Annotated in this window: 50 protein-coding genes and 1 pseudogene (1 of these 51 running past the window's edge); 30 read left to right on the top strand and 21 right to left on the bottom strand. The window is 63.7% G+C overall.

All coding sequences use genetic code 11. From position 1 onward, the window contains the following. From betI to FJ546_RS23465, 4 genes are all read left to right on the top strand, one after another. Positions 1–439, top strand: the 3' portion of a protein-coding gene (gene betI / locus FJ546_RS23480) for a transcriptional regulator BetI (RefSeq protein ID WP_246686933.1). It extends 227 nt beyond the left edge of the window; the window shows 439 of its 666 coding nt (coding positions 228–666); its start codon lies beyond the left edge, outside the window; it ends in the stop codon at positions 437–439. A 48-nt stretch (positions 440–487) separates the two neighbouring features. After that, the gene (locus FJ546_RS23475) at positions 488–1,570 is read left to right on the top strand and encodes an ABC transporter substrate-binding protein (protein ID WP_140891512.1); all 1,083 of its coding nucleotides are present in this window, start codon (positions 488–490) and stop codon (positions 1,568–1,570) included. A 197-nt stretch (positions 1,571–1,767) separates the two neighbouring features. Next, on the top strand, positions 1,768–2,844 hold the full coding sequence (locus tag FJ546_RS23470) for an extracellular solute-binding protein (RefSeq protein ID WP_140891511.1): 1,077 nt from the start codon (positions 1,768–1,770) through the stop codon (positions 2,842–2,844). Continuing rightward, the gene (locus FJ546_RS23465) at positions 2,841–4,124 is read left to right on the top strand and encodes a flavin monoamine oxidase family protein (RefSeq protein ID WP_246686932.1); all 1,284 of its coding nucleotides are present in this window, start codon (positions 2,841–2,843) and stop codon (positions 4,122–4,124) included. Before FJ546_RS23470 ends, FJ546_RS23465 begins: the two co-directional genes overlap by 4 nt. 46 nt (positions 4,125–4,170) lie before the next feature. Here the strand turns inward: FJ546_RS23465 and FJ546_RS23460 are convergent, their stop codons facing one another. The 3 genes from FJ546_RS23460 to FJ546_RS23450 all read right to left on the bottom strand — a co-directional run bounded on the left by FJ546_RS23460 (position 4,171) and on the right by FJ546_RS23450 (position 7,062). Next, complete coding sequence (locus FJ546_RS23460) at positions 4,171–5,244, bottom strand: ABC transporter ATP-binding protein (protein ID WP_140891509.1); 1,074 nt, start codon at positions 5,242–5,244, stop codon at positions 4,171–4,173. Between the two features lie 82 nt (positions 5,245–5,326). Beyond that, the gene (locus FJ546_RS23455) at positions 5,327–6,148 is read right to left on the bottom strand and encodes an ABC transporter permease (RefSeq protein WP_140891508.1); all 822 of its coding nucleotides are present in this window, start codon (positions 6,146–6,148) and stop codon (positions 5,327–5,329) included. Continuing rightward, positions 6,145–7,062 (bottom strand): ABC transporter permease, encoded by a 918-nt coding sequence (locus FJ546_RS23450; protein WP_140891507.1) that lies wholly within the window; start codon positions 7,060–7,062, stop codon positions 6,145–6,147. Before FJ546_RS23450 ends, FJ546_RS23455 begins: the two co-directional genes overlap by 4 nt. A gap of 335 nt (positions 7,063–7,397) precedes the next feature. Between FJ546_RS23450 and FJ546_RS23445 the strand changes: the two genes are divergently transcribed. After that, complete coding sequence (locus FJ546_RS23445) at positions 7,398–8,816, top strand: aminotransferase (RefSeq protein ID WP_140891506.1); 1,419 nt, start codon at positions 7,398–7,400, stop codon at positions 8,814–8,816. A 254-nt stretch (positions 8,817–9,070) separates the two neighbouring features. Here the strand turns inward: FJ546_RS23445 and FJ546_RS23440 are convergent, their stop codons facing one another. Further along, positions 9,071–10,273, bottom strand: coding sequence for an aromatic ring-hydroxylating dioxygenase subunit alpha (locus tag FJ546_RS23440; protein WP_140891505.1), 1,203 nt, complete (start codon positions 10,271–10,273; stop codon positions 9,071–9,073). A 500-nt stretch (positions 10,274–10,773) separates the two neighbouring features. On the opposite strand from FJ546_RS23440, the gene FJ546_RS23435 reads away from it, so the two are divergent. After that, positions 10,774–11,184 (top strand): hypothetical protein, encoded by a 411-nt coding sequence (locus FJ546_RS23435; protein WP_140891593.1) that lies wholly within the window; start codon positions 10,774–10,776, stop codon positions 11,182–11,184. A gap of 202 nt (positions 11,185–11,386) precedes the next feature. On the opposite strand, the gene FJ546_RS23430 is transcribed toward FJ546_RS23435, so the two are convergent. Both FJ546_RS23430 and FJ546_RS23425 read right to left on the bottom strand, forming a co-directional pair. Beyond that, positions 11,387–13,507 carry a PAS domain S-box protein gene (locus FJ546_RS23430; protein ID WP_181168059.1) on the bottom strand — a complete coding sequence of 707 codons (2,121 nt, stop codon included), beginning with the start codon at positions 13,505–13,507 and terminating at the stop codon, positions 11,387–11,389. Between the two features lie 92 nt (positions 13,508–13,599). Continuing rightward, positions 13,600–14,373, bottom strand: coding sequence for a response regulator transcription factor (locus FJ546_RS23425; RefSeq protein WP_181168061.1), 774 nt, complete (start codon positions 14,371–14,373; stop codon positions 13,600–13,602). Between the two features lie 45 nt (positions 14,374–14,418). Here FJ546_RS23425 and FJ546_RS23420 point away from each other — a divergent pair, with 45 nt between their 5' ends. Then, complete coding sequence (locus tag FJ546_RS23420) at positions 14,419–15,120, top strand: response regulator transcription factor (RefSeq protein ID WP_140891503.1); 702 nt, start codon at positions 14,419–14,421, stop codon at positions 15,118–15,120. Positions 15,121–15,187: 67 nt separating this feature from the next. Here FJ546_RS23420 and FJ546_RS23415 read toward each other — a convergent pair whose 3' ends face one another. Next, entirely contained in the window at positions 15,188–15,355 is a 168-nt protein-coding gene (locus tag FJ546_RS23415; RefSeq protein WP_140891502.1) for a hypothetical protein, read from the bottom strand. Between the two features lie 201 nt (positions 15,356–15,556). Between FJ546_RS23415 and FJ546_RS31315 the strand changes: the two genes are divergently transcribed. Both FJ546_RS31315 and FJ546_RS23405 read left to right on the top strand, forming a co-directional pair. After that, positions 15,557–15,853: a hypothetical protein gene (locus tag FJ546_RS31315; RefSeq protein WP_181168058.1), complete on the top strand. Its 297-nt coding sequence runs from the start codon at positions 15,557–15,559 to the stop codon at positions 15,851–15,853. Between the two features lie 233 nt (positions 15,854–16,086). Continuing rightward, a complete protein-coding gene (locus FJ546_RS23405; RefSeq protein WP_140891500.1) occupies positions 16,087–16,542 on the top strand; it encodes a L,D-transpeptidase in 456 nt (151 codons plus the stop codon). Between the two features lie 288 nt (positions 16,543–16,830). Here FJ546_RS23405 and FJ546_RS23395 read toward each other — a convergent pair whose 3' ends face one another. Both FJ546_RS23395 and FJ546_RS23390 read right to left on the bottom strand, forming a co-directional pair. Continuing rightward, a complete protein-coding gene (locus FJ546_RS23395; RefSeq protein ID WP_140891498.1) occupies positions 16,831–19,914 on the bottom strand; it encodes an efflux RND transporter permease subunit in 3,084 nt (1,027 codons plus the stop codon). Further along, positions 19,911–21,236: an efflux RND transporter periplasmic adaptor subunit gene (locus FJ546_RS23390; RefSeq protein ID WP_140891497.1), complete on the bottom strand. Its 1,326-nt coding sequence runs from the start codon at positions 21,234–21,236 to the stop codon at positions 19,911–19,913. The genes FJ546_RS23395 and FJ546_RS23390 overlap by 4 nt, the downstream gene beginning before the upstream one ends. A 145-nt stretch (positions 21,237–21,381) precedes the next feature. On the opposite strand from FJ546_RS23390, the gene FJ546_RS23385 reads away from it, so the two are divergent. After that, positions 21,382–21,951, top strand: coding sequence for a TetR/AcrR family transcriptional regulator (locus FJ546_RS23385; protein ID WP_140891496.1), 570 nt, complete (start codon positions 21,382–21,384; stop codon positions 21,949–21,951). Between the two features lie 39 nt (positions 21,952–21,990). Here FJ546_RS23385 and ugpC read toward each other — a convergent pair whose 3' ends face one another. The 6 genes from ugpC to FJ546_RS23355 all read right to left on the bottom strand — a co-directional run bounded on the left by ugpC (position 21,991) and on the right by FJ546_RS23355 (position 28,160). Next, positions 21,991–23,064 carry a sn-glycerol-3-phosphate ABC transporter ATP-binding protein UgpC gene (gene ugpC / locus FJ546_RS23380; protein ID WP_140891495.1) on the bottom strand — a complete coding sequence of 358 codons (1,074 nt, stop codon included), beginning with the start codon at positions 23,062–23,064 and terminating at the stop codon, positions 21,991–21,993. Further along, positions 23,051–23,989, bottom strand: a complete 939-nt coding sequence (locus FJ546_RS23375; protein WP_140891494.1) for a PfkB family carbohydrate kinase — start codon at positions 23,987–23,989, stop codon at positions 23,051–23,053. Before FJ546_RS23375 ends, ugpC begins: the two co-directional genes overlap by 14 nt. After that, positions 23,989–25,011 (bottom strand): SIS domain-containing protein, encoded by a 1,023-nt coding sequence (locus FJ546_RS23370; RefSeq protein ID WP_140891493.1) that lies wholly within the window; start codon positions 25,009–25,011, stop codon positions 23,989–23,991. Before FJ546_RS23370 ends, FJ546_RS23375 begins: the two co-directional genes overlap by 1 nt. Next, complete coding sequence (locus FJ546_RS23365) at positions 25,008–25,853, bottom strand: carbohydrate ABC transporter permease (RefSeq protein WP_140891492.1); 846 nt, start codon at positions 25,851–25,853, stop codon at positions 25,008–25,010. The genes FJ546_RS23370 and FJ546_RS23365 overlap by 4 nt, the downstream gene beginning before the upstream one ends. After that, positions 25,853–26,737, bottom strand: coding sequence for a sugar ABC transporter permease (locus FJ546_RS23360; protein WP_140891491.1), 885 nt, complete (start codon positions 26,735–26,737; stop codon positions 25,853–25,855). Before FJ546_RS23360 ends, FJ546_RS23365 begins: the two co-directional genes overlap by 1 nt. 184 nt (positions 26,738–26,921) lie before the next feature. Then, positions 26,922–28,160 carry an extracellular solute-binding protein gene (locus tag FJ546_RS23355; RefSeq protein WP_095788047.1) on the bottom strand — a complete coding sequence of 413 codons (1,239 nt, stop codon included), beginning with the start codon at positions 28,158–28,160 and terminating at the stop codon, positions 26,922–26,924. A 220-nt stretch (positions 28,161–28,380) separates the two neighbouring features. On the opposite strand from FJ546_RS23355, the gene FJ546_RS23350 reads away from it, so the two are divergent. Together FJ546_RS23350 and FJ546_RS23345 are read left to right on the top strand one after the other, a co-directional pair. After that, on the top strand, positions 28,381–29,595 hold the full coding sequence (locus FJ546_RS23350) for an ROK family transcriptional regulator (RefSeq protein ID WP_140891490.1): 1,215 nt from the start codon (positions 28,381–28,383) through the stop codon (positions 29,593–29,595). A 102-nt stretch (positions 29,596–29,697) separates the two neighbouring features. After that, positions 29,698–31,308: an inorganic phosphate transporter gene (locus tag FJ546_RS23345; RefSeq protein WP_140891489.1), complete on the top strand. Its 1,611-nt coding sequence runs from the start codon at positions 29,698–29,700 to the stop codon at positions 31,306–31,308. Between the two features lie 163 nt (positions 31,309–31,471). Here FJ546_RS23345 and FJ546_RS23340 read toward each other — a convergent pair whose 3' ends face one another. The 3 genes from FJ546_RS23340 to FJ546_RS23330 form a co-directional block, all read right to left on the bottom strand. After that, positions 31,472–32,317 carry an MFS transporter gene (locus FJ546_RS23340; RefSeq protein WP_140891488.1) on the bottom strand — a complete coding sequence of 282 codons (846 nt, stop codon included), beginning with the start codon at positions 32,315–32,317 and terminating at the stop codon, positions 31,472–31,474. A gap of 444 nt (positions 32,318–32,761) precedes the next feature. Then, positions 32,762–33,922: a patatin-like phospholipase family protein gene (locus tag FJ546_RS23335; protein ID WP_140891487.1), complete on the bottom strand. Its 1,161-nt coding sequence runs from the start codon at positions 33,920–33,922 to the stop codon at positions 32,762–32,764. Then, entirely contained in the window at positions 33,915–34,703 is a 789-nt protein-coding gene (locus FJ546_RS23330) for an acetoacetate decarboxylase (RefSeq protein ID WP_140891486.1), read from the bottom strand. Before FJ546_RS23330 ends, FJ546_RS23335 begins: the two co-directional genes overlap by 8 nt. Positions 34,704–34,948: 245 nt before the next feature. Here FJ546_RS23330 and FJ546_RS23325 point away from each other — a divergent pair, with 245 nt between their 5' ends. From FJ546_RS23325 to FJ546_RS23260, 13 genes and pseudogenes are all read left to right on the top strand, one after another. Next, positions 34,949–35,737 carry a 3-hydroxybutyrate dehydrogenase gene (locus FJ546_RS23325; protein ID WP_140891485.1) on the top strand — a complete coding sequence of 263 codons (789 nt, stop codon included), beginning with the start codon at positions 34,949–34,951 and terminating at the stop codon, positions 35,735–35,737. A 70-nt stretch (positions 35,738–35,807) separates the two neighbouring features. Then, positions 35,808–36,581 (top strand): phosphodiesterase, encoded by a 774-nt coding sequence (locus tag FJ546_RS23320; protein ID WP_140891484.1) that lies wholly within the window; start codon positions 35,808–35,810, stop codon positions 36,579–36,581. Positions 36,582–36,799: 218 nt separating this feature from the next. Then, positions 36,800–38,128 carry an NAD(P)H-dependent oxidoreductase gene (locus tag FJ546_RS23315; RefSeq protein ID WP_140891483.1) on the top strand — a complete coding sequence of 443 codons (1,329 nt, stop codon included), beginning with the start codon at positions 36,800–36,802 and terminating at the stop codon, positions 38,126–38,128. A gap of 2 nt (positions 38,129–38,130) precedes the next feature. Further along, positions 38,131–39,159 (top strand): thiamine pyrophosphate-dependent dehydrogenase E1 component subunit alpha, encoded by a 1,029-nt coding sequence (locus FJ546_RS23310; protein WP_140891482.1) that lies wholly within the window; start codon positions 38,131–38,133, stop codon positions 39,157–39,159. After that, on the top strand, positions 39,159–40,157 hold the full coding sequence (locus tag FJ546_RS23305; protein WP_140891481.1) for an alpha-ketoacid dehydrogenase subunit beta: 999 nt from the start codon (positions 39,159–39,161) through the stop codon (positions 40,155–40,157). The genes FJ546_RS23310 and FJ546_RS23305 overlap by 1 nt, the downstream gene beginning before the upstream one ends. A 3-nt stretch (positions 40,158–40,160) precedes the next feature. After that, the gene (locus FJ546_RS23300; RefSeq protein ID WP_140891480.1) at positions 40,161–41,540 is read left to right on the top strand and encodes a pyruvate dehydrogenase complex dihydrolipoamide acetyltransferase; all 1,380 of its coding nucleotides are present in this window, start codon (positions 40,161–40,163) and stop codon (positions 41,538–41,540) included. 210 nt (positions 41,541–41,750) lie between these two features. Further along, positions 41,751–42,737: an ABC transporter substrate-binding protein gene (locus FJ546_RS23295; RefSeq protein ID WP_140891479.1), complete on the top strand. Its 987-nt coding sequence runs from the start codon at positions 41,751–41,753 to the stop codon at positions 42,735–42,737. A gap of 59 nt (positions 42,738–42,796) precedes the next feature. Next, positions 42,797–44,497: an iron ABC transporter permease gene (locus FJ546_RS23290; protein WP_140891478.1), complete on the top strand. Its 1,701-nt coding sequence runs from the start codon at positions 42,797–42,799 to the stop codon at positions 44,495–44,497. Next, positions 44,485–45,561, top strand: a complete 1,077-nt coding sequence (locus tag FJ546_RS23285; RefSeq protein WP_140891477.1) for an ABC transporter ATP-binding protein — start codon at positions 44,485–44,487, stop codon at positions 45,559–45,561. The genes FJ546_RS23290 and FJ546_RS23285 overlap by 13 nt, the downstream gene beginning before the upstream one ends. Beyond that, positions 45,561–45,738, top strand: a pseudogene (locus FJ546_RS23280) (MBL fold metallo-hydrolase); the annotation flags it as partial. The gene FJ546_RS23285 and the pseudogene FJ546_RS23280, both read left to right, overlap by 1 nt. Before the next feature lie 128 nt (positions 45,739–45,866). Then, positions 45,867–46,610 (top strand): 5'/3'-nucleotidase SurE, encoded by a 744-nt coding sequence (locus tag FJ546_RS23275; RefSeq protein ID WP_140891476.1) that lies wholly within the window; start codon positions 45,867–45,869, stop codon positions 46,608–46,610. Positions 46,611–46,715: 105 nt separating this feature from the next. Then, positions 46,716–47,930, top strand: a complete 1,215-nt coding sequence (locus FJ546_RS23270; RefSeq protein WP_140891591.1) for a DUF930 domain-containing protein — start codon at positions 46,716–46,718, stop codon at positions 47,928–47,930. A 282-nt stretch (positions 47,931–48,212) separates the two neighbouring features. Then, complete coding sequence (locus tag FJ546_RS23260) at positions 48,213–49,277, top strand: DUF930 domain-containing protein (RefSeq protein ID WP_140891590.1); 1,065 nt, start codon at positions 48,213–48,215, stop codon at positions 49,275–49,277. A 6-nt stretch (positions 49,278–49,283) separates the two neighbouring features. Here the strand turns inward: FJ546_RS23260 and FJ546_RS23255 are convergent, their stop codons facing one another. Together FJ546_RS23255 and FJ546_RS23250 are read right to left on the bottom strand one after the other, a co-directional pair. Next, a complete protein-coding gene (locus FJ546_RS23255; protein WP_140891475.1) occupies positions 49,284–49,958 on the bottom strand; it encodes an HAD family phosphatase in 675 nt (224 codons plus the stop codon). A gap of 105 nt (positions 49,959–50,063) precedes the next feature. Beyond that, a complete protein-coding gene (locus tag FJ546_RS23250) occupies positions 50,064–50,705 on the bottom strand; it encodes a hypothetical protein (RefSeq protein ID WP_140891474.1) in 642 nt (213 codons plus the stop codon). 190 nt (positions 50,706–50,895) lie between these two features. Here FJ546_RS23250 and FJ546_RS23245 point away from each other — a divergent pair, with 190 nt between their 5' ends. The 5 genes from FJ546_RS23245 to ptsP are packed head-to-tail and all read left to right on the top strand — an operon-like array spanning position 50,896 to position 55,612. Continuing rightward, entirely contained in the window at positions 50,896–51,333 is a 438-nt protein-coding gene (locus tag FJ546_RS23245; protein ID WP_095787930.1) for a transcriptional regulator GutM, read from the top strand. A 50-nt stretch (positions 51,334–51,383) separates the two neighbouring features. Next, positions 51,384–52,145: a PTS glucitol/sorbitol transporter subunit IIC gene (locus FJ546_RS23240; RefSeq protein WP_095772208.1), complete on the top strand. Its 762-nt coding sequence runs from the start codon at positions 51,384–51,386 to the stop codon at positions 52,143–52,145. 16 nt (positions 52,146–52,161) lie between these two features. Further along, entirely contained in the window at positions 52,162–53,166 is a 1,005-nt protein-coding gene (locus FJ546_RS23235) for a PTS glucitol/sorbitol transporter subunit IIB (protein ID WP_140891473.1), read from the top strand. Between the two features lie 26 nt (positions 53,167–53,192). Beyond that, positions 53,193–53,573: a PTS glucitol/sorbitol transporter subunit IIA gene (locus tag FJ546_RS23230; protein ID WP_140891472.1), complete on the top strand. Its 381-nt coding sequence runs from the start codon at positions 53,193–53,195 to the stop codon at positions 53,571–53,573. A gap of 56 nt (positions 53,574–53,629) precedes the next feature. Next, positions 53,630–55,612, top strand: a complete 1,983-nt coding sequence (ptsP, locus tag FJ546_RS23225) for a phosphoenolpyruvate--protein phosphotransferase (RefSeq protein ID WP_140891471.1) — start codon at positions 53,630–53,632, stop codon at positions 55,610–55,612. A 137-nt stretch (positions 55,613–55,749) separates the two neighbouring features. On the opposite strand, the gene FJ546_RS23220 is transcribed toward ptsP, so the two are convergent. Further along, positions 55,750–56,544 (bottom strand): hypothetical protein, encoded by a 795-nt coding sequence (locus FJ546_RS23220; protein WP_140891470.1) that lies wholly within the window; start codon positions 56,542–56,544, stop codon positions 55,750–55,752. Between the last annotated feature and the right edge of the window lie 203 nt (positions 56,545–56,747).

Below are 56,747 nucleotides of genomic sequence, written 5' to 3'. Positions count from 1 at the left end.
GCTGCTGATCGCGACGCTGCAGCACATGTATGACGAGTATTCGGCGCATTGGCGCGCCGCCCTGCAGAAGGCAGGCGACGATCCGGCGCGGCAGCTGCAGCAGCTGGTGTGGGCCGACTTCGACCGCTCGATCTGCAACAAGCGCAAGCTCGCCGCCTGGCTGGCCTTCTGGGGCGAGGCCAAGTCGCGGCCGACCTATCAGGCGCTGAGCAGCTCGCGCGACGCTTATTACCAGCAGGTCTTCGTCGATCTCTGCACGACGCTCAAGCACAGCGGCCCGTATGCCTATGAGCCGCAGGTGATGGCGCTGGCGCTTTCGGCCATGCTGGAGGGGCTGTGGCTGCGGCTGATGATGGGCACCGAGGACACTACGCGCGAAACAGCCTTGCAGGCCGCCAACGCTTTTTTGGCCGCTGCCTTCCCGAAGCACTACGGTTAGCAACAGCCGGCCGCCAAGACCGGCAAGACCAAAAGAGGATGGAACAGCATGAAGAAGCTTAGCCGACGCCTGACATTGACATTGGCGCTGGGTGGCGCGCTTGCGGCTTCGGCGGCAGCGTTCGCCGTTGCCGCCGACAAGGACCTGATCGTGTTCGACTGGTCCGGCTACGAGGATGCCAGCTTCCATCCTAAATATGTCGAGAAGAACGGCGATTCGCCGACCTTCGCCTTCTTCGGCGACGAGGACGAGGCGTTCGAGAAGGTGCGCTCGGGCTTCAAGGCCGATCTCGGCCACCCCTGCTCGCAGAGCGTGACGAAGTGGCGCGAAGCAGGCCTCCTGCAGCCGCTCGACACGTCGAAGATCACGGGCTGGAAGGACCTCAATCCCGGCATCATGGCGATGAAAAATCTCGCCACCACCGATGATGGCAAGGCGTGGTTCATGCCTTGGGATTGGGGCAACACGCAGCTCACCTACAACTCCTCCAAGATCGACGCCAAGGACGTGCAGTCGCTGAAGGCGTTTGCCGATCCGAAGTTCAAGGGCCGGGTGTCGATCGGCGACAATGTCGACGACGCCTATGCGCTGGCGAGCCTCGCCATCGGCCTGAGGGACTGGACCAAGATGACGGACGACCAGTTCAAACAGGCTTCCGACTTCCTGCGTCAGGTGCACAAGAACGTCCGCTCCTACTGGACCGACACCACCGACATCGTGCAGCTGTTGAGCGGCGGCGAGGTCGACCTGGCCTGGGCCTGGAACGATGCCACGGTGCAGTCCGTCAAGGCAGGCGTGCCGATCAAGTCGGTAAAGGATACGAATGAAGGCATCTCGACCTGGGTCTGCGGTTATGTGCTGTTCAAGGACGCGCCCGGCAACATCGACAAGGCCTATGATTATCTGAACGCCATCAACGATCCGGAGACCGCCAAGGTGCTGGTCAAGGACTGGGGCTATGGCCAGGCCAACGCCAAGGGCATGGCCGGCGTCGACCAGGCGACCCTGAGGGAAAAGGGCTATGACGACGTGCAGAAATTCGTCGACAAGACGCTGTTCCAGTCGCCGCTGCCGTCCGACCTCAAGCTGAAGATGATCGCCGAATTCGAGAAGATCAAGGCCGGGTACTGAGCATGATCCCGAAAAGTGGAGGCCGGTTCTCTCGGACAAACGGGAGCCCCTTTTGTCCAGAGATCGTGCTCAAACAAGGAATGTAAGCTCTCCTCCCGGCTGCCCGTCCATGGCCGGCACGGCGGCGGACGGGCCTCGCCAAAGCGGATGATTTCTCCTAACCTCGCAGAAGCTTTTTCGCGATGGGGGAGTTTGCCATGACGCCGATGCTACGCCGCCTGGCGCTTGCCGCCGCCTGCACGATCGGCGCCGGCGCGGCCTATGCCTGGGCGGAAGGCGGCGGCGATCTCGTGGTGTTCGACTGGTCCGGTTACGAGGACCCACTGTTGCATCCCGCCTATACCGCCAAACACGGCGCCGAGCCGACCTTCGCCTTCTTCGGCGACGAGGACGAAGCCTTCGAGAAGATGCGGGCGGGCTTCAAGACCGATATCGCGCATCCCTGTTCACAAAGCGTGGCGAAATGGCGTGACGCGGGCCTGCTGCAGCCGCTCGACACGTCAAAGATCACGGGCTGGAAAGACCTCAATCCCGGCATCATGGCGATGAAGAACCTCGTCACCACGCCCGACGGCAAGGCCTGGTTCATGCCGTTCGACTGGGGCAACACGGCCTTGCTCTACCGCACCGACAATGTAACGGCTGGCGAGGCGCAGTCGCTGCGGATCCTGGCCGATCCGAAATTCAAGGGCCGCGTCACAATCGGCGACAATGTCGACGATGCCTACGCGCTGGCGAGCCTGGTCATTGGCCTGAAGGACTGGACCAAGATGACCGACGCGCAGTTCAAGGAGGCGTCTGATTTCCTGCGCCAGGTGCACAAGAACGTGCGTCTCTACTGGACCGACTCGAGCGACATCGATCAGGCTTTTTCCGGCAATGAGGTCGACCTTGCCTGGGGTTGGGGCCAGACACTGATCGCGATGAGCGGGCAAGGCGTTCCCGTCGCCATGAACCGGGATACCAAGGAAGGCATGTCCACCTGGGTGTGCGGCTACGTGCTGATGAAGGACGCGCCGGGCAAGCTTGACCAGGCCTATGATTTCCTGAACGCGGTCAATGCGCCCGATATTTCGAAATACATGGTCACGACGTTCGGCTACGGCCATGGCAACAGCGCCGGCATGGCCATGATCGACCACAAGGTGCTGGCCGAGCGCGGTTTCGATGACATCGACAAGTTCCTCGACAAGACGCTGTTCCAGCAGCCGGTCGCGCCCGAACTGAAGAAGCGCATGGTCGACGAATTCGAGAAGATCAAGGCCGGCTATTGACGGACGAACTGGAAAGAACCGATGTCGTCATCGTCGGTGCCGGCTTCACCGGCCTGTCAGCCGCACTTGAGCTGAAGCAGGCCGGTATCGATTTCGTGCTGCTCGAGGCGCGCGATCGTGTCGGCGGACGGGTGGAAGCCGTTCGGAATGGACTTGGCGAGCGCATCGACAGCGGCGGCCAATTCCTGTGCGAGGACATGCCCGAAGTGATGGCGCTGGCGAAGGCGCGCGGCAAGACATTCGTCGAAACCTATGTCGAGGGCGACTTCACCACACATCCGTCGATGCCGCCCAAGGACGCCAAGCAGACCTATCACGGGGCGATGGCGATCCGCGAGCGCATGAACGGCATCGAGCCGGACGACCAGTCGATCGCCGGCATGAGCGTCGCGGCCTGGCTTGAACAGCAGCCTGATCCCATCGATGCCAAGACGGCTTTCCGCTCTATGATCGAAGGCCTGTGGTGCCTGCCGATGGATCAGGTGCCGCTCTGGCACCTGATCGACAATGACCGGCGCATCACCAACGAGGTGCCGGAGCTGCAGTATTTCCTGCGCGAGACCATGCAATCGCTGGCCGAGGACCTGGCTGGCGATCTCGGCGACCAAGTGCGGCTTGGCGAACCGGTCACGCGTGTCGAGCACGGGTCGCAAGGCGTTCGTGTCGTCACGGGCAATGGCGTGATCCAAGCGCGCGGGGTGCTGGTCGCCCTGCCGCCGGCGACGGCCGCGAAGCTCGCTTTCGCGCCGGCCTTGCCGGCGACACTCGCGAAGGCGCTTGGCGTCTGGGAGAGCGGCGCGGTGATCAAGATCCTGGTGCGCTATCCCAAGCCATTCTGGCGCGGGCAGGGTTTGAGCGGCATGGTGATGTGGCGCGACCTGCCGGGGCTGTTTGCCTGTGACGCCAGCAGGGACGCGGAGCATGCCGCGCTCGTCGTCTTCGTCGGCGGGCCGCTGGCGTTTCGATGGCGCGCGCTCAGCGATGCGGCGTTGCGCGCGGAAGTGACGGCAAGGCTGGTGGCTGCTCTTGGTCCGGGCGCGGTCGACAGTGAAGATTTCAACCAGCGCGACTGGATCCATGACCGCTGGAGCGGCGGCGCTTACAGCGACCTCATCGTCGACGTGACGGCCAAGGATGCCGAGCGGACGATTCTCGCGGGCGCGCCGCCGGTGCATTTCGCCGCTTCGGAACTGTCGCCGTCATTCCCCGGCTATGTCGAAGGCGCGATCGTCGCCGGGCGCATCGCGGCGAGAAACATAATTGCCGAGCTTGTTAGCTGAGCATGATCTTTTCCCAAAACCGGTTTCCACTTTTGGGGCTCATGCTTCAATCGCCCATCGCCACCAGCGCCTCGGGATCGTAGGCAAGGCGGATCGGTGTGCCGACCGGAATGTCGTCGGCGCCGAAATCGTTGGTCTCGGTCACCGACAGCGGCTTTTCCAGCCCCGGTATCTCGACGATAAGATGAGTAATCTCGCCGAAATAGTGGCGTTCGACCACCTTGCCGGCAACCTCGAATTTAGCCGTCGCATTGTCCCACAGCACGCGCAGACGTTCGGGGCGGATCCCCAGCGTGGCCGCGCCGCCATTGCGCATGAAGGCCTTCGGCTTGTCGGTTTTCACACGGCCGAATCCCAGCGTGTCGACGATCAGCGAAGCGCCATTCTCCTCGACGATCTCGGCCTTGACGAAGTTCATGCCGCCGAGGAAGTCGGCGACCTGGCGGTTGACCGGGCGCTGGTAGATTTCCTTGGGCGAGGCGACCTGCGCGATCCTGCCGCCGAACATCACCGCGATGCGGTCGGACATTGCGAGCGCCTCATACTGATCGTGGGTGACCAGCACGAAGGTGATGCCGACGGCCTGCTGCAGGCGGCGCAGCTCGACCTGCATCTGTTCGCGCAATTTCTTGTCGAGCGCCGACAGCGGCTCGTCGAGCAGCAGCACCTTCGGCCGCATGACCAGCGCGCGGGCGAGCGCCACGCGCTGGCGCTGGCCGCCGGACAGTTCAGTAGCCAGCCGCTTGCCAAGTCCGGTCAGCGAGACCCGCGCCAGAGCCTCCTCGACGCGGCGTTTCTCCTCGCCGCCCTGCAGCTTCAGCCGCTTCAGCCCATAGGCGACGTTCTGCTCGACATTGAGGTGCGGGAAGATCGCATAGCTCTGGAACACCATATTGGTCGGCCGGCGGTTGGCCGGAATGCCTTCCATCGGGTGGCCGCCGACCGCGATCGATCCGCTGGTCGGGTTGTCGAAGCCGGCGATCATGCGCAAAAGCGTGGTCTTGCCGCAGCCGGACGGGCCGAGCAGCGAAAAGAATTCGCCCTCCCTTATTGTCAGGGACGCGTCGTCCAGCGCCTTGAACGATCCATAGCTGCGGGTGACGTTGCGGATCTCGATCATTGCACGGTCAGACTGGGCCCGATCAGACTGGGCCCGATCAGATTGGGCCCGATCAGATTGCGGGTGCTCGATCTGCGGCTGTTCAGGCATAGAGGCCTCCCTCGTTCTGGGTGCGCCTGGCCGCGCGGCGGCGCAGGATTTCGGCGATTGTCATCAACAGGAAGGAGGCAACCAGAAGCAGCGTGCCCAGCGCCAGCACGCCCGGAAGTTTCGACGCGAAACGCAACTGGCCCCAGATGTAGATCGGCAGCGTCGCTTCGGTGCCGGTCAGGAAGAAGGCGATGATGAACTCGTCGAGCGAGATGGTGAAGCAGACGAGCAGGCTGGAGATAATGGCCGGCGCCACCATCGGCAGCGTCACGCGGCGGAAGGTGCCGAAGGCACTCTCGCCGAGATCGGCGGAGGCTTCCTCCAGGCTGCGGTCGAAACCCTCGAAGCCGGAGGTCAGCACCGTCATCGAATAGGGAATGCAGATCAGGACATGGCCGAGCACGACGGTGAACAACGAGAGGCTCAAGCCCAGCTGCAGCATGACCAGCAGCATCGAGATGGCGACGATCACCTCGGGCAGCACCAGCGGCGCCATGATCAGGCCGTTGATGGCGCGGCGGCCTGGATAGCGGTAGCGGGTGATCGAGCGGGCGGCGAGGATGCCGAGCACGGTGGCGAGAACCGACGCGCAGACACCGACTTTCAGGCTGTTCCAGGCGGCATCCAGCAGGGCCGGCGTGTGCGGCAGGTCCGCATACCATTGCAGGGTGAAGCCCGTGAGCGGGAATTTCGGCGTCGGCGCCGTGTTGATCGAGAAGATCGGCAGGAAGATGACGGGCAGGTAGAGGAAGACGATATAGAGGAATGCATAGACGGACAGCCAGCCGCCCGACAGGAGACGCCGCGCCCTCATCGTGCCAGCCTCTGCAGTGCGCGGATGATCAGCACCGTGGCGCCGGCCATCAGGGTGACGATCAGCATGGTGGTGACGGAAAGGGCGGCCCCCAGCGGCCAGTTGGCCGCCTTGCCGAACTGCGCCTGGATGGCGTTGGCGATCATGACGCCGTCCTTGCCGCCGACAAGCTTCGGCGTGACATAGTCGCCGACGGTCGGGATCATGACGATCAGCGCCGCCGAGATGACGCCCGGCGCCGACAGCGGCAAGGTCACGCGCAGGAATGAACGCAAGGCACCATCGCCGAGATCGGTGGCTGCCTCGACCAGCGTGCGGTCGACCTTTTCCAGCGAGACGAAGATCGGCAGGATGGCGAAAGCCGCCCAGGCATGGGTCAGGGTGATGATGACGGCGCTCGAATTGTAGAGCAGCGCCGTCGACGGCTCGTCGATGATGCCGAGGCCCATCAGGCCGGAATTGAGCACGCCATTATAGCCGAGGATGACCTTCCACGACATGACGCGCAGGAGATAGCTGGTCCAGAACGGGATGGTGATGAGGAACAGCCACAGGCTCTTGTGACGGCCGCCATGGAAGGAAATGAAGTAGGCGATCGGGTAGGCGAGGATGACGGTGAACAGGCTGACCGTCAGCGAGATGTAGAGCGAGCGCCACAACAGATCGCGGTAGATCGGCTCGGTCAGCGCCACGCGGTAGTTTTCCAGCGTGAAGGTGCGGTCGATGGTCAGGTAGTGCTGCGTCCAGAAGGAGTGGGCGATGACCACCAGGATCGGCAGGACCAGCAGGATGAGGGCGTAGAGAAAGGTCGGGCTGATCAGGGCAAAGCCCTGGACGGGTTCGGATTGCAGAAGGGCATTTCGTCTGGCGCGCGTCATGCGCAACGGGGGCGACCCTTCCACGGTCGCCGTCATTGCCGGACTCCGGGGGGCAGGGCTCCGGGCGTGATCTCGGTTGCTGGCCTGGACTGTTCCGCCATGCGGCATCCCATTGTGATGATGCCGGCCGTTTGTTCCCACTTATCCTTGGAACGCGATCGAAAACAAAACCGGTGACCACTTTTGCTGGTCGCGTTCCTAGCTTGCCGGCTTTCTTTCATCATGCGCGCATCCGTGGATTGAAATCAAGCGCTATTTCTGAGATATTGATTGAACGAACATTCAAAATTAGGTGAGGAAAGCCGCCATTTCCGGCCTTTGCCGCCGAATTTTAAGCTCAAGAAGAAATCGACAGAGATGTGGAGACGACAATGGCTGCGGTGAGGGATCTGAAGGCGACCGAAATGGCGGCGTCCGGCGGTGACGATGCCATTGAACTGGGCAAGCGCCATCTCATCCAGCCCTGGCCGCATGCCGGTTCCGTCGGTGCGGAAGCCCGCGCGCTGATTGGTGAGGGCGACGGCATCTACATCACCGACAGCACCGGCAAGCGGCTGATCGACGGGCCGGCCGGCATGTGGTGCGTCAATGTCGGCCACCGCCGCGAGGAGCTCGCCAGGGTGATGTACGAGCAGGCGATGGCGTTGTCCTACAACACGCCCTGGTACACGATGAACGCGCCGTCGGCCGAACTTGCCATGCGCATCGCCGGCCACGCGCCGGGCGATCTCAGCCACGTCTTCTACACCACCGGCGGCTCTTCCGCCGTGGAGACGGCGCTGCGCTTCATGCAGTTCTACAACAATGTGCGCGGCTGGCCGGAAAAGAAGCTGATCCTGTCGCGCGGCGGGGCCTATCACGGCTCGACCTACCTGTCGGCCTCGCTCAACGGCCGCCCGCGCGATCGCGACTGGATGGACGGCGCCGAAGAGCTGGTGATCAAGCTGTCCTCGCCCGATCCGTTCCGCCGCCCGCAAGGCATGGGCCTTGCCGCCTTCACCGACTTCCTCGTCGACCAGTTCCGCGACACGGTCGCCCGTGTCGGCGCCGACAAAATCGGTGCTTTCGTCGGCGAGCCGGTGCAGGCATCGGGGGGCGTCGTGATCCCGCCCGACGGCTATCTCAAGCGCATCCGCGAGATCTGCCGCGACAACGACATCCTCTATGTCTCCGACGAGGTGGTGACGGGCTTCGGCCGGCTCGGCCATGTCTTCGCCTCGGGCGACGTGTTCGGCATCGATCCCGACATGATCACCTTCGCCAAGGGCGTCACCTCGGGCTATTTCCCGCTCGGCGGCGTCATCATCTCGGAACGGCTGCTGCAGGAGTTGCGCCGTTCGAACCATCCCGATGCGATGTTCGGCCATGGGCTGACCTATACCAGCCACCCCGTCGGCTGCGCCGTGGCGTTGAAAAACCTCGACCTGCTGGAAGAGAGCGTGCTTGCCCACACGCGCGCGGTCGCGCCCTATTTCCAGGCGCAGCTGAAGACGCTGGAAGAGCTGCCGCTGGTCGGCGAGGTGCGCGGCGCCGGGCTGATGGGCTGCGTCGAATGCGTCGCCGATCGTGAAAGCAAGAACCCGCTGCAGCTCGACAAGGATGTCGGCAAACGCATCGACGCCCACTGCCATGAACTCGGCCTGCTGGTGCGGCCGCTGATCAACATGTGCGTGATGTCGCCGCCGCTGATCATCACGCGCGAGCAGATCAACGACATGGTCGGCATTTTGCGCGAGGGCATTTCGCGGACCATGGATGATCTGAGGAAGGAAGGCGTGTGGCGGGGGTGAAGTTCCTTCCTTGTCACCGTTTCACGGGGAGAAGGTGCCCAACGGGCGGATGAGGGGCGGCGCTGACATTGGCGATTGGCTATGCATGGGGACTTCATCCGTCTCAGGTGATGACCTCGCCGGCCTGCACAGCGCCGGCTTACAAGATTTCAGTCGAAGATAACCTTCTGGGCTTGAAGGCAAGCCAATCGCGAGGCGCCGGCGCCGCCCCTCATCCTTCGGACGCCCTCTCAGGTAGGACGGAGAGAAGGAAGCTACGACCGCGACCTCAGCGCGTCGTTCAAATTCCACATGTCCTTCTCCTCGGGCGCCGATTCCAGGCCCAGCACCGGCAGCATCTTGCGCAGATGATCGTGGTGGGTGCGCACGCCATATTCGAGGTCGGACAGATAAAAGCCCTCGAAGGCTTCGGACAGCATGGATTCGTTCGACCACACCGACAGCTGGACATCTTCCGACATGGTGTCGCGGTCGATGCGGAAGGAGAGGTAGCGGGCGGCGGCCTGCTCGCGGCTTTCGTCGCGGTAGCGGTAGATGGCGCCGCGCAGCAGGGTCTGACCCGTCGACAGCGGAAACTCCTGATAGAACTGCACGGATTCCGGCATCACCGAAATGACCGTATTGGGAAAGATGCCGTAATAGACCCAGGCTTTTTTCAGATAGTCCGGCAGATGCGCCGGCTCAGGCGCGATCTTGACGTAGTTCTTGACGCTCCAGCGGCGGCCGGCATGCGGATTGTAGGTGGCGAAGGAGCGCGATACGCCATTGATGAAGGGCTCATCGAAATAGGTCGCGCCATAAAGATCCTGCAGGGCAGGATGCGCCATGGCGACGTGATAGCCCTCATTGTCGACATCGCGCACCGACTTCCAGTTGACCGGCGTCTTCTGGGTCCAGATGCCCCAGGACGGCACCATGTCGGCGGCGTTGTAATGCGCGAATTCGGGCTCGATCGGCTTCATCAGCTCGGCGACCGAAGGCTGCGGTCCGCCATTGCGGAAGCGGATGAAGATAAAACCCATCCAGACTTCGAGGTCGAGCTGCATCAGGCCGAACTCGGTCTTGTCGAGATCGGGAAAGGAGCGCGGGCGCGCGGCGCCGCGCAGCGTGCCGTCGAGATTGTAGACCCAGCCATGGAACGGGCACACCAGCGCGTTCTTGCAATTGCCCTGACTGTCGGCGACGACACGGCTGCCGCGGTGGCGGCACATATTGTTGAAGCCGCGCACGACGCTGTCCTTGCCGCGCACGATCAAGGCGCGTTCGCCGACCACATCCATGGTCAGATAGTCGCCGGCGTTCGGGATGTCGCTGACATGGCCGACGATCTGCCAATGATTGCGGAAGACATGCTCCTTCTCGAGCTCGAGAAGGGCATCGGAATGGTAACTCCAGCCCGGTAGCCCCCGCCGGTCCCAATCGTTGGGGATCGCCACGTCACGGAGGTGCGGGTTCATAAAACGACTCTTCTTTTTGTTGAATAATCATTCAATAAAATCATATTTTGCATTGAAATGCAATGGGTTGTGAAAATAATAATGATTTTCACTGCGGAGTCCAGGCGTCGTCCTCGGCAGAATTCGACGCGGCGGCTGCCCGAGAAAATCGCGGAGAATCCGGATGTTAGCTCAGGTTCCGAAATGCCGTTCCCACGTCGTTTCCCAAAGCGCGGAAGCAGACGAATAAGACGCCTTGCCGGTTGCAAAAAAGCGCTCGCCGCGCCTCGGTCGATCTGCTGTCCGGCAGGCGCTTGGGTTGGGGCTGCCTAGCTGGAGGCCGACCTGGGAATAGCCCGCCTCGGCGAAGTGTGAGCCGGAATGACCGATTCTGCCCGGTTTTGCCCGATATTGCTGTTTCAATTCCGTTACATTGCCAGAGCCACACCAATTTTGTGCTGTTACAAAGTGCGATTAAGTTCGTTTCATCACCAAAAAGAAACGCAGCGAAGGGGAAGGCAATGCATGCGAAAGTCGAGATCATCACCCGCGAACACCGCCTCCAGGCTCCAGAGCGCGCTGACCGCCGCCCGAAACTGGCGCTACGCCAACGCGCCAGCGACCACCCCATGGCCATGTTCATGGGGCTGGCTGCTTGCGCCGTCATCGGCATGGCGCTCATGCCGACAGTCGGGCCGGCCTTCGCCTCGCTAAATCCGCCGGCCAATGTGGTCGACGGGGAGTCAACGACAATCAAGACCGCGCGGCTGCCAATGCCGGCGCTCGACTTCGCCTGCAAAGGGCAGGCATGGGGCGCCGAGAGCGTCGATTGCCTGCGCGCCATCGCCGAGCAGTCCGGGACGCACAAGGCCCGCGCGATCCGCATGATCGCCAATGCCGCGCCGCTGACCAACACGCCAAACATTTTCTGATTTCCGTCGAAGCGTGATCCCGGAACGTTCCCTTTCGGGGTCCTGCTCTGACCTCCCCGAGCGCTCCTCCAGCGCTCCATTCAGCTCCCGCCGCACAGTCGGCCGGGAGCTTCTTTTTGGAGCAATTCCAGCAAAAGTGTGAGCAGTTTTCCCGGGAAAAGCGCGTAGCGCTTCCCCTTGGGAATTGCGTCAAAACAAAGCGTTAGAGCGACTCGCCGTTTCCGTGAAACGGTGAAACGCCTTTCAACACAGCCTGCTCGGCAATGATTGAAAGCACGCTGCGCACGTCCAGCGTGCTGAACGGCTTTTCCAGGATCTGCGGCCGCTGCTGCGCCGGCAAGGCTTCGATTTCCGCCTTGGCGCCGATCAGATCGCCGGTGACTAGCACGAAACGCCGTGCCAGTTCGGGCCGCTCCGCAAGCAGCTCGCGGTAGATGGCCATGCCTGATGTGCCGGGCATGCGCAGGTCCGAAAAGACGATGTCGGGCGGCATATGACCGCTCAAGGTGGCGGCGCCCGGTTCCCAAACCGGCGCGATGCGCGACTTGATGCCCATCAATTCGAGAATGTCGGACAAGGAGCCCGCGACATCAGGCTCGTCGTCGATGATCAAGGCATGACGCAGGCCGCTCGAGCGTGGCTGGCTCTCGCCGGCAGCAGCGATGCCCGCCGAAATGGCCGGCAACTGGACAACGAAACGCGCGCCTCGGGGCTGCACTTCCTCAAACCAGACATTGCCATTGTGCCGCTCGATGATCGATTTCGAGATCGACAGGCCGATGCCGGTGCCCACACCGACCGGCTTGGTGGTGAAGTAGGATTCGAAGATGCGGTTGCGGATCGCTTCGGGAATGCCGGGCCCGTTGTCCTCGACCGAGAAGCCGGGATTGCCGCGATCGCCGCGGAAGGTCCGTACCTTGATCAGCCGGTCGCCGGCAATGCCGGCCAGCGCGTGCTGGCTGTTGATGAGGAAATTGGCCGCCACCTGCGTCACGTGGTCGGCATCCGCCATGGCCAGCAGCGGCCCCGGTGCGAAATCGGTGTCGATGATGATGCCGCTCGAGCGTGCGCCATAGGCGGTCACCTCGAGGGCAGCGCGGATCACCTGGTTGAGATCGGTCTCGGCCTGGGCCGCGGGATGAAGCCGGACCATCGACAGGAAGCTCTTGACGATGCGGCCGCAGCGCTCGGCCGCGGCGCGCACCTTCTCGGCGCGGACCTTGGTCTGCGGGTCGGAGGCGAATTCGTGCAACAGCGTCGATTGCGCGACCACCACCGCCAGCGGATTGTTGAGCTCATGCGAAACGCCGGCAAGCAGCGAGCCCATCGCCGCCATCTTCTCGTTCTGGTGCAGCTTCTCGCGCTGCCGGTTGATCTCTTCCTCGGCACGCAGCCTGTCGCGCAGGTCGCGGATCGAGCCGAAGATCAGGCGGCGGTCGGCGACCCGCATCTCGGTCGCCGTCAGCTCGATCGGAAACACCTCGCCGGCGGCATTCTGCGTCACGGTCTCGAGCCGCTGGCCGACCATCGGCGCGCCGCGGCCCGACATGTAGTCGGCGCCCGAGGAATAGCCCTTGCGGTAGTATTCCGGCACGACGGTGTCGAGCAGGTCCTTGCCGAGGATGTCGCTGCGCTGGAAGCCGAACATCTTTTCGGCGGCAGGATTGAATTCGATGATCGATCCGGCCTCGTCGATGACGATGATGGCGTCGAGCGAAGCCTGCAGCATGGTGCGGCGGATCACTTCGCTGGCATGGGCGTCGGAGGGCGAGTGCTCGATTGCGTCGCCGATGGCGAGCGCGATGATGTGCAGCGTCGCCTCCTCCTCGTCGGTCCATTCGCGCTCGTCGACGCAATCGTTGACGGCAAGTGTGCCCCACAGATGGCCATGGGCGAAGACCGACACCGACAGGAACGACTTGATGTTCTGCTTTTCGAAATCGGTTCTCAGGAACCCTTCGAGATTGCGCGTATGCCCGGCAAAGATCTTGCCCTGCCGTTCGTCCTCGGCGACGCGCTCCAGCAGTGGGTCCGAATTGACGATCGACTGCATGATCACGGTCGGCGAGGCCAGTCCGCCGCCAAAGTCGGGGGCGATCCAGTAGGCGGCAACCGACTGGGCAAAACCCTGGCCCGGCAGTTCGCGCAAGCGGAACAGGATGCCGCGCTGGCATTCGATGGCCCGGCAAAGGGTTTCCAGTATGCCGTCCATCTCGCGCTGCCAGTCGCCTGCCTCGCGCAGCCGGCGAACGACGCGCACGGCCGCCATCGCAGCACCCTGCCTGAAACCCTGCATATCCCTGCTTGTTACTTCGCCCGTCATTTTCAGCCGTTATTCCAAAATATGCCAATCCGGTCGGCCCCATTCGATCGGCGAGCAACGGCTTTGAACCCGAGACCCTGTGGGCCTGGCGCTCAGTTGCTGTCGCCGGTCGGCAGCGAGAAGATATAGCCTTCGCCGCGCACCGTGCGCAGGAATTTCGGGTTGGCCGGATCCGCCTCGATCTTCTTGCGCAGGCGCATGATGCGGATGTCGACGGCGCGCGATGATTCCGGATCCTCGGTGAAGCCGATCGCCTCCGAGATCGCGGCGCGGGTCAGCAGCCGGTTGGCGCGGGTCAGGAAAACCTCCAGCACATCGAATTCGCTCTTGGCCATGTCGATCACGGTACCGTTGGCGCCGGTGACCAGCCTGCCGTCAAGATCGGCCTGGAACGGGCCGAAGGCGACGGAACGGCGGTCCGTCCTGGTCTTCCTGTCGAGCAGCTCCGTCGGCTGCGGAACGCGGCGCAGCACGCTGCGCACCCTCGCCAGCACTTCGCGCAGTTCGTATGGCTTGACGATATAGTCGTCGGCGCCGAGCTCCAGCCCGACGATGCGGTCGAGCGCCGTGCCGGCGGCGGTCGCGTAGATGATGCCGATCGGCATTCTCGAGCGCAGCCAGCGGCCGAGCGACAGCCCGTCCTCGCCGGGCATGGCGATGTCGAGAATGGCCAGATGAAAGGCTTGGGTCTCGATCAGGCCGCGCGCGGCGGCGGCGGTTTCAGCGGTCGCCACATCATAGCCGGCGGCGCCGAGATACTCCGCAACCGCGTCCCTCAGGTCGGGCTCGTCCTCGACGATCACTATTCTTGCCCGCACGATGCGCTCGCTCCCACTTTCAGTGGAAAGTAGATTGGGTATAAACATCATGTCCAGCACTCATATCCGGTTGCAAGGGAACGGTTGGAAAACATGGCTGCACGAGCCGTCATTGCGCTTGTTTCCGTCGCCGACGTGGTCGCGACCGAACTTGCCGACCATCTCGAGCGGCGTGGCAATGATGTGCGCAAGGCGCGACAGCCCTGGGAGGCGGAATCGCTGCTGGCGGGCGGAGGCATCGATGTCGTTGTCGTCGGTGACAGTCTCAGCCAGGCGGAAGGGCGGGATCTGCTCAGGCGTTATGGCGGCCAAGGCGAGGGCGGCCGGGATGGGCCCGATTTCATCCTGATCTGCCGGCCGGCCGATCTCGTCGACAAGGTGCTGGCGCTCGAACTGGGTGCGGCCGACGTCGTCGAAAGCCCGCTCAATGTCAGGGAGCTTGCCGCCAGGGTCGGCGGCCTGCTGTCGCGTCGTGGCAGGGGCACGCAGGAACTGATCGTGCTGGAGAATGCGACCGTCGATTTGAGATCCGCCATCGTCATGCACCGGTCCGGTACGGAGGAACAGCTTTCGCCCGGCCAGGTGGCGCTGCTCAGGCTGTTCCTGGCGAGCCCCCGCAAGGTGCTGACGCGCGACGACATCATCGCCGCGGCACCGGCCGAGAACGCCGACGCCTTCGATCGTTCGATCGATTCGCGCATCGTGCGGCTGCGCCGCAAGCTCGACACAGAGACCATCACCACCATACGTGGTGCGGGCTACCGGTTCGATCCGCCGCAGCAATTCACCGACTGACGGCGGCGTGTCCGGGCTATCTTGCTGGCTGGGCATCGGATTTTCCTCCTGCCGATGCTCCCGCGGTTCAGCGCACCACCAGCAGCGACGGACCCGACGGCATGTCGCTGCTCGCGACGAGTCCGTTTGCGTGGGCACGCTCCTTGAGGAGCACGGTGGCTAGCGCGGCAAAGCCAAGCAGGCCCTGCGCATAGAGCAGTGCGGAAAGCACAGAGGCGGCGAATGTCGTCTTCATCGTTCCAACTCCCCAGAAATGCCAATTCTTCAAAAATGAGTATGTCGCGGGTCGCTTCAGGAAACTCCCGAAGTGCCCGCGCCGCTCACGGAGCCCCCCGCAGCGGCGCGGGCCTTCGGTCCTCTCGGCAGCAAGTTGCCGGAGGGGCCGCGCAATGCCAGCAACCGAAGGCCAACCCGCCAGAGGGCCTTGAGCCGGGTGATGCGCAGGCTGGAAACAATCCAGACCGAGGCCGAAAACAGAGCGGCGTGCAGGGTAGAGATCTCGCTCGAACTCATCGCCGCCAGCCTTGCCACGGGGCCGCCGGCAACCGTGCCGACACCGCCTGTGACTGCTGCCGCGATGCTGATCCTGAAGAGCCAGGACCGCGTGTTCGTTTTCGTTCCCATGACCGTTGCCGTCTGCTTTCGTTACGTCAACCTTGCGTTCGGCCCGTATCCGGATCATGCCGCCCGAAGCCGCGCTTTGTTGCAGGTTGGTTTCGAGTTTGCCCATTGATCTTTCATATGGGGGCAATTCGAACTTTCGTTTTGCGAGGAATACCTATGTGCTCCAAATCGCCGCCGCCGTCGGGGTGCGATCGCCGGCGCTGTTGGCGCTTGGCCTGTTAATCAGAGGAAACAGATTCGAAACACAAACGAGCATTTCGCGAAATCGCTCCGAAACATGCCGCAACGATAAGCCGCTCATCGAATTGGAGCCGGCTTGACCGGCAGAGAGAGGGGGACATCATGCACACCACCATTTCCGCCAAGCTCATCAACATCACCGCCGCCGCGCTCACGGGTGCGGCGTTTCTGTTCGGGGCCAACGCAGCCCATGCCGCCAACAAGATCGTGGCGCGGGTCTCGCTTTCGCAGCAGATCATGGAGGTTTCGGTCAGTGGCCGGCCGACCTTCGCCTGGAAGGTTTCCACCGGTGACAGGGCGCATGTGACGCCGACCGGTTCGTTCAAGCCGACGCGCATGCATGAGATGTGGTATTCGAAGAAGTACGACAACGCGCCGATGCCGCACTCGGTGTTCTTCAGCGGCGGCTACGCGGTGCACGCCACCTATGCCATCAAGCGCCTTGGCCAGCCGGCTTCGCATGGCTGCGTGCGGCTGCATCCGGACAATGCGGCCGATTTCTATCAGCTGGTCGAGACGTTCGGGCCGGCCAACACCAGCATCGTCATCGTCAAGTAGCAGGCTGTGGGCAGGCCGGCGGATCGCCGCGCCTGTTCAGGATTCCTGCCGGCACATTCCGGCGGTATCGAGCGCAGCCAAAAAAGAGGCCGGATTTTTCCGGCCTCAGACTGCTGACAAACCTCCGCACGTCTCGAAATCACCCAAGATTCACGGAACGTCTCAGATTCAGATCGCGAACAAACCGGAATCAAAACCCCTCGATTTTGACTGCTGTCAAAAACCGAGGGGTTTGTAATCAATCTGAGGCCGGATTTTTCCGGCCTCTTTTTTGTTCTTCGGCTTCCATCAGTCCGGCAATGCCGGCATCAGCCTCGGATCCGGCTTTTCCGCAAGATGCGGCAGGTCCTTGCTGGCGATGAAGGTGTAGAACATGGGCACGACGAAGAGCGTGAACATGGTGCCGACCAGGATGCCTGTGAAGATGACCAGGCCCATCGAGTAGCGGGCAGCAGCACCGGCGCCGCTCGACGTGATCAGCGGCACGACGCCTAGCGCCATAGCCGCCGTCGTCATCAGGATCGGCCGCAGGCGCACCTTGGCCGAGGCGATGATGGCGTCGCGCCGCCGCAGGCCATGCGCCTCGCGCTGCTGGTTGGCGAATTCGACCAGCAGGATGCCGTGCTTGGTGATCAGGCCGATCAGCGTGATCAGACCCACCTGCGTGTATATGTTGAGCGTGCCGAGGCCGAGATTGAGCGGCACGATCGCGCCGAAGATCGACAGCGGCACCGCCATCATGATGATCAGCGGGTCGCGGAAGCTTTCAAACTGCGCCGCCAGCACCAGATAGATGACGATGACAGCCGCTGCGAAAGCGATCAGGATGGTGTTGCCCTGTTCCTTCTCCTGCCTGGACTGGCCGGAATAGTCGATGAAGAAGGTGTCGGGCAGGCTCTCCCTGGCAATATCCTCGAGGACCTTCAACCCGTCGCCCGTGGTGACGCCAGGCAGGGGCAGTGCCGAGATGGTCGACGAATTCAGCTGGTTGAACTGTTCGATCGCCGCCGGCGAGGCATTGTTCGAAATCTTCACCACGGCCGACAGCGGCACCATCTCGCCCGTCACGCTGCGCACGAAATACTCGCCGAGCTTTTCGGGGTTGTCGCGGAATTGCTGCGGCACCTGGGGGATGATGTCATAGCTGTTGGAGTCGCGGTCGAACTGCGCCACTTCGGCACCGCCGACCAGCAGCGTCAGCGTCCGGCCGATATCGGCGATCGGCAAGTTCAGCGCGGCGGCTCGGTCGCGGTCGATGGTGACCGTCACCTGCGGCGAATCGTAGGACATCGAGTTCTGCACGACGATGAAACGGCCGGAGGCCTGTGCCTTGTTCTTGATCTGCTCGGCGGCCTTGTACACTTCCGCGGAATCGCCGGTCGAGCGCACGACCAGGGCGATCGGCAGGCCGCCACCGGAGCCCGGCAGCGTCGGCGGTGCGAAGACGAAGGCCTGCACGCCCGCCACCTTGGCGATACGAGCCGTGATGTCGGCCTGCAGTTCCTTAGAATTGCGCTTGCGCTCAGCCCAGTCCTTGAAGGCAAAGCCGACGAAGGCGCTGTTTGTCGTACCGCCGAAGGCAACCGCCGAGAACTGCGCCCGCGTTTCCGGAATATCCCTCACCAAGCCGAGCATCTGGTTCACATAGGTTTCGGTGTAATCCGATGTCGCATAGGTCGGTGCGGTCACGAGCGAGAGCAGGAAGCCCTGATCCTCTTCCGGCGCCAGCTCGCTCGAGGTCTTGGTGAACATGAAGCCGGTCACCCCGACGAGCGCGAGCACGATGATCAGCGTCAAAGGACGATAGTTCAGCGAACCGGTGACGGCACGCTCATAGACGTGCTCGACCCGCGCGAAAATGCCGTCGACAACGCGCTGGAAACGGCCCGGCGTGCCGGCCTTCAGGAGGCGCGCCGACATCATCGGGGTGATGGTGACGGCGATGACGCCCGACAGCACCACCGAGCCGGCGAGCGTCACCGCGAATTCGCGGAACAGCGCGCCGGTCAGGCCGCCGGTGAAGGCCAGCGGCGCGAACACGGCGGCCAGCGTCATGGTCATGGCGACGATGGCCGAGGCGATCTCGCGCATGCCGCTGAACGCGGCCTGCATCGGCGTCATGTGGTCTTCTTCCATGTGGCGGTGGATGTTCTCCACCACCACGATGGCGTCATCGACCACAAGACCGATCGCCAGCACCATGGCCAGCAGCGACAGAAGGTTGATCGAATAGCCCACCGCAAACAACAGGAAGCAGACGCCGATCAGTGACAACGGAATGGTGATGATCGGCATCATCACCGAACGGAACGAGCCGAGGAACAGAAGGATGACCACGACGACGATGGCAACAGCCTCGCCGATGGTCTTGAACACCTCCTCGATCGAGGCGCTGATCTGCCCGGTCGCGTCGTAGACGACCTCGATGGTCATGCCTTTCGGCAGCGTTTCCTGGATCTGCGGCACGAGCTTGGTGAGCGCTGCCGCGGTCGTCAGCGGGTTGGCCGCGGGAGTCGGGAAGATGGCGAGGAAGGTGCCGGGCTTGCCGTTGAAGGAGACCCTGGTGTCGGTATTTTCCGCGCCGAGTTCGACGCGGGCGACGTCGCGCAGCCGCACCACATTGCCGTCGGTCGAGCGCAAGGGCAGTTCGGCGAAGGCTTCCGGCGTCTGCAGCGTCGAGCGCACTGTGATCGACGAGACGACATATTCGTTCTGGGTGTTGCCGGGCGCCGACAGGAAGTTGGAATTGTTGATCGCCGTCAGCACTTCCGCCGCCGTCACACCGCGTGCGGCAAGCCGGACGGGGTCGATCCAGACGCGCATCGAGTATTGCTGGGCGCCGAAGATCTGGACGTCGGCGACGCCTTCGACCGTCGACATGCGGGGCCGGATGACGCGCTCGATATACTCCGTCAGCTGCTCCTTCGTCATGTTCGGATTTTGCATCGAGATGTACATCATCGCGAATTGCTGGCCGGTGCCCTTGACGATGACAGGGTCCTTGGAGGCATCCGGCAAGGTGCCGCGCACGCCCTGGACCTTGGACAGCACTTCGGTCAGCGCCACGTCGGGGTTGGAGCCGAGCTTCATTTGCACCGTCACGGTGCTGGAGGACGGACGGCTGGACGAAGTGACGTAGTCGATGTTCTCGGTCGAGGCGACGGCGCGCGCGATCGGGGCGGAAATGAAGCCCTGGATCAGGTCGGCGCTGGCGCCCGGATAGGCCGTCGTGATCGTGATCGCGGTTTCGTCAACCTTCGGATACTGGCGGATCGACAGGTTGAAGATGCCCTGGAAACCCAGGAGCAGGATCATGCAGGCAAGGACCGTCGACAGGACGGGCCGGCGAATGAAGAGATCGGAAAAGCTCATTGCTGGTCGGCCTGCTTGTTCGCCGATTTGGTCGGGTCGATGGTGTTGTCGACATTGACGGACATGCCGTTGAAGAGGCGGTTCTGACCCGCCGTGACGACCTCGTCGCCGGCCTTCAGCCCTTCGACGATCTCGACCATGCCCTGATTGCGGCGGCCGGGCTTGACGAAGACCTGCGACAGCACCAGCGCGGGCTTGTCGCCTTCCGCCGCCGGCTTGGCCGGGTCGGCAGCTGGTTTGGTGGCGTCGGAAGCGGCCTTGTCCGCCGGCTTTGCTGCATCGGCGGCAGGCTTCATGGCATCAGCTGGCTTGGCATCCGCCGGCTTGTCGGTAGCCGCCGCGGCTGGCTTTTCTTCCGGCTTGCCGGGCTGCGCCGGGGCCGTGCCGGCGGGCTTGGCCGGCTGCACCACGAAGATGTAGTCGCCATAAAGGCTGGTGGTCAGCGCCGTCTGCGGCAGCGCCAGCACGTTCTGCTCCTCGGGCAGTTCGACACGCACCTGTACGAACTGGCCAGGGGTCAGCTTGCCGTCGGGATTGGCGACTTCCGCCCGGATGTTCACCAGCCGGCTGGACGGGTCGATCTTGGGGTCGATGCCCCGTATTTCGCCGGCAAACGGCATGTCCGCGCCGCTCAAGCCCAGCCGAACCGTCTGGCCGATCTTGAGCAGCGGCAGCTGCTGTTCGGGGACCGAGAAATCGACCCGCATCGTGTCAAGATCCTGCAGTGTCACCACGGCGGTGCCGGGCGCCATATACTGCCCGACATCGATCTTCGGAATGCCGACCGTGCCGCCGAAAGGCGCCGTCAGCTGCTTCTGGTCGAGCACGGCCTGCAGCTTGGTGACCTGGGACGCCGAAGCCGAGGCCGCCGCACGTGCCGTGTCCAGCGTCGAGTCGGAACCGACGCCACGCCTGGTCAGTTCGATCGCGCGGGCCAGCGATGTCTGATCGAGCGCGGCCTGCGCCTTCTGTGCGTCGAGATCGGCGCGCTCGACGGCATCGTCGAGCTGCAGCAGCACCGCATTGGCCGCCACTTTCTGGTTGGCATGGAAAAGGATGTCCTTGACGATGCCAGTGGTCTCGACCGTCAGGTCGACGCCGCGCACGGCTCGCACCGTACCGATCGCCTCGACGCCCGGCGTCCAGCTCGACGGCTTGGCGATGGTAGTCGAAACGGTCGCCGCCGGCGGCTTCATCGTGGCGAAATACTGCTTGATGCCGTTGTCGCGCAGGAAGTTGAAGCCGACGATGCCGCCGACCACAACGACCAGCACGGCCAGAACGAGAATGATGACGAAGAAACGGAGTATGCGCTTGAACAAGGAAGTCCCCTCAGTCGAAATCCGGCGCGAAGCGCGGACATCGGGACACATATCGACTGCGGGTCCCGATTTCAAATGGTGGCGGCTTTACTGTACCGTCTGGACGGTCTTGTCAATTGGGCCTAAGCTCGCGAAGGGAGGCGCCATGAGAGCCCAACGACCGAACTCGCGCGAGAAGATACTCGCGGCGGCGGCTGATGTTGCCCGGGAATCCGGGCCCGGCAGCCTGTCGCTGGATGCCGTCGCCAGCCGCGCCGGCGTGTCGAAGGGTGGGTTGCTCTACAATTTCCCGACCAAGGCCAAATTGATGCAGGGGCTGGTCGAAGACTATCTGCGTGATTTCGAGCAGGCGCTGGAGACCGCCAACAGCAACGACGATGGCAAAAATCCGCTCGCCGTCTACATCAGGCTGTCGGCCGATGATTGCGAGGAAAAGCGGCCCTCCGCCTCGTGGATATTTTCGGCGATCGCCGAGGATCCCGATTTCATGACGCCGATAAAGACATTCAAGCGGCAGCTTTTCGAACGGCTGAAGGGCGAAACATCAGACCTCAAATCGCTGCTGGTCTGTTACCTCGCCATCGAGGGGCTGCGCAGCATGAACCTTTTCGATTCCGATGTGCTGTCGAAGGACGAACGGGAGCTGCTGGTGGCGTCGCTGCTGGAGATCGCCAGTTCGCCCGATGCCCACCAAGCTTCCAGGACGCAATCCTGACGGCTTTCAGCCGGCAGGCATCGGTTTTCCGGGGCAGACTCAAAAAGCCTTGCCGGTGTCAGGGTCGAAGAGCCGCAGCGCGTCCTCGCTGAAGACGAAGCTTGCCGCCTGACCTTTCGCGACGCGGGACGCCGGCGGCAGGCAAGCCGTCAGCTGCTGTGTGCCGATCCGTGCGGTGGTGACCAGTTCGGGACCGGTCAACTCGACGACTTCTATTTCCACCGGCAGTGACGGCGCGGTCGCATCCGCGGCGACCCGCAATGCTTCGGGCCTGATGCCGACCACAACCCGCGCTCCGTCCAACACCATGTCGCGGAAACGGGCGGGCAAGGGCAGGCTCGCCTTGGCGCCATCGATGGCCAGCATCGTCCCTTGGACCGTCGCCTGCAGCATATTCATCGACGGCGCGCCGACAAAGCCGGCGACATAGAGCGTTGCCGGCGCGTTGTAGATCTCCTCGGGCGTGCCGAGTTGCTCGATCCTGCCGTCGCGCATCACCGCGATGCGGCTCGCCAGCGTCATTGCCTCGATCTGGTCGTGGGTGACGTAGACGACGGTGGTCTGCAGCATCTGGTGCAGGCGCTTCAGCTCGGTGCGCATCTCCAGGCGCAGCTTGGCGTCGAGATTGGACAAAGGCTCGTCGAAGAGGAAGACCTGCGGCTTGCGCACCAGCGCCCTGCCGATGGCGACGCGCTGGCGCTGGCCGCCGGAGAGCTGGCTCGGCTTGCGGTCGAGCAGGGCTTCGATCTGCAGCAGTCTTGCCGCCTCGGCCACCGCCTTTTCGCGCTCGTCGGCGGCGACGCCGCGCATTTCCAGCCCGAAGCCGATATTACGGCGCACGGTCAGGTTCGGATACAGCGCGTAGGACTGGAAGACCATGGCGATGTCGCGGTTCTTGGGGTGAACGCCCAGGATCGAGCGGCCGCCGATCAGCACGTCGCCGCTCGTCGCTTCGGCGAGGCCGGCGATGATGTTGAGAAGCGTCGACTTTCCGCAACCCGACGAGCCGAGCAGCACCAGGAATTCGCCGCTCTGCAGCGCGATGTCGATGCCTTTGAGCGTTTCGACGCTGCCGTAATTCTTGCGGACGTTGCGGATTTCAAGCGCGCTCATGCGTGGCTTCCCTTGGATGCATCGGTTCGCCGTAGTTACGGGGCAAGGTTGATATGGCGCGCGACGCCACCTGCGTCGCGGCTGCAAGCGAGGCGGTCAGCGTCTGGTTCTGCGCCAGTGCGGCCAGGAAGGCCGCATTGAAGACATCGCCGGCGCCGATCGTGTCGATGACCTTGACGTCGGGCGCTGTCGCCGTGACCAGCACTCCGCCCGGCCCGATGGCTACCGCCCCTTCGGGGCCGCGCTTGACGACGGCGGTCGCGCCCTTCTTCATGCTGCACTGGATTTGCCGCGCGGCCTCGACCGGATCGGGCAGGCCGGCAAGGGTCACGGTCTCCACCTCGTTGAACAAGGCAAGGTCGCAACGCGCGAGCCAGGTGCGCGCCGTCTTGCAGTTCGCCGGGGTCCAGCCCTCCATCGGCCAGCCGGTGTCCAGCGCCACAGCTATGTCGTGCCCGCTCGCCCAGTCGAAGAACGCTTCGTAGTCGCGGGCCAGATCATCGGTGAGGAAGGAGCCGCACAGCAACGCATAGCCGCCGGCGAGGCGCTTGCCGTCGAGCACCGAAAATACGTCGGCAAGGCTGAAGCGGGGCAGGTGGCCGCGCGTGGTGAAAAACGTCCTTTCGCCGTCGGGATGGGTCATGCCGACCGAAAGCGTCGTGCTCTCCGGGCGCACCGGCCATTTGTCGGCGCGGGCGCCGAACGCCTCACGCAGCCAGCGGCCGAACTGGTCGTCGCCGACATTGGCGGCTATCTCGAAATCAATGCCCAACGCCTGCCAGGCGAGCCCGGTGTTGCCGGCCTGTCCACCAACGCGCAGATCGTCGTGATCGACGACGGTTTCCGTGCCTGGCTTCGGCCATGGCGCGACCGGGCCGACAATCAGGTCGACATTGACATTGCCGATCACCGCGAGCGGACGCATCACTCGCTCCTGGTGATCTTGGTCGAGCGCACGGGCGTGCCGGCATTGTCGACGCGACTGTCGGCGAAGGCGATCATCAGGCGCTGCGCCACCGGCAGCATGGCGAAGATCGCGGTGAGACCCGAAGCCGGCTTGAACGAGAGCGTGACGGCGCCCGCGACCGGCGATTGCCCGGAGGCATCGAAGATGATCAGCGGCGCGCCGGCCTCGGCCACGGAAAGGGCCATCGCGGTCACCAGTTCCGCCGTCTGATCGTTGCCGCGAAACAGGATGACGCCGATTTTTGGGCCGAGCATCTCCATCGGTCCGTGCCGCAACTGGCCGCCTTCGAGCGAGAAGCAGGGCAGCCGCGACAGTTCGGTGAGGCCGAGCGCCAGCGCCTCGGCCACGCCCTGCAGGCGACGGCCGGAGGTGACGATGGTCGTCACCTCCTCCAGCGCTGCGAGCGCTTGCGTGATGTCATTGTCCTGCTTCTGATCCAGCGCGCCTAGAGCGGCATTTGGGTCCTCGCCCAACGCGGCCAGGAGGGCCAGATGCAAGGCGAAGGTCACGGTCAGGCTACGAGTGGCGGCGAAGGCCAGTTCGGTGCCGCCGGCGCCGACCAGGCAAGGCGCGGTGCGAGCGAGAAAGGAGCCGCCCTCGAGCGTCAGACCGAAAATATCAGTAGTGCTTCCGGCTTCCGCAAACCACCTGACGACCTCCGCGCTCTCGCCGGACTGCGAGGTGACGAGCACCGTCCTGTCGTCCAGCGGCACCGGCTGGCCGAGCTGTTCCGAGAGCGGCAGTGCCAGCGCATCGATGCCGAGCGCGCGATAAAGCGGTTCGACGGCGCGCCCGACGGCATGCGAGCCGCCCATGCCGAGCAGCAGCAGCCGGCCGGTCTTCCTGATCGAGGCGGCGACCTGAGCCGCCATGGCGGTGTTGTGTTCGAACGAAGCACGCGCATCCGCATGCTGGCGCGCCATTTCGCGGTCGATGGCGACCAGTCCGGCCGGCCGAATTCCTGTTGCAGTCATCGTCATCCTTTCACACCGCCGCTGGTCAGGCCCGAGATCAACGCCCGCTGCATGACGAGGCCGATCAGCACCGGCGGCAAAGCGGCCAGCACGCCGGCGGTGGCGATCAGCCCGTAGTCGGAAACACGGCCGCCGGCCAAATCGGCGATGGCGACGGTCAAGGTCTTGGCGCGCTGGTCGGAGGTGAACAGCAGCGCATAGAAGAATTCGTCCCAGGCAAGCAGCACGGCAAACAGCGCCGATGTCGCCATTACTGGTGCCGCCAGCGGCAGCGTGATGATGCGTAGCGTCTGGAACAGGCCGGCGCCGTCGATCATCGCCGCCGCCTCGATCTCGCGCGGGATCGAGTCAAAGCCGGATTTCATCAGCCAGGTGGTGAAGGGCGCCAATATGGCCAAATAGACCAGCGCCAGGCCGAAGACATTGTTGAGCAGGCCGAGATGCGACAGGCCCATATAGAGCGGCACGGCGAGCGCCACCGGCGGCAGCATGTAGGTGGCGATGACCATCGACAGCGACCAGCCGATCGCCGGCGTGCGCGACACCGCCCAGCCGGCGGGGATGGCCAGGGCGAGTGCGGCCAGCGTCGCCATGCCGGCGATCTCCAGGCTGTTGCGCAGCGACGAGGTGAAGGCGGCACCGGCGCTGTTTTCGGCGGTCGACAGCAATGTCTGGTAGCGCGAGAAGTCGGCAGCCTGCGGCCACCAGCGCAGCGGCTTGGCGGCGAGATCGGCGGCCGGCGAAATGCTCATGATGAACAGCCAGGCGATCGGCGCCAGGATGATGGCGGCGAGCAGCAGCGCGCAGGCATAGATGAAGAGGGTGAAGGCGGGGCTTCTGCGTTCCATCAGACGGCACTCCCAGCGGTCTTCCTGACCAGCGCGGCATAGGCGACGGCGAGCACGGTGACGAGCAGGGTGACGATCAGCGCCAGCGACGCGCCGGAGCCGGCGCGCTGGAAGGAGAAGGCCTCCTGGTAGACGAGGATCGACAGCGTGCGCGTGCTGTTTGCCGGGCCGCCGCGGGTCATCACCCAGATGATGTCGAAGACCTTGAAGGCCTCGATGGTGCGCAGCACCAGCGCCACCATCAGCGGGCCGGCGAGATAGGGCAGGATGACGAAGCGGAAGCGGTTGAACGGTCCCGCCCCATCGACAAGCGAGGCGGCGGTGATGTCGCGCGGCACCGCCTGCAAAGCGGCGAGCGCGATCAGCGCCACCAGCGGAAAGTTCTTCCAGCAGTCGGCGACGATCAGGGCCGTAAGCGCCGTTGCCGGCTCACCCAGCCAGGAGCGGTAAGCGTCAATGAGATTGAGTTGCGTCAGCGCGGCGTTCAGCGCGCCATATTCGGGATTGTAGATCAGCCGCCACAGCGTGGCGTTGACCACCGTCGGCAATGCCCAGGGCAGGATCATCAAGGCGCGCAGGATGGCGCGGCCGTGGAACTGCTGATTGAGGAGCAAGGCGGCGAGAACGCCAATCACCATTTCGGCGGCAACCGAAATGACGGCGAACAGCGTCGTGGTGACCAGCGTGCGCGAGAAATTCGAGCTCGACAGCATGTTGGCGTAATTGTCGAAGCCGACGTAGTTGCCGCCGGTGCCGACCAGCTTGGCGTCGGTGAAGGAGAGACCGACCGTATCGACCAGCGGCCAGCCGATGACGGCGACCATGACCACGAGCAGCGGCAGCATCAGCAACCAGGCACGGGTCGTCATCCAGGTGCTCGACATCAGAGCAGCCTCTCTTCATTCATGGTGATTTCAGACATAGCACGGGCGGCACTCGCGCATGACCCCGGAAGTCGGAACCGATTTCCGGAAAGGATCATGCGCAAGATCAGAAGCGCTACAGCGTCCTTTGCGCGTCCAGTTGCGGGCGGCGCTGTAGTGCCGCCCGCAACTGGAGAACAACGCCTCAGAGGCCGCTGTTTTGCGCGGCGGTCTTCAAGGCGTCTTCCGGCGAGGATTGGCCGAGCAGCGATTCCTGGATGGCCTGCTGCAGCGCGGTCGACAGTTCCTGGTATTTCGGCGTGGTCGGACGCGGATACATGGCGGCGAGGCCGAGCTTGGCGGCGGCGATCAGTTCTTCCTGACCCTTGGTGACCGCCGGATCGTCATAGGACGAGGCCCAGATCGGCAGCGACAGCTTGGCGTACTGGTTCTGCGTCGCCTGCGAGGTCATGTATTCGATGTATTTCCAGGCTTCGTCCGGATGCTTCGAGACCGCGGTGACGCCGAGGCCCATCGACCCGTTGACGGCCGACACCTCGCTGATGCCGGTGACACCCGGCGCCGGCACCACGCCGACTTTGCCCGCGACCTTCGAGTCCTTCGGATCGTTGGCCATGTTGTACATGTAGGTCCAGTTGAGCGCGAAGGCGGCGTCGCCGTTTTCGAAGACCTTGCGCACGTCCTCTTCCAGGAATTCCTTGGAATTCGGATTGGTGAGGCCGGACTTGTAGCTGTCGACCATGTATTTCAGCGCCGAGAGGCCGCCGCCATTCTGGAAGTCCGGCTTGCCGTCCTTGAGGAAGTCGCCGCCATAGGCGCTGACCAGCGTGGTGTAGTCGCAGATTGCGGCCTCGGCCTGCGACCAGCTCCAGGCGATCGGCGTCTTCAGCAGGCCCTTGTCCTGGATGATCTTGGCCTGCGCGCCAAGCTCTTCCCACGTCTTCGGCGGCGTCTTGATGCCGGCCTTTTCCAGGATGTCCTTGTTGTAGAACAAGTATTTGGTGTCGAGAATCCACGGCATGCCATAATATTTGCCGTCGTACTGGACCGTGGTCCAGGCGCCGGGCAGCACGCCCTTCTTCATGTCGTCGGTGATCTTCGACGAGACGTCGACCAGCACCTTGTTGGTGGCGTATTCGGCCGGCCAGATGACGTCGAACAGCACGACGTCGTAGCCGCCGCCCGAACCCTGGGCCAGCACGGTCTTGTCGTGCAGGCCTTCGTAGGGAACGAATTCGAGATTGACCTTGACGTCCGGATTGGCCTTGGTGAAGGCGTCCGTCATGGCGCGCACATCGGCCTCGCTGTAGGCGGCCTGCGCCATGAACAGCGCATTGAGCGTCGTATCGGCGAAAGCGTGAGGGACGAGCAGTCCTCCGGCGAAGACCGCGCCGACCAGTGTCTTGGTGATTGTCTTAAGCATCTTCTTCTCCCATTTCCGGCGTTGACGGGCCGGCGATGCGGGCGTTTCGCTTCGCCTTCCCGGATCCATGTCGCGTGACCTCATGCTTACCCGGCTGACCGGTGGCGACAGGCGGAAGCCCTTGGCCATCTTGTTCTGGGACATTCAGTTTGCATTAAGTCAACTCGCTTGACTTAATTAGTCGATCAATATTCTAATGGAGTCAAGAGGGGAAAAGCCGGTGGATGACATCAGCCCGATCCGCGCCAAAAGCGGCACCAACCAGGAAGGCACCAGCGCACACAACCGCCGGGTCATGATCGAGGCGCTGCGTCTCAATGGCGCCCTGTCGCGGGCCGACCTGTCGCGGGCGACGCAGCTCACCAAGCAGGCGGTCTCCAACATCATCGAAGATCTCGAAAGTGACGGCCTGGTCGTCGCGCTCGACGCGGTGCGCAAGGGCAGGGGGCAGCCGTCGACCCCCTACAGGCTGGTGCCTGAAGGCGCCTTCGCCATCGGCTTGCATATAGACCGCCATCTGACGCGCGCCGTGGCCGTCGACCTGATGGGCAGCGTGCTGGCGCGCGCCGAGGCGAACCTGCCTTTCGATGAGCCGTCGAAGGGCGTCGAGATCATCCTAAAGCTGATTGCCGGTGTGCGCCGTGACCTGGCCGGCATTTCGGTCCAGTCGGAAAAACGGCTGGTCGGTCTCGGCGTTGCCATGCCCGGTCCTTTCGGACTGAAGGATTCGGACGACAAATGGATGATGCCGGCCTGGCAGAAGTTTCCGCTGCTGGAGGCGCTGGCCAAAGGCACGGGGCTGAATGTCGGCCTGCAGAACGATGCCGCCGCCTGCGCCACGGCGGAACGTATCGTCGGCGCGGCGCATGGCGTCGACCACGCGGTCTGTCTCTATGTCGGCTACGGCATCGGCGCCGGGCTGATCCTCAATGGCGAACTCTACAGCGGCGGCCATGGCAATGCCGGCGAAATCGGCATGGCGCTGTTGGCGCCGGCCGGACCGGGCTCGACGCCGCTCGAGCACCGCGCCTCGCTGGCCTCGCTCTACCAGCATCTCGGCCTCAATCCGGCGGACAGTGATATCTACGAACAGATGAACGCCCTGGTGCTGGCCGAGGATGCCAAGATGATGGCCTGGATCGACGGCGCAGCGCATGATCTGCGCTGGAGCGTGCATCTCATCGAGACGATCTTCGATCCGCAGACCGTGATCCTGACCAGCGGCGCGCCGGAAGCGCTGGCGCGCCGGCTTGTCGAGGCAATGCACCCGCTGCTGCCGTCGATCGCCGACCGGTCCGCAAGAATGTTGCCTCGCCTGCAACTCGGCACCACCGACCCCTGGTCGATCGCGCTCGGTGCGGCCGCGGCGCCGATCAGCCGCGCCTTCGATCCGCTGTTCTCGGCGATCCTGAAGACGCGTTCCGCTCCGGCATAGGAGCTCCCAAGGCCGAAGCCCCTGTTTCGGCGTCATACAGGGTTCATCGTGCGGACATAGCGTCTTTCCCAGTTCTTTGCTGCAGTGCAATAGGAGTGGGACATGGTGGACATAGTTTCTAGTGAGGCGGGCATTCCGAGACCGGATCACCCGCTGGACAGTTCGGGCGGCGCGAAGTGGTTTCTGCCGGCCTTTGGCGTGCTGGTTCTGGTCGGCGTGGTCTATGTCGGCTACGCGCTGAGCCAGGACCTGGCGGTGGCCAAGACCGTGCCGTGGATCCTGCTCGGCATCGCCTTGCTGATCGCGCTCGGCTTCGAATTCGTCAACGGCTTCCACGATACCGCCAATGCGGTGGCGACCGTCATCTACACGCGCTCCCTGCCGGCCGAATTCGCCGTCATGTGGTCGGGCGTCTTCAACTTCCTCGGCGTTCTCACCTCCAGCGGCGCGGTGGCCTTCGGCATCCTGTCGCTGCTGCCGGTCGAGCTGATCCTGCAGGTCGGCTCCTCCTCCGGCTTTGCCATGGTGTTCGCGCTGCTCGTCGCGGCGATCCTGTGGAACCTCGGCACCTGGTTCCTCGGCCTGCCGGCCTCGAGCTCGCACACGATGGTCGGCTCGATCATCGGCGTCGGCCTCGCCAACCAGTTCATGGCGCCGTCCGGCAGCGCCACCAGCGGCGTCGACTGGTCACAGGCGACCAATGTCGGCGTGACCTTGCTGGTGTCGCCGATCATCGGCTTCTTCGCCGCAGCAATCCTGCTCTATGCGATGAAGATTCTGGTTCGCAATCCGGCCCTCTACGAGGCCCCGAAAGGCAATGCCCCGCCGCCTTGGTGGATCCGCGGCCTGCTGATCTTCACCTGCACCGGCGTCAGCTTCGCGCATGGCTCCAATGACGGGCAGAAGGGCATGGGCCTGATCATGCTGATCCTGATCGGCGTGGTGCCGACGGCCTATGCGCTGAACCGCACGCCCGACATCAACTATCTCGAAGCCTACAAGTCGGCTTCAGCCAATGTCGAAACGGCGCTGGGCAAATATGCGAAGCCCGGCGTCACCGTCACGGATGCCAAGGATGCCAAGGCAGCCGTCCAGGATGCCGTGCGCACCCGCAGCTGGAGCGACAAGACAACGGTCGCCTTGCAGACCTACATCCACAACACGACGGCTGGACTGCAGCCCTATGCGTCGGTCGACAACGTGCCGACCGATCTGGTCAGCAACGCCCGCAACGACATCTATCTGATCGGCGAGGCGCTCAAGCTGATCGACAAGAAGCAGCTGTTGCCGATGCAGGGCGCCGATCTCAAGGCGGTGACCGACTACCACAAGGCCGTCGACAATGCGACGAAGTTCATCCCGCTCTGGGTGAAGGTCGCGGTGGCGCTGGCGCTGGGTCTCGGCACCATGGTCGGCTGGAAACGCATCGTCGTCACCGTCGGCGAGAAGATCGGCAAGAGCCACCTGACCTATGGCCAGGGCGCGGCGGCCGAACTCGTCGCCATGGTGACCATCGGCATGGCCGACCGGCTCGGCCTGCCGGTTTCGACCACCCATGTGCTGTCGTCGGGCGTCGCCGGAACGATGGCCGCCAATGGCTCAGGCCTGCAATGGTCGACGGTGCGCAACCTGCTGCTGGCCTGGGTGTTGACCCTGCCGTGCTCGATCGCGCTTGCCTTCGTGCTGTTCATCGTCTTCCGCCAGGTGTTTTGAGCGTCAGACCTTCAAGAGAACGGCGCCACCTGCGGCGCCGTTTCTCTTTGTCGACCTATCCTGCGAAGACCAATGAAGGGTCAGAGCGTGCGCCTTCCCAGGCGGGCGCGCCGCTCGAAGGGTTCAGCTTTCGAGGGAGTGGTTGGCCGGCTCCAGCCGAGGCTCACCGCCGCGCAACGTCCGCCCTGTCACGGCGGCGCAGCTGGCGAAGCGACAACATGTGCAGCAGGATCGAGCTTGGCACCACGAAAGCAGGGGTCAGCACACCCGGATAATCGCCTGCGCCGATGCTCTCCACATCCGCGACAATCAACTGCCACGGGCCGGGCGAGGTTATCATGCCCATGGTGATCGCGACAGCGAAGTCGGCAAGCCCGAGGATGTTCCAGAGAGTTGCCGCCCTCCGGCCTTTGTCTGTGCCGGTCGCCACTGAGATCGCAGCCGGCAACGCCAACAATCCGGTCAGCATGTCGCCGATGCCTGCCGGCGCTGCGAACGCGCCGGGCAGCGTACCGCGCAGCCAGGCCGCGATAGCCCAGGTGCCGAATACGCGGTAGAGTTGAAGCATCACGAGCCAGCTCGCTGGCATCGCATCGAGCACCAGCCCGATCCGCTTCGAGAGCAGCAGGAGCGGCGCCCCGATGATCACCGGTAGGAAGATCGCCGATGGCAATAGCGGAAAAGACGCGGTGTCCGCGTGAAAGACGCCGTTGATCGCGGCGCTCCAGGCGAAGGCGAGCCACAGCGTGTCCGGGATCATGATCGCCAGCCAGGTCGTGCGGCGTTGAGCTGGCGTCAGGCTCGTGCGTTCGAGGCCGAGCCACAATCCCAGCGCGATGAGCCCGTGGGCTGCGAGCTGGTGGGCCGTGGTCGGAACGCCGGTGGCCGGGATCGCCGGCCATCTGTAGATCACCAGGAGCCAAAGCAACGTCAGCGGCGCAAACCAGAGCAGGCCGCGCCAGGCGTCACGCGATGAAACGATAGCAGGGGAAACAGCTTCGACGGTCATCAGCGGCACTCCATTAAGCCCAGGGCAATTCCAGGAAAGTGTGAGCGGTTTTCCGTCTGGAATTGCGTCAAAACAAAGAGTTAGAGCGGTTCGCCGTTTCCATGAAACGGTGAAACGCGCTGGCGCATTTGCCTGCTCAGATGTACGCCTGCTTTGAGCGAGCTAATATCCGCGACAATGTTGATAGGCTGTGAAGAAGAACTTCACAGTCCGGCCGAGCTTGCTCGACGGCGTGAAGGCGTGCCTACGCGTTTGCACCGTAGTTTCGCCGACCTGCCGCGGAACTCATGGTGACGGCCGGGCGGATCGCATCCTTGTCCCGCATGTCTGGGCAGCGCTCCTGATAGGCACGATGCGCGGCGTCGGTTGACCAGCCGGCGAAGGGTCCCGTTCGTGGGCGAAGTCCGCTTTGTAAGATTGCTCCGCTTGTCCTGGACGCAAATGTCAGGTCGGGTCTTCGCGGTGCAGATCGTGGATGGTGACGCCGTCGGCATTGGTCGGCAGTGTCAGCCATTTGCGATGGCGCAAGGTGCGCTGCGTGTCTTCCAGGCCGGTGTCCCAATGCTCGCGCATCGAGGTGCCGGAGAACTCGTAGTCCTTGGCGTGACCTTCATAGCCCTTGTGCTGGTAGATCAGGTGCACGATGTTGACCAGGCCGGCATCCGAATAGTCCGCGATCAGCGCTTCTTCCGCCGGCGTCAGCTGCTCCTTGGGCACGCGCTTCAGCGCCTCGAGCAGGTGCATCTTCAGGCCATGGATGCGCTTGAAATTGTCGGTGTTCTGGCGCGTGCGGCTGGAATACATGATGTCCTTGTGGCGCGACAGCACGTCCGGCATGCTGCGCGGCAGCACGCCGCGCGCGCTGAACAGGTCGACCTGGAACACCAGCGACGAACGGTCCTCTTCCTGGTCGAGCAGATATTGCAGCGGCGTGTTGGAGACGATGCCGCCGTCCCAATAGTACTCGCCTTCGATGCGGACCGACGGAAAGGCCGGCGGCAGCGCGCCGCTGGCCATGATGTGCTCGGGCCCGATGCGGACCTTGTCGGTATCGAAATAGACGAAGTTGCCGGTCCGCACATTGACCGCGCCGACGCTCAGCCGTTTCTTGCCGTCGTTGAGGATGTCGAAATCGATCAGGCTCTCCAACGTGTCCTTCAGCTCGGCGGTGTCGTAGAAGCTGGTGGCGCCCTCGGCGCCGGGATGCTCGAACCAGGGGTTGGGATTGCGCGGCTTGAAGAAGCCGGGCTGGCCCATGGTCATGGTCATCCACGACGAGGTACGGTTGCGGATGTCGCGGTAGATGTCGCCTTCCGGCGTATAGGCCCAGATCTTGCGGCCCGAGACGGCCTGCCAGAACTGTTCGAGCCGCTGCAGGCGGCGGCTGGACTCGTTGCCGGCGATGATCGAGGCGTTGATGGCGCCGATCGACACGCCCGACAGCCAGCTCGGCTCGCAGCCGGCATCGGCCAGCGCCTGATAGACGCCGGCCTGGTAGGCGCCGAGCGCGCCGCCGCCTTGGAACACCAAAGCGATGCGGTCATATTGCGCCGAGATCTCCGTGATCGTGGCGGCGGCTTCCTTGTTTCGGTGGCGTTCAAGCACGAATTTTCTCCGGCTGGGTTGTGCTGGTTGCGAGCCGGCTGTGATCGGCAAGATAGTCGTGGACAACCTCGCCCAACCCAAGCGTCAAATCGGCCTTGAAGTGGACTGCGGAGACGATGTCGAGCACCGGCAGCTTCGCCACGTCGGCCATGACGTGGGGCCTGAGATCAAGCGCCGCCGGCGCCGTCCAGGCCTCCTTCAGCGTGATGTCGGTGAGGTAATAGCGCACCAGCTCGCAGATACGCGGCGTGCCGTCGACATGCGGGATGATCTTGATCAGGAAATTGGGCGCGGCGAGCGCGGCGAGCACGGAATCATGATCGGCTTCCCGGTGTTTGTAGCCCATCGTGCCGGTGGCGCACAGAACGCTGCCATAATGCAGCGTGCCGACGATCACCTCGCCTTCATGGACGATCTTGGGATTGGCCAGTTTCTTCGGAAACCCCCACAGCTCGCGACCGCCGGCGATCGGCGCGTCGTCATCGAGATACATCGAGTGGACGTAGCCGCCATGCTGACCCTTGTACTTCACCGGAATGACCTGGCCGGTTTCGGTGTAGTCGCCGAAGCCGGTGGAGTCGGGCATGCGGATGAATTCATACTTGACCAGCGGCTCGTCGATCTCCAGCGGCGCCGGCACGACGGCCTCAAGCGCCTCGCGTGTCGTGCGATAGGTGATGATGATGTATTCGCGATCGAAGAACCGGTAGGGACCGGGCGGGAAGGACGGGTTGGTCAACGGCATCGCATAGGCGCGCTTCACGACATCGGCGATTTCCAAGCTGCACTCCCAGGTTCTGTCGGATGAATTTCGTTCAGGAATGACCGCGCGAATGCGCAACCGATTATGTTGCACGGCACCATGACAGTGCCGTGTCAGCCAAACGACCATGGTTTCGCAGCGTGGCGAGGCCGTGCCGACGCTGTCGTCTGGCTGTAATCGCGCCGACACATGGCTCTGTCATTGTCATGTTGCGACGCACAATTATATGCTGTCATTCCCCTCCCACCTCTCGCGAGATCACCATGGGTTCCCTGTCTTCGAAGAATGCCCTCGTCACCGGCTCGACCAGCGGTATCGGCCTGGCCATTGCCCGCGCCTTCGCCGCCGAGGGCGCCAACGTCACCATCAATGGTCTTGGCGACCCCGCGGCCATTGAGCAGGAGCGCTCGGGCATCGAGAGGGATTTCGGCGTCAAGTGCCGCTACTCCGACGCCAACATGATGGATGGGACGGCGGTAAGCGCCATGGTGCATGATGCCGAGTCGGCGTTCGGCAGCCTGGACATCCTGGTCAACAATGCCGGCATCCAGCATGTCGCGCCGATCGAGGAGTTTCCCGACGACAAATGGGAAGCCATCATCCGCATCAATCTTCTGGCGGCCTTCTATGCCATCAAGGCTGCGGTGCCGGGCATGAAGGCGCGCAAATGGGGCCGCATCATCAACACGGCTTCGGCGCACGCGCTGGTCGCCTCGCCGTTCAAGTCGGCCTATGTGTCGGCCAAGCATGGCATTGCGGGGCTGACCAAGACGGTGGCGCTGGAAGTCGCGCAGGACGGCATCACCGTCAACGCCATCGCACCCGGCTATGTCTGGACGCCGCTGGTCGAAAAGCAGATCCCCGACACGATGAAGGCGCGCGGCATGACCGAGGAACAGGTCAAGCATGACGTGCTGCTCGCCGCACAGCCGACGAAGGAATTCGTCACTGTCGAGGAGCTTGCAGCGCTGACACTGTTCCTGTGCTCGGATGCCGCCAGGCAGATCACCGGCACGACCTTGCCGATGGACGGCGGCTGGACGGCACAGTAGAGGGGCAATCGAGGCGTTGCGTTTCTGGCTGGCGCCATGCGGCACCGGCGGGAAGGGTACAGTCAGGTCCATGAAAATCATCCAGCTCTCCGACCCGCATCTGATGACGCCGGGTGGCTTGCTCTACGGCTCCGATCCGCTCGCAAGGCTGAAGGCCTGCCTGGCCGACATCGGCAAGAACCATGGCGATGCCGAACTGGTGGTGATCTCGGGCGACCTGACCAATGACGGCGAGCGTGCGGCCTATGCGGCGTTGCGGGACGGGCTGGCGCAATTTTCGCCGCCCTGCCGGCTCATGCTCGGCAACCATGACGACCGGGCGCTCTTCCTCGAAATGTTCCCCGATGCCGCCGCCGAGCAGGGGTTCGTGCAGAGCGTGTTCGATGGCACAGAGGGCCGGCTGATCCTGCTCGACACGCTGGACAGCGGCCATGTCGAGGGCAGGCTCTGCCCGGCGCGCGTCGACTGGCTCGACGAACGGCTGCAAGAGGCGGGCAACCGGCCGGTCTTCCTGTTCATGCATCACCCGCCGTTCCGGATACACATGCCGGTGCTCGATGAGGTCAGGCTTACCGACGCCGATCCCTTCCATGACGTGCTGTCGCGCCACGGCAATGTCCGCCATATTTTCGCTGGCCATGTCCATAGGCAGATCGCCGGCAGCTGGCGCGGCATACCGGTCAGCACGCTGCGCAGCACCAACCACCAGACCGCGCTCGATTTTTCGCAGAGCTGGAGCCTGGGGCACGAGCCGCCCGCCTATGCCGTGATCTTCATTGATGCGGAGGGGGTGATCGTCCACTTCCACGATTTTCCCGTCGGCGCTGCTGACCGGGCTCCGTAACGCCGTCCATCCCTGGATAGCGGTCCTGACGACACAGTCGCCATGGCCGGTGGAGAAGTCCTGTGCCGCCGTCGCGGCTGCAGGCTTTACAGTTGTTCGCAGTCTGCGCAGCGACGTCAAAAAGCATTTGGATTTGGACATTAGTCTTGACAGAAATACAGATGTTCAATACCCGTCAAGCGAATGAGCAGGCCTGCAATGTGGGAGGAATGAGCGGTATGGCTTCCAATATTTCGTTGACGGGCCTTGCCCGCGATCTCGATGAGCGCGGCAAATCGGGCAAGCCCATCCGCATCGGCCTGATCGGCTCCGGCGAGATGGGAACCGACATCGTCACCCGCGTCGCCCATATGTCCGGCATCGAGATCGGCGCGATCTCGGAACTGAACCTGCCCGCCGCCAGCAAGGCGGTGGACATCGCCTTCCAGGAAACCGGCCATGCACGCGAAGTGTCGAACGCCTCGGCGATGACGGCTGCCATGGAGGCCGGCAAGGTGGCGGTCACCAATGACGCCAGCCTGGTCATCAACAATGATCTGATCGACGTGGTGATCGACGCGACCGGCGTTCCCGCCGTCGGCGCCGAGATCGGCCTGCGCGCCATGGAGCATGGCAAGCATCTGGTGATGATGAATGTCGAGGCCGACGTCACCATCGGCGCCTATCTGAAGAGCGAGGCCGACCGGCTCGGCGTCACCTATTCGCTCGGCGCCGGCGACGAGCCGTCCTCCTGCATGGAGCTGATCGAATTCGTCTCGGCCATGGGCCATCCCATCGTCGCGGCCGGCAAGGGCAAGAACAATCCGCTCAACATCGACGCGACACCACCTGCCTATGAGGAAGAGGCCAGGCGCAGGCATATGAATGTGCGCATGCTGGTCGAATTCGTCGACGGCTCGAAAACCATGGTCGAGATGGCGGCGATCGCCAATGCCACCGGGCTGGTGCCCGACAAGGCCGGCATGCACGGCCCGGCGGCGACTCTCGGCGAGCTCTCGAAAGTACTGGTGCCTGAAAAGGATGGCGGCGTGCTGTCCAGGGTCGGCGTCGTCGACTACTCGATCGGCAAGGGCGTGGCGCCCGGCGTCTTCGTCGTCGCCGACATGTCGCATCCGCGCGTTTCGGAGCGCATGGAAGACCTGAAGATGGGCAAGGGTCCGTATTTCACCTTCCACCGCCCCTATCACCTGACCTCGCTCGAAGTGCCGCTGACCTGCGCCCGCGTCGTGCTCTACGGCAAGGCCGACATGGTGCCGCTGGCCAAGCCCGTGGCCGAAGTCGCCGCCGTGGCCAAGAAGGACATGCAGCCCGGCGAAAAGCTCGATGCGATCGGCGAATATTGCTACCGCGCCTGGATCATGACGGCGCCGGAAGCGCATGCGGCCAAGGCCATTCCCTGCGGCCTGCTGCAGGGCGGCTCGGTGACCGCGCCGATCAAGAAGGGCGAGCTCATCACCTATGCCAATGCCGCCCCGGCTCCGGGCTCCAAGATCGCCGAGCTGCGCGCCCGCCAGGACAAGCTCGTCTACGGAACCGTGGGAGCCTGATCATGGCCGGAGCCAGCAAAGCCGTCGCGGACAGTCGCGCCAACCTGCCTTTCGTCTATCGCCAGTACAGCGCCGAGCAGCTCAAGCAGGTGCTCTACAAGATGTACCTCATCCGCCGCTTCGAAGAGGGCGCGGAGGAGAGCTACACGCGCGGCCTGATCCACGGCACCATGCACCTGTCGATCGGCCAGGAAGCCAGCGCCATGGGCATCTGCATGCCGCTTGGCGAGGATGACCAAATCACCTCGACGCATCGCGGCCATGGCCACTGCATCGCCAAGGGAGCCGAGGTCAAGCGCATGTTCGCCGAGTTCTTCGGCAAGACCACCGGCTACTGCAAGGGCCGCGGCGGTTCGATGCACATCGCCGACGTCGCCAAGGGCAATCTCGGCGCCAACGGCATCGTCGGCGGCGGCATTCCGATCGCCGTCGGGGCGGCACTCTCCTCCAAGATGATGAAGACCGGCAAGGTCGTCGTCTCCTTCTTCGGCGACGGCGCCAACAATGAAGGCGCCTTCCACGAGGCGCTCAACATGGCGGCGGTCTGGAAGCTGCCGGTCATCTTCGTCTGCGAAAACAATGGTTACGGCATGTCGACTTCGACCGCCCGTTCCACCGCGGTCAAGAACATCGCCGACCGCGCCGCCGCCTATTCGATGCCCGGCGTCATCGTCAACGGCAACATTTTCTCGGAGGTCGCCGAGGCGTCCTACAAGGCCGTCGAGCGCGCCCGCGCCGGCGAGGGGCCGACGCTGATCGAATCCAAGACCTACCGCCATCGCGGCCACTCCAAGAGCGACCGCAACCGCTATCGCACCAAGGAAGAGATCGAGGACTGGATGTCGAACCGCGATCCGATCACGCTGTTCGAAAACGAGCTGCGGGAATTCGGCTTCATCGACGACAAGGGCATCGAGGCCATCCGCAGTGGGGTGGCGCAGGAGATCGCCGACGGCATCGAGTTCGCCAAGGCGAGCCCGTCGCCTGACGTCGGCGAGACCGGAAATTACGTGTATACGGAGCAGGCGTGATGGACGCGATGGTGCGTGAACTGAGCTACGCCCAGGCGATCCAGGAAGCCATGGCGATCGCCATGGACATGGACGAGCGCGTCTTCCTGATGGGCGAGGATATCGGCGTCTATGGCGGCGCCTTCCAGGTGACCGGCGATCTGGTCGAGCGTTATGGCACCGAGCGGGTGATCGACACGCCGATCTCGGAACTGGGCGGCGCGGGCGTTGCGGTGGGTGCGGCGCTCACCGGCATGCGGCCGATCTTCGAGTTCCAGTTTTCCGATTTCGCCACACTCGCCATGGAGCAGATCGTCAACCAGGCGGCCAAGATGCGCTTCATGCTGGGTGGCGAGGTTTCGGTTCCCGTGGTGATGCGCTTTCCCGCCGGTTCGGGCACAGGTGCGGCCGCGCAGCACAGCCAGAGCCTGGAAGCCTGGCTCGGCCATGTGCCAGGGCTGAAGGTCATCCAGCCGGCGACGCCCTATGATGCCAAGGGCATGCTCCTGGCGGCCGTCGCCGATCCCGATCCGGTGATGATCTTCGAGCACAAGCTACTCTACAAGATGAAGGGCCCGGTTCCCGAGGGCTATTACACGGTGCCGATCGGCAAGGCCGACATCCGCCGCGAAGGCCGCGACCTCACCATCGTCGCCACCTCGATCATGGTGCAGAAGGCGCTCGACGCCGCCGCCGCGCTGGAAGCCGAAGGCATCGACGTCGAAGTCGTCGACCTCCGCACCATCCGGCCGATGGACAAGCAGACCGTCATCGACAGCGTCAAGAAGACGTCGCGACTGATGTGCGTCTACGAAGCGGTCAAGACGCTGGGCATCGGCGCCGAGGTCAGCGCGATGACCGCCGAGAGCGAGGCGTTCGACTATCTCGATGCGCCGATCGTGCGGTTGGGCGGCGCCGAGACGCCGATCCCCTACAATCCGGAGCTCGAAAAAGCCACGGTACCACAGGTTCCCGATATCATCGACGCCGCGCGCGACCTCGTCAAAGGGGTTCGCTGAGACATGCCGACCGAAGTCATTCTTCCCAAGGTCGACATGGACATGGCGACCGGACAGATCTCGCGCTGGTTCGCCGAGGAAGGCGCGCGCGTCAAGAAGGGCGATGTGCTGTTCGAGATCGAGACCGACAAGGCGGCGATGGAGATCGATGCGCCGGCCAGCGGCGTGTTGCGCGACGTCACCGGCAAGGAAGGCGTCGACATTCCGGTCGGTGCGCCGGTTGCGTGGATTTATGCCGACGATGAGGCTTATGGGGCTAATGTCACTGCGGCAAAGCAGGACAAAGCGCCAATCTCCCCACCCGTGGAGGAGATGTCGGCTAAGCCGACAGAGGGGGGCGCTGTCCCGCCAACGTCGCATTCTCTCACGCCTCCCTCTGCCCTGCCGGGCATCTCCCCCACAAGGGGGGAGATTGGCCAATCGCCGTCGGGCGCACGCGCGACACCGCTTGCGCGACGCCTGGCTCGTGAGGCAGGCCTTGCTCTTGCCACCATCATCGGCTCCGGCCCGTACGGCCGCGTGGTCAAGGCGGACATTGACGCGGCGATTGCCAAGGGTGGCTTCAAGGAGGCTCCGGCGGTGATTCCTGAGGCTCCCGCCGCTGCTGTCGCGGCTGTCCCGTCAGCAAAGCCGATGTCGGACGACCAAGTGCTGAAGCTGTTCGAACCCGGCTCCTACGAACTGGTCCCGCACGACAACATGCGCAAGACCATTGCGCGCCGCCTGGTCGAGGCCAAGTCCACCATCCCGCATTTTTATCTCACGCTCGACTGCGAACTCGATGCATTGCTGGCGCTGCGCACGCAGATCAATGCCGCCGCCCCGATGAAGAAGACCGACAAGGGTGACGTGCCTGCCTACAAGCTGTCGGTCAACGACATGGTCATCAAGGCGATGGCCATGGCGCTGAAGGCGGTGCCGGATGCCAATGCCTCGTGGACCGAAAGCGCCATGGTCAAGCACAAGCATGCCGATGTCGGCGTCGCCGTGTCGATCCCCGGCGGCCTGATCACGCCGATCATTCGGCATGCCGATGAAAAGACGCTGTCGACCATCTCCAACGAGATGAAGGACCTGGCCAGCCGTGCCCGCAGCCGCAAGCTGAAGCCGGAAGAGTATCAGGGCGGCACGACGGCGGTCTCCAATCTCGGCATGTTCGGCATCAAGGATTTTGCCGCTGTCATCAACCCGCCGCATGCGACGATCCTGGCGGTCGGTGCCGGCGAGGAGCGGGCGGTGGTCAAGAATGGCGAGATCAAGATAGCCACCGTGATGTCGGTGACGCTGTCGACCGACCATCGCGCCGTTGACGGGGCGCTCGGCGCTGAGCTGCTGGTTGCCTTCAAGCGGCTGATCGAGAACCCGATGGGCATGCTGGTCTAGAAGCCTGTCAAAGCAGCCCTGAGGCTCGTGGGACGCCGGTTCCGCGGGCTAGTATCGTCATGTTGTGAGAGCATTCAGCGCCAGGCTGTTGCCTGATCTGGTTGCGCATGCGTACTGTCATCCACCAGTCATATGCGCCGTGCAGGGAGGAAGAGACGGGGAGCCGGCCAGGGGCCGGACCGGTCATGCACAGACAAGACAGGAGGCCTCATGAAGACGCTACTCATCAAGCTGCTGGCCAGCCAACTGGCGCTCGCGGCAACTTTGTTTGCCGGCGTGGCAAACGCCGAAACACTGACGCTCTACACATCGCAGCCAGAAGCCGACGCGGCCAAGACCGTGGACGCCTTCAAGAAGGCGCAGCCCGGCATCGACGTGACTATCTATCGTTCCGGAACCAGCGACATCCTCACCAAGATGGCGGCCGAGTTCGCCGCCGGCGGCCCGCAGCCCGACGTGCTTTTGATTGCCGATGCGGTCTCGATGGAGCTGTTGAAGAAGGACGACCGGCTGCTGCCTTATTCCAAAGCCAAGCTCGATGGCATCGAAGCTGATGCCTATGACGCCGACAAGACCTATTTCGGCAGCAAGCTGATCACCACCGGCATCGTCTACAACACCGCGGCTGCTGAAAAGCCGCAGCATTGGGCCGATCTCGCCAAACCCGCCTATGCCGATGGCCTGGTCATGCCGAGCCCGCTCTATTCGGGTGCGGCCGCCTATCTGCTTTCCGGCTTTGCCGGCGATAGCAACTATGGCTGGGACTTCTTCCAGAAGCTTAAGACCAACAACACCGTCAGCGTGCGCGGCAACGGTGCTGTGCTGAAGTCGGTGGCATCAGGCGAGAAGCCCTATGGCATCCTCGTCGACTTCATGGCGATGAACGCCAAGAAGAAGGGCTCGCCGGTCGAGTTCGTGTTCCCGAGCGAAGGCGTGCCGGCGGTGACCGAACCGGTCGCCATCATGAAAACCGCGAGGAATGTCGACGGCGCCAAGAAGTTCGTCGACTTCATTCTGTCGGATGAAGGCCAGAAGCTGGCACTGTCCATGGGCTATCTGCCGGCGCGTGCTTCGGTCGGCCGTCCCGAATGGCTGCCGGAAGGCGTCAAGGTCAATGTGATGCCGTTCGACACCAAGGCGATCGTCGCCAAGACCGACGCCGACAAGGCGAAGTTCCAGGAACTGTTCGGCGGCTGAGCCGGCAATCGCGGCGGGATGTCGTTTCGGCGGCATCCCGGATCTCGGGAAACACAACCATGCCAACACGCATCAGGGAAAGCCGGGGCCAGGAAATGGCCCTGACGGCGGCGGTAGCCATCGTCATCGTACTGCTTTCGCTGCTGCCGATGCTGCGCCTGGTCAGGGAGATCGTGGCACCTGGCGGCACGCTGTCGACCGTGGCCATTGCGGCCGGGCTGAGAAGCCCGGCGACCTGGATCGCGACATGGCATACGCTGGTCGTCGGCATCGGCGGCACCTTGCTTGCGGTACTGTCGGGAACGCTGGTGGCGGTGCTGGTCTCGTTGACCGACATACGCGGCCGCAGCGCACTGGTGCTGTGCTACGTCATGCCGCTGATGATCGCGCCGCAGGTGACGGCGCTGGCCTGGCTGCAGCTGTTCGGCCCGGCAAGCCCATTCCTCAAGCTGTTCGGAGCCGCGCCGCCGCTCGGCACGAAAAACCCGCTTTACTCGACGTCAGGCATCATCCTGCTGCTTGGCGTCCAATATGGCCCGCTGGTGTTCCTGCTGGTGCGTGCCGGCCTGCGCAAGCTGCCGCGCGAACTGGTGGAGGCGGCACGCGCCGGTGGCGCCGGCTGGTTCAAGATGCTGGTCACCATCGTGCTGCCGCTGATGACGCCGTCGATCATGGCGGCCGCGGCATTGGCCTTCGTGTCCTGCGTCGGCAATTTCGGCATTCCGGCATTCCTCGGCATTCCCGCCAACTACCTGGTGCTGCCGACTCTTATCTATCAGAAGCTGGCCGGCGGTGGTCCGGCCATGCTCGGTGAGACCGCGTTCCTATCGGTTCTGATCGGCGTCATCGCCATGGCCGGCATTCTCGCTCAGGAGGTGATGAGCCGCCGCCGCGACTACCGCATCTCTTCGACATCGCTGCCGGCCGAACTCTACGAACTCGGCCGCTGGCGGGCTATTGTCCAGGCCGGCATGTGGCTGCTGATCGTGCTGGTGCTGTTCCTGCCGTTGTTCGGGCTGGTGCTGACCTCGCTGGTGCCGGGCTATGGCATTGCGCTCACGGCCAAGACGGCGACGCTCGACAATTACCGTTTCGTGCTGTTCGAGCATGATGCGGCCAACCGCGCCTTCTTCAACAGTTTCTGGCTGTCGATTGCCGCCGCCTTCTTCGCGGTCATCGTCGCCGTGCCGGTCGCCTATCTCATCGCCTGGGGCAAGCAGCGGGTGCGGCTGCTCAACCTGTCGGTCGAGCTGCCCTATGCCTTGCCCGGCGTGGTGCTGGCGATTGCCTCGCTGCTTCTCTTCCTCAGGCCGATCCCACTGACCGGCATCCAGCTCTACAACACGGTCTGGATCATCCTCTACGCCTACCTCGCCCGCTTCCTGGTGCTGGCGCTGCGGCCGACCATCAGCGGCTATCACCAGATCGACCGGGCGCTGGAGGAGGCCGCGCAGGTGGCCGGCGCCGGCCTGTTCACGCGCCTGCGAACCATCATCTTTCCACTGGTCGCGCCGGCGGCGATCGCCGGTGGCCTGCTGATCTTCATGACGGCGCTCAGCGAACTCACCGTCTCGGCGCTGCTGTGGTCTTCGGGCTCGGAGACGATCGGCGTGGTGATGTTTTCCTTCGAACAGGGCGGCGATTCCAACTACGCGGCGGCGATGTCGGTCATCACGGTCGCGGTCACCTTCGTGCTGATGCTGGTGACCAATCTGCTTGCCCCCTACCTTCCCAGCGGAGTGCTGCCATGGCGCGACTGAGCCTGGACCATGTGACCAAGAGCTTCGCCAACTTCGACGCTGTGAAGGATGTCTCGATCGACGTCGCCGACGGCGAGTTCCTGGCCGTGCTCGGACCTTCCGGCTGTGGCAAGACGACGTTGCTCAGGCTCGTCGCCGGCTTCGAGAAAGTGAGCGCGGGCGAAATCCGCATCGGCCACGATGTCGTTTCGAACAGCGGCGGCAGCGTCGCTCCGGAAAAGCGGCGCGTCGGCATCGTCTTCCAGAACTACGCGCTGTGGCCGCACATGACGGTGGCCGAGAATGTCGGCTATTCCCTGAAGGTGGCGAAGTTCAACAAGACCGTCGCGCGCCAGAAGGTCGAGGACGCGCTGGCTCTGGTCAATCTGCAGGGACTGGGCGAGCGCAGGCCGGCCAATCTCTCCGGCGGCCAGCGCCAGCGCGTGGCGCTGGCCCGCTGTCTCGTCGCCGCGCCGTCGCTGGTGCTGTTCGACGAGCCGCTCGCCAATCTCGACGTGCATCTAAGGGCCTCGATGGAGGATGAGTTCGCCGCTTTTCATAAGCGCACCGGCACGACCATCGTCTACATCACCCACGATCAGGCCGAGGCGATGGCGCTGGCCGATCGCATCGCGGTGATGGATCATGGCCGCGTGGCACAACTGGCGACGCCGCGCGAACTCTATCATGAGCCGGCAAATGAGATGGTGGCGTCTTTCATCTCGCAAGGCATCCTGCTGCCGGCGGATGTCCTGACGAGCGAAGATGGCGGCCATTGCAAGGTCAGGGTTCTGGGAACCGAGCTGGTGGTCCGCTGCCACCCCGGCGAGCGGCCGCGTGCGGGTGCCAAGATCTGCTGCCGGTCGGCCGATCTCGACGTCTCGCCGGATGGACCAGGCTTTGATGGTCTCGTCAAACGGGTGATCTACCAGGGTGGCGGCGCGCGCATCGAATTCGCGCCCGCCGCGGGGCCTGACCTCACCTTGCACTTCGAGCAGCCAGACCCGGTTACGCTCGGGAGCGGAGCCCAGGCGCGGTTGCGCATAAGATCCGGCTGGCTGATCCCGGCGGGGGCCGGTTCGTGATGATGCTGGACCTGCTTGGCGGCTTCGGGGAAAAGGGCCGCACCAGCCTCGCCGTCGGCAGCGGCGGCGACCGCATCCTGCTCGATATCGGCATCAAGGTCGGCGCCTCCGGCGCGGAATTATCCGGCGCTCGGCGGTCCGGTCGACGACATAGATGCACTCTTCGTCTCGCACGCCCGACGGCCTGAAGCGCTCGGCCATTCCTGCGTCACCGATCTTCTCGATGACCTCAAAAGCCACATCCCGTCGCTGCGCACGCAATGCCGTACCGGCCAGCGCATCGCGGTGCCGCCAGGAAGCAAAGAATGAGAATTCTGATCTGCAACGATGACGGCATCGACGCGCCGGGACTTGCCCGTCTCGTCAACGCGGTCACCGGCCTGAGCGACGATGTCTGGGTGGTCGCGCCCGACGGCAAGCGCACCGCCGCCGGCTCGTCGCTGACGATCGCGAGGCCGCTGACGATGCGGCGCGTCAAAGCGAACTGGTATTCGTGCTCCGGCACGCCGGCCGGTTGCGTGGTGAGCGCGATGACGTGGCTGTTTGCCGATACCGAGAAACCGGACCTGGTCCTGTCGGGCGTCAATGACGGCCGCAACGTCGCCGAGGACCTCGCCTATTCCGGCACGCTCGGCATCGCCCGCGAGGCGACCTTCTGGGGTGTTCCGGCGATCGGCTTTTCGCGCGTGAAGAATCCTGAGTTCACCGACGGCGACGACCCATGGCTTGGCGCGCTGATCGCGTCATTGTGGCAATCGCGCGCCAACTGGGCGACAGAAGGTCATTGGTTGAGCGTCAACCTGCCGACCGCGCTTCCGGCGGAAATCCGGCAGCCGCGCATCGGCCGTGACAAGATCGGCCGCGCGGCCGAGATCGTGGAAAGCGAAGGCGATCGCACCGTCATCACGGTGCCGCGCGGGCGCACTCACGCCAGTGAGCCGGGCGACGAGAACGAGGCGATCGATACCGGCTTCGTCAGCATCAACAGGCTGAACTGGTTTGGCGAAACGCGGCTGGACGAACGGTTTGTGGGCGGGATTCCGAACTGATCTTGCTGTGTCGACCATCCCGATCACCAAGCTGTCAGCGGCTAAACCGCGCCAATCCGATGCCTGTGCTTGAAGCCGCCGCTATTTCATTCCACATCGGGCGCAATGAACGGCAAGATACGAGCGTGGTTTCGCAATTGGCGATGGGCCTTGGTTGCCTCGCTGATCCTGCACGCCTTGATCGCAGCGTTCTTGTTCTTTGGCGTGCCGAGATCCGAGCAGCAGCCGCAACAGCAGGAACAGCCCGTCAATGTCGCGATTGTGCCGCCATCCGAGAAGCCTAAGCCGAAACCTGTTCCAAAGCCACCGGAGCCGACACCCGAAAAGAAGGCTGAAAAGCCGCCTGAACAAAAGCCGCCTCCGGAACCACCGAAACCGCCAGACGATCATGTTCTGAAGCGCGTTTTCCAGTACGGCCAGAAAGATACGGGGCCGGAGAAATCGCTCGACGGAAGCAGCGCCAAACCCAACACGCCGTCACCGGCCAAGGATGAGGCGGCTAAGCCGCCTATAACACCGACACCCGCGCCGACCCAGCCCGCTCCGGCTGCAACGCCACAGCAGAAGGCGGAGCCCAGCAAGCCTGACGAGAAGCCGGCCACCGCTGCGCCGGACGAAAAGCCCGCGCAAGGCGAGGAAAAGCCGGAGGCCGCGCCGGACGCCAAACCCGCGCAAAGCGAGGAGAAGCAGGCGACCGAGGACGCTGACAAACAGCAGCCGGACAAACAGGCGCTCGCACCGCAACCCGCCGAAAAGCAAGAGGTTGTGACGCCAAAGCCATTGGCGGCCGAGACTGGTGGCAAGCCAGCGCCTCCAGCCTCAACCGGAAAGGCAAAGCCCAAACCTGCCAAGACGTTGATGTTCAAACCCGCAAGAGCCTTCAAAGCGCCGATCGGGAATGCAGGAAGATCAAATCCCACCAACAACGATGTTGCAGGATCGCCAATCTATTCCGGCCTTCCAGGTGTCAGAAAGCTCTACTCGCAGGGGGCAACCGGCAATGCCTTCGCCACAAGCTCCATGGAGAATGTGCCGCGCGGTCAACGCGTGGCCACCCTTTGCGGCAATGTTCTGAGCCAGGAACTGCAAAGCGCCGACTATTCGGTCAAATGGGTGCCAACCATTACGCTGGACAAAGGCAATGTTCTCAACCCTGCTCAAGCGGCCTTCAGCACCAGAAACACCTGGTACAATCTAAATTTCCGATGTGAAGTCGACCCCGATGCGACGAGGGTCCTATCCTTCAACTTCCGTGTGGGGTCATTGGTCCCGCCTGGCGAATGGGCCAGCCGTGGATTCACCAAGTATCCGCTGAATTAGGCCGGCACGCCGAGCCCGGACAATTGCCGGCTAATGTCTTGCCGGTCCGCGCAGACGCAATCGGCACCTGCCGCCGTCAGCCGCGGCGTGCTCGGCATAGGTGTGACCGCCGCCAGTGGAGCCGATCGCCGTCATGCCGGCGGCGGCGCATTGAGCCGCCCGGGCGCCTTGGCCGGGCCGCCCTGGGGGTGGTGATCCAAATCGACAAAACTGTCGCGCCCATATGCGCAAATCCGGTGCTTATGCTTGAAGCCGCCGCTATTTCATTCCACATCGGTCAGGATGAAGGACGAGGCACGAGAACGGCGTCGGTATCTGTTGTGGGGCATTCCCGCATCGCTGATCCTGCACGTGCTTGCCGCGGCGCTCCTTGTGTATGGCCTGCCCGTGCCTCCCGAACAGCCGCGCGAGGAGCAGCCAGTCAATGTCGCGATCGTGCCTCCGCCCGATCAGCCAAAGCCGAAACCTGTTCCGCCGGCGCCAAAGCCGCCGGAACCGAAGGTTGAAAAGCCGCCTGAGCGTAAAGTTGAAAAACAACCTCCGTCAGAGAAGCAGCCTCAGAAGCCACCCCCAGTCGAGGTCCTGAGGCCTGTCTTTCAGTTCGGCGACAAGGATACCGGCCCGAGGAAATCGCTGGACGGGACCAGCGCCCAAGACAGTTCGCCGTCGCCGGCCAAGAATGACGATTCGAAGCCGCCTGTCGGGCCGAAGCCTGCAGACAGCCAACCTGTCACGCCGGCAGACTCCGAGCAGCAGGCAGTTTCAAGCGCGGAGATGGATAAACAACAGGCAGCCAAACAGGAGCCAGACAAGCAGTCGGCGCTCGACGACGCCAAGCAACAGGGCGCGGCACCAGCGCCTTTGGCTGCCGATAGCGGCGGCGAGATCGAGCTTCCCACATCGGCCGAGGCCCCAAAGCCCAAACCCGCAAATGCGCCGAAGCCCAGCCCTTCAAAGGCCTCGAAGTCTGCATCTCGCAACGATTCGGGCCTTCCGGGTGTTCGCAGGCTCTACTCGCAGGGTGCTACCGGCGATGCGCTGGCCACGACCTCGATGGGCGGGGTGCCTCGCGGCCAGCGTGTGGCCAAACTCTGCGCCAGCGCGTTGCAGCAGGAACTGCTGGATGCTTCCTATTTTCCCAAATGGGTACCATCTCTTCCGCTGAAGGTGGGCAATATTCTAGACGCCCCGGATGTCGCTTTCAGCACGACAACCACATGGTACCATCTTGGCTTCCGGTGCGAGGTCGACACCGATGCGACGAGGGTCCTATCCTTCAACTTCCGCGTGGGGGCACCAATCCCGCCCAGCGACTGGGTCGGTCTTAGATTACCCAGCCCCTACTAGTCTAGATCAGGCCGGCACGCCGAGCCCGGACAATTGCCGGCTAATCTCTTGCCAGTCGGCGCAGACGAAATCGGCACCGGCCGCCGTCAGCCGCGCGGCGTGCCCGGCATAGGTGTGGCCGCCGCCGGTATAGCCGATCGCCGTCATGCCGGCGGCAACCGCGCCCTGGATGCCGAAGGGCGAATCCTCGATGACGATGCAGTCGGCCGGATCGGTGCCCATCCTGGCGGCGGCGAACAGGAAGATGTCGGGCGCCGGCTTGCCGTTCTTGACCATTGAGGAGCTGTAGATCGCCTCGCCGAAGAACGGCGCCAGCGCGGTGACAGCGAGGCTGTGGTTGATGCGCTCGACGGAGGACGACGAGGCAACGCAGCGGTCGCCCTCGATCGTCTCCAGAAACGCCGCGATTCCCGGGGTCGGTTTCAATTCCTCGGTGAACAGGATCTTGGTCTCGGCCCAGATGTCGCCGTCGGCGGCAGCGGGAAACTGATGGCCGGTCAATTCCCTGATCCTGGCGATGATGTCGGACTGCTTCATGCCGACGCATTGGGCGATGATGCCGCCATGGACGCCGGGCATGCCGTGCTTTTCATAGACGCGTTCGTAGGCCCTGGCGGCCAGCGGCTCGCTGTCGACGAGAACACCGTCGCAATCGAAAATGATAGGCCTTGGTCGCGCCACGCGCTTGTCTCCTCACGTCAAATTTCGCACATCGCTATCGGCAAAAAGTCAAATGTTCAATAGTGCAATGTCTTGAGCGCGTTTTGGGGCTGCAACGGCCCGCAATCAAAGCCGGCGCAGCGCGTCGCTTGCGCGGCCGGATCCGAGCGCCCGTTGCATGGCTTGCCGGGACTGTGCGCGGTCCGGCGTGATCCAGTTCGGCTCCGCACCGAGGAAGCGGTCGAGGAAAGCCACCGCATAGGCCGGCATCTCGGTGACGTTCTCGCGATAGGACCACCAGGTGCGCAGATCGTCGGCGCATTTGTCGATGCTGGGCGCCTTGCCGAACTCCTGCTCATAGATCGCCGAAATCACCGAGACGCAGTAGTTGGTGTAGAGAAAACCCTCCGGCCAGAAGCGGATGATTTCCAGCGTGCCGGCATTCTGATCCGTTTCGATGAGTTGCGCGAGGCCGGAGATCTCCCTGGCCGGCGCCTGTTTGATCAGCTCGCGCAGCACGAGACCGGCGGCAAAGACGATGAAGTCGGCGCGGTCGACCGCGGCGAAGCGCTTCTGCGCTTCCATGATCTCGACCCAGTCGAGAAAGGCCCTCGTCAGCTTCGCCTCGTCGATCTCGAAACGCACGCCGAACGTGTCCGAGACCACCTTGGCGCTGCCGCGGAAAGTGGCGCGAAACCAGCGCAGCTGCCGCAGCCGGTGGCGCAGGTCGGGCATAAGGGCCAGTTCATCCCTGAAGGGCAGTTCCATTTCATGCATCCCGTTTGACGACAGGCTAGCACAGCCATGCCGCCGCCGAAATCGGCGACGGCCCTGTGGATGGCGTAGCGGAGGCCAATATCATACATATTGACATTCGCGGAAACAAATGTTCTCACTTTGATGTTGTCGCGTGCCGGTCCAAGGTGCGGTTCAACGGAGGCTTCGGGAGGAGAACCGAATGGCGATTTGGCAGTGGGGACTGCTTCTGCTGGTTATTGTGTGGGCGCTGCAGTCGCTCGGCGTCTGGCTGCAGATGCGGCACTATTCGGATGTCTTCCGGGGCGTTACCGACCAGTACAAGGACGGCTTCGTCGGAGCCGGCAATTTTCGCGGTCGGCTGGCCAAGGGCACCATCGCGCTCGTCGTGGTGACGCCCGACCTGATCGTGCGCCGCCTGATGGTGATGAGCGGCCGGTCCGTCTTCACCAAGTTCAAAAGACATGAAGAATTCGAGGGTGTTCCCCTCGATCGACTCCGGTCCAACCCTGCGATCATGGGGGAGGGGGAACCCGGTGTGGCCGAGGCCGTGAAACGGGCGATCGAACAGATCGACAAAACACGGTCGGAGCCGGGGAAGAAGCCGGGCCTGGCCGGCTTGAACGTAGCAAGGGCTTAGAGGACGCCGCGCACCGACTGGATAACCGGCGGGCGGCATAAGGAGGAGAAATGTCTGTATTTTCGTTGTTGGCGCAGCATGCCGACATGGCCGTGCACAATCTGCATGTCGCAGGTACCATGGTCTCGGATGCCGCATTGCATGGCAAGCTCGCCGTCGAGCATGCTTCCGACCATCTCGTTGTCCTTGCGCAAGCAGACAGCGGACCCATAACCGTCGACCAGTTCAAGGAAAAGCTGAAGGAAGTCCAGCAGGAAGAGCAGCTCGGCTGGCTGACCGCCATCGGCAAGTACTTCATCGGCATCTTCCAGAAGGGCGGCGAAGTGTTCGCCGGCTTCGTCACCGGCATCATCCCGACGCTGGTGGTGCTGATGACCGCCTTCTATGCCGTCACCGAACTGGTCGGCGAAGAGCGCGTGCATGGCCTGGCGCGCGGCGCCGGCAGGATTGCCTTGACCCGCTATACGCTGCTGCCGCTGCTGGCGGTGTTCTTCCTCACCAACCCGATGGCCTACACGTTCGGATCGTTCCTGGAAGAAAAGCACAAGCCGGCATTCTATGACGCGGCCGTGTCCTACGTGCATCCGCCGCTTGGCCTTTTCCCGCACATCAATCCGGGCGAATATTTCGTCTGGGGCGGCATTCTCGTGGCTCTGCTCGAGCTCGAGAAGAAGGGCGTTGTCGTCGCTGGCTATCACGTCAAGGTGGCGATCTGGTACGCCATTGTCGGCCTCGTCGTCATCCTGCTCAAGGGCATGCTGACCGAGCGCATCACCACCATCATGGCACGCCGCCAGGGCGTCGAGCTGTAAGGGCGGGGAGGACATCATGGACAGGACATTCAAAGCCGTAAAGATCTCCCGAGGCAACACAGGCTGGGGCGGCCCGCTCGTCATCGAGCCGACCGTGCAGCGCGACAAGGTCGTCTCCGTCACCGGCGGCGGCATCCATCCCGTCGCCCAACTGATCGCCGACATGACCGGCGCCACGGCCGTCGACGGCTTCAGGGCGCCGCCGATCGAAGGTGAGATGGCGGTGGTCGTCGTCGATTGCGGCGGTACCGCACGCTGCGGCGTCTATCCGCGCAAGCGCATCCCGACCGTCAATCTGACGCCGGTCGGCCAGGCTGGGCCGCTCGCCCAATTCATCACCGAGGACATCTACGTTTCGGGCGTGAAGCCGGCCAACGTCACAATGGCGGACGGATCCGAGGCGGTCACCACTGCGGGGGGAGCAGCATCGATGAGTTCAAGCAATAAGACCGCAGCCGCTGCTCCACAGCCGCTGCCGAGCGAAGGCGGGCTGATCGGCCTGATCAGCTCGATCGGCCGCGTCATGGGCCGGGTGGTCGGCATCTTCTTCAATGCCGGCCGCCGCACGATCGACCAGGTGGTGCGCAACGTGCTGCCATTCATGGCCTTCGTGACCATGCTCATCGGCCTGATCCTATACACCGGCATCGGTGACGTGCTCGCCCAGCCGATGGGACCGCTGGCCAACAACATCGTCGGCCTGCTGATCATCTCGGCCATTTGCGGCCTGCCGTTCCTGTCTCCCATCCTCGGGCCGGGCGCCGTCATCGCGCAGGTCATCGGCGTGGCCATCATCGGCCCGCAGATCGCCAACGGCACGATTTCGCCGGCGATGGCTCTGCCGGCGCTGTTTGCCTACAATACCCAGGTGGGCTGCGACTTCGTCCCTGTCGGGCTGGCGCTCGGTGAAGCCAAGCCGAAGACGATCGAAATCGGTGTGCCGGCGGTGCTCATCAGCCGCCAGATCATGGGCCCCGTATCCGTGCTGATCGCATGGGTCGTCAGCCTGATCGTATTCTAAGGACATAAGAGAATGAGGTTCGCCACATGACGGTTCTGCTGAGAACACGGGTCACTTCCATCGGGCCCGAAGTGGCGGATCTTGCCGAAGGGGGCGTGGTCATCCTGTTTGCGGATGGCTCGCCGCCGGAGCTTGCCGAGGTTTCGGTGCTCCACAAGACGGAGGTTGGACCGAGCGACGGCGCGCCGCAAAAGGGCGCGTCGATCACCCTTGGTCCGGTTTCCGCGGTCATAACCGCCGTCGGCTCCAGCGCGTGGAGCAAGGTGCTCGAGATGGGTCACGTCGTCATCTCGTTCAACGGCGCCACCGAGGCCGACAGGCCGGGCGAGATCTGCGCATCGCAGGTCGATGCCCAGGCGCTCGTGTCAGCCCTGAGGACGGACGCGATCATCACCATCGCCGCCTGAAGCATTCGCGCCGCGACCCATCTGGTTTTGGCGCTTGAAAAAGCAGAGTATTTGCCATGGAACGCTCGACCATCGTCAGAGTGCATGAAGGTTTGCACGCCCGTCCCGCCACGCGGTTCGTCAAGCTCGCCAAGGGCTTCGAATCGGATGTCGAACTGGTCAAGGACGGCAAGGCGGTCAGCGCCAAGAGCTCCGTCAAGCTGATGCTGCTGGCGGTCAAGGAAAACCAGGAAGTCACCGTGCGGGCGAACGGAGCCGACGCCATCGAGGCGATCGAAGCGCTGATCGGCTATCTCGAGAATCCCAAGGCGGGTCTCGACGACGAAGCCGAGCCGCAGCGCCCGGCGAATGATGCCGGCCAGGCGGCATCCTCGTCCGCACCCCAATCCATGCCGGCTGCAACAGGCCAAGAGAACGGCTTGCGTGGTGTCGCGGCAAGCGAGGGCGTCGCCATCGGGCCGGCCTTCGCGCATTTCCCGCCCGAGATCGCCGGACAGGGTCGCATGCTGCAGGCGGAAGAGATCGCCGGCGAGATCGAGAGGTTCCGTGCCGCCGTCGCCGCCGTCCAGGCGCGCATGGACCGAACCTTGGCGCACGACAGCCTGTCTGCCGCAGACCGCGGCATCGTCGCGGCACTCAGGGATATCGCCGCCGACGACAGCCTGACCGGCGAGGCCGAAAAGGCGATCAGGGGCGGCAACGACGCGGTCTCGGCCGTCATCACCGCGGCCTCCACGATCGCCGCCGATTTCGGCGCGGTCGACGATCACTATCTCAATGCGCGGGCCGACGATGTCCACGCCGTCGGGCGGCAGATCTGCCTAGTGCTGCTGGGCCAGGACGACGTCAGTCTCGAAAGCATCCCCGAGGGCGCCATTCTGATCGCCGACGATATAGGCGCCTGGGATCTGGCGCGGGCGCCGCTGAAGCGCATTGGCGGGGTTATTTGCGGCCATGGCGGCGCCACCTCGCACATCGCCATCATCGCGCGCTCGCACGGCATTCCGGCGGTGCTGGGCCTTGGCGACCAGGTCAACGCCTTGCGCACCGCGCGCGACGTGGCGCTCGACGGCAACACCGGCCATGTGATCATCGACCCGGACGCGGCGACGCGCGCCGATTATGCCGGCCGTGTCGAAGCGGCGGCGAAGGAGCGCGCCGGCTTGACCGCTTTCAAGACGGTGACGCCGAAACGCGCCGACGGCAAGGTGATCGAGGTCGCGGCCAATATCGGCTCGCTCGAGGAGATCGAGGCGGCGCAGGAGGCGGGCGCCATGGGCGTCGGCCTGTTCCGCACCGAACTCCTGTTCATGCGTCATATGCATCTTCCCTCGGAGGACATGCAGGCCGAGACCTATGCAGCGCTGGCCAAGGCCTTTGCGCCCTATCCGGTCATCGTGCGCACGCTCGACATCGGCGGCGACAAGCCGATCGCCGGCATCGAGTTTCCCGACGAGGAGAACCCCTTTCTCGGCTGGCGCGGCATCCGCATGTGCCTCGACCGGCCCGATATCTTCAAAAGCCAGCTCAGGGCGCTGCTCAGGGCCGCCGTGCACGGCAACATCAAGGTGATGCTGCCGATGGTGTCCGATATTTCCGAAGTCACGCGCAGCCGCGCACTGGTCGATGAATGCATCGCCGAACTCAAGGCCGAAGCCGTGCCTTATGCGACATTCGATCTCGGCGTGATGATCGAAACCCCGGCCGCCGTGCTGATCGCGCCGGCGCTGGCCAAGGAAGTGGCCTTCTTCTCGATCGGCACCAATGACCTCACCCAATACATCATGGCCGCCGACCGGCTGAACCCGACGGTCGCCAAGCTCAACGACGTCACCAATCCGGCGGTCATGTCGGCGATCGAGCTGACGGCCAAAGCCGGCGTCGCCGCCGGCATCATGGTGGGCATGTGCGGTGAGGCGGCCGGACGCCCGGATCTGATCCCGGCCTTCATCGAGATGGGCCTGACCGAGCTTTCGATGAGCCCGGCCTCCATTCAGCGCGCCAAGAAGACGATCACGGTCATGGCAGCAGGGGATTAGCTATTCCAGGAAAAGTGTGAGCGGTTTTCCCGGGAAAAGCGTAGCGCTTTCCCTTGGGAATTGCGTCAAAACAAAGAGTTAGAGCGGTTTCCATGAAACGGTGAAACGCTCTGGATTTCCGGAAGCGCTGCTGGAGCTTACGGCAAATGCGCAAGCAGGGTGGCGAAGACTGGCGTCAATTTATCGACCGGGCTTGCCTTGGCGCAGGCCCGTACGATGCGATCGTGACGGATATCGGCAGCCAGGATCGCGATCTCCAGCATGTCGGGTTCCGGCGCGCCGTCACGGCCGGTTGTCGCCAAGCCGCAGGCCAGAACCACAGGCGCCAGGCAGCTTATGTCGAGCGCGCGTTCCCCGGCGGTTTCAGGCGCGGCTTCGCCAAAGTGCACCGGACGCTGGCTGAGCAACTCGACCAGCAACGCCGCGCAAGTGGCCGCGATTGCCTGCAGCCCAGCGCCCGGCGCGGTCAACGCGGACAGGAAATTACCATGGCGCTTGCGCATCGTGGCATGCGCGGCGGCGAAATCGGCTTCGTGGATGCGGGCGTTGTCGATCTTCAGTTCGGCGAGTACCGCCTTCGTCAAATAGTACATGTCGCGCCGGAACAGGCGCTCGGCGCCCAACTGCCGCTCTTCGTTTCCGGCCGGAAAATAGGTGCCGAGGCCTTTCACGGTCGTGCCGTCCACCTTGATCGGGCGCTCGTGCGGGACAAAAGACTCGGCAATCGACAGCGCCTCGTCGACGGCGCTGGCGGCATGGCTGAGCAGGCCTTCGATGCCTTTGCCCGGAAACGGCGGCAGATGGCTAGTCGCTTCGCGCAGCACGCTGGCGTCACCGGTGCCGTCATGGCGGCTTTGACGGATGATGTCGCGGACCTCCCGCAACCGGTCCTTCAAATTGACGCGGACGTCTTCGGAGATTTGTCGGAGCATCGCGGTCTGCCTCGAAAAGTGCCTTGCAGGGCGGCCGGCCAGGGGCCAGCCACCGACTCTACATTGTTCCTATCGATTGGTAGATCAATAGGCGATACTAGACCAGCATGCAGAATCGGCGACGGCGCGCTCGTCCGTCGCCGCGCGGGAGGGATGATTGGCCAGGCGACGACAAACCGACGAAGGGCGGGCCGAAGAAGGGC

This window comes from Mesorhizobium sp. B2-4-19, assembly GCF_006441315.1.
Classification (GTDB): domain Bacteria; phylum Pseudomonadota; class Alphaproteobacteria; order Rhizobiales; family Rhizobiaceae; genus Mesorhizobium.
The sequence above is the reverse complement of the archived record's forward strand: the minus strand, read 5'-3'. Positions and strand labels throughout refer to the sequence as shown.

What these genes read in the sequence shown, in the direction of transcription:
- FJ546_RS23475 (WP_140891512.1), top strand. Translation starts at nt 488, where the DNA reads ATGAAGAAGCTTAGCCGACGCCTGACATTGACATTGGCGCTGGGTGGC.
- FJ546_RS23470 (WP_140891511.1), top strand. Translation starts at nt 1,768, where the DNA reads ATGACGCCGATGCTACGCCGCCTGGCGCTTGCCGCCGCCTGCACGATC.
- FJ546_RS23460 (WP_140891509.1), bottom strand. Translation starts at nt 5,244, where the DNA reads ATGATCGAGATCCGCAACGTCACCCGCAGCTATGGATCGTTCAAGGCG.
- FJ546_RS23455 (WP_140891508.1), bottom strand. Translation starts at nt 6,148, where the DNA reads ATGAGGGCGCGGCGTCTCCTGTCGGGCGGCTGGCTGTCCGTCTATGCA.
- FJ546_RS23450 (WP_140891507.1), bottom strand. Translation starts at nt 7,062, where the DNA reads ATGACGGCGACCGTGGAAGGGTCGCCCCCGTTGCGCATGACGCGCGCC.
- FJ546_RS23445 (WP_140891506.1), top strand. Translation starts at nt 7,398, where the DNA reads ATGGCTGCGGTGAGGGATCTGAAGGCGACCGAAATGGCGGCGTCCGGC.
- FJ546_RS23440 (WP_140891505.1), bottom strand. Translation starts at nt 10,273, where the DNA reads ATGAACCCGCACCTCCGTGACGTGGCGATCCCCAACGATTGGGACCGG.
- FJ546_RS23435 (WP_140891593.1), top strand. Translation starts at nt 10,774, where the DNA reads ATGCATGCGAAAGTCGAGATCATCACCCGCGAACACCGCCTCCAGGCT.
- FJ546_RS23430 (WP_181168059.1), bottom strand. Translation starts at nt 13,507, where the DNA reads ATGACGGGCGAAGTAACAAGCAGGGATATGCAGGGTTTCAGGCAGGGT.
- FJ546_RS23425 (WP_181168061.1), bottom strand. Translation starts at nt 14,373, where the DNA reads ATGTTTATACCCAATCTACTTTCCACTGAAAGTGGGAGCGAGCGCATC.
- FJ546_RS23420 (WP_140891503.1), top strand. Translation starts at nt 14,419, where the DNA reads ATGGCTGCACGAGCCGTCATTGCGCTTGTTTCCGTCGCCGACGTGGTC.
- FJ546_RS23415 (WP_140891502.1), bottom strand. Translation starts at nt 15,355, where the DNA reads ATGAAGACGACATTCGCCGCCTCTGTGCTTTCCGCACTGCTCTATGCG.
- FJ546_RS31315 (WP_181168058.1), top strand. Translation starts at nt 15,557, where the DNA reads ATGCGCAGGCTGGAAACAATCCAGACCGAGGCCGAAAACAGAGCGGCG.
- FJ546_RS23405 (WP_140891500.1), top strand. Translation starts at nt 16,087, where the DNA reads ATGCACACCACCATTTCCGCCAAGCTCATCAACATCACCGCCGCCGCG.
- FJ546_RS23395 (WP_140891498.1), bottom strand. Translation starts at nt 19,914, where the DNA reads ATGAGCTTTTCCGATCTCTTCATTCGCCGGCCCGTCCTGTCGACGGTC.
- FJ546_RS23385 (WP_140891496.1), top strand. Translation starts at nt 21,382, where the DNA reads ATGAGAGCCCAACGACCGAACTCGCGCGAGAAGATACTCGCGGCGGCG.
- ugpC (WP_140891495.1), bottom strand. Translation starts at nt 23,064, where the DNA reads ATGAGCGCGCTTGAAATCCGCAACGTCCGCAAGAATTACGGCAGCGTC.
- FJ546_RS23375 (WP_140891494.1), bottom strand. Translation starts at nt 23,989, where the DNA reads ATGCGTCCGCTCGCGGTGATCGGCAATGTCAATGTCGACCTGATTGTC.
- FJ546_RS23370 (WP_140891493.1), bottom strand. Translation starts at nt 25,011, where the DNA reads ATGACGATGACTGCAACAGGAATTCGGCCGGCCGGACTGGTCGCCATC.
- FJ546_RS23365 (WP_140891492.1), bottom strand. Translation starts at nt 25,853, where the DNA reads ATGGAACGCAGAAGCCCCGCCTTCACCCTCTTCATCTATGCCTGCGCG.
- FJ546_RS23360 (WP_140891491.1), bottom strand. Translation starts at nt 26,737, where the DNA reads ATGTCGAGCACCTGGATGACGACCCGTGCCTGGTTGCTGATGCTGCCG.
- FJ546_RS23355 (WP_095788047.1), bottom strand. Translation starts at nt 28,160, where the DNA reads ATGCTTAAGACAATCACCAAGACACTGGTCGGCGCGGTCTTCGCCGGA.
- FJ546_RS23345 (WP_140891489.1), top strand. Translation starts at nt 29,698, where the DNA reads ATGGTGGACATAGTTTCTAGTGAGGCGGGCATTCCGAGACCGGATCAC.
- FJ546_RS23340 (WP_140891488.1), bottom strand. Translation starts at nt 32,317, where the DNA reads ATGACCGTCGAAGCTGTTTCCCCTGCTATCGTTTCATCGCGTGACGCC.
- FJ546_RS23325 (WP_140891485.1), top strand. Translation starts at nt 34,949, where the DNA reads ATGGGTTCCCTGTCTTCGAAGAATGCCCTCGTCACCGGCTCGACCAGC.
- FJ546_RS23320 (WP_140891484.1), top strand. Translation starts at nt 35,808, where the DNA reads ATGAAAATCATCCAGCTCTCCGACCCGCATCTGATGACGCCGGGTGGC.
- FJ546_RS23315 (WP_140891483.1), top strand. Translation starts at nt 36,800, where the DNA reads ATGGCTTCCAATATTTCGTTGACGGGCCTTGCCCGCGATCTCGATGAG.
- FJ546_RS23310 (WP_140891482.1), top strand. Translation starts at nt 38,131, where the DNA reads ATGGCCGGAGCCAGCAAAGCCGTCGCGGACAGTCGCGCCAACCTGCCT.
- FJ546_RS23305 (WP_140891481.1), top strand. Translation starts at nt 39,159, where the DNA reads ATGGACGCGATGGTGCGTGAACTGAGCTACGCCCAGGCGATCCAGGAA.
- FJ546_RS23300 (WP_140891480.1), top strand. Translation starts at nt 40,161, where the DNA reads ATGCCGACCGAAGTCATTCTTCCCAAGGTCGACATGGACATGGCGACC.
- FJ546_RS23295 (WP_140891479.1), top strand. Translation starts at nt 41,751, where the DNA reads ATGAAGACGCTACTCATCAAGCTGCTGGCCAGCCAACTGGCGCTCGCG.
- FJ546_RS23290 (WP_140891478.1), top strand. Translation starts at nt 42,797, where the DNA reads ATGCCAACACGCATCAGGGAAAGCCGGGGCCAGGAAATGGCCCTGACG.
- FJ546_RS23285 (WP_140891477.1), top strand. Translation starts at nt 44,485, where the DNA reads ATGGCGCGACTGAGCCTGGACCATGTGACCAAGAGCTTCGCCAACTTC.
- FJ546_RS23275 (WP_140891476.1), top strand. Translation starts at nt 45,867, where the DNA reads ATGAGAATTCTGATCTGCAACGATGACGGCATCGACGCGCCGGGACTT.
- FJ546_RS23270 (WP_140891591.1), top strand. Translation starts at nt 46,716, where the DNA reads ATGAACGGCAAGATACGAGCGTGGTTTCGCAATTGGCGATGGGCCTTG.
- FJ546_RS23260 (WP_140891590.1), top strand. Translation starts at nt 48,213, where the DNA reads ATGAAGGACGAGGCACGAGAACGGCGTCGGTATCTGTTGTGGGGCATT.
- FJ546_RS23250 (WP_140891474.1), bottom strand. Translation starts at nt 50,705, where the DNA reads ATGGAACTGCCCTTCAGGGATGAACTGGCCCTTATGCCCGACCTGCGC.
- FJ546_RS23245 (WP_095787930.1), top strand. Translation starts at nt 50,896, where the DNA reads ATGGCGATTTGGCAGTGGGGACTGCTTCTGCTGGTTATTGTGTGGGCG.
- FJ546_RS23240 (WP_095772208.1), top strand. Translation starts at nt 51,384, where the DNA reads ATGTCTGTATTTTCGTTGTTGGCGCAGCATGCCGACATGGCCGTGCAC.
- FJ546_RS23235 (WP_140891473.1), top strand. Translation starts at nt 52,162, where the DNA reads ATGGACAGGACATTCAAAGCCGTAAAGATCTCCCGAGGCAACACAGGC.
- FJ546_RS23230 (WP_140891472.1), top strand. Translation starts at nt 53,193, where the DNA reads ATGACGGTTCTGCTGAGAACACGGGTCACTTCCATCGGGCCCGAAGTG.
- ptsP (WP_140891471.1), top strand. Translation starts at nt 53,630, where the DNA reads ATGGAACGCTCGACCATCGTCAGAGTGCATGAAGGTTTGCACGCCCGT.
- FJ546_RS23220 (WP_140891470.1), bottom strand. Translation starts at nt 56,544, where the DNA reads ATGCTCCGACAAATCTCCGAAGACGTCCGCGTCAATTTGAAGGACCGG.